This window comes from Streptomyces sp. NPDC060035 (genome assembly GCF_042736635.1).
GTDB lineage: Bacteria > Actinomycetota > Actinomycetes > Streptomycetales > Streptomycetaceae > Streptomyces.
In genome coordinates, this window is record NZ_JBHWVO010000002.1 from 364,742 (window position 1) to 420,768 (window position 56,027).

General features: G+C 70.3%; 48 protein-coding genes, 1 tRNA gene and 2 pseudogenes (1 of these 51 cut by a window edge). 21 read left to right on the plus strand and 30 right to left on the minus strand.

What is annotated here, in order from left to right:
• The first annotated feature begins 123 nt into the window (after positions 1–123).
• On the plus strand, positions 124–1,107 hold the full coding sequence (locus ACFWBQ_RS04280) for an aldo/keto reductase (RefSeq protein ID WP_385483695.1): 984 nt from the start codon (positions 124–126) through the stop codon (positions 1,105–1,107).
• Positions 1,104–3,419 carry a helix-hairpin-helix domain-containing protein gene (locus tag ACFWBQ_RS04285; protein ID WP_385483697.1) on the plus strand — a complete coding sequence of 772 codons (2,316 nt, stop codon included), beginning with the start codon at positions 1,104–1,106 and terminating at the stop codon, positions 3,417–3,419. Before ACFWBQ_RS04280 ends, ACFWBQ_RS04285 begins: the two co-directional genes overlap by 4 nt.
• A 73-nt stretch (positions 3,420–3,492) precedes the next feature.
• Here ACFWBQ_RS04285 and ACFWBQ_RS04290 read toward each other — a convergent pair whose 3' ends face one another.
• Positions 3,493–4,146, minus strand: coding sequence for a hypothetical protein (locus ACFWBQ_RS04290; protein WP_385483699.1), 654 nt, complete (start codon positions 4,144–4,146; stop codon positions 3,493–3,495).
• 47 nt (positions 4,147–4,193) lie between these two features.
• On the opposite strand from ACFWBQ_RS04290, the gene ACFWBQ_RS04295 reads away from it, so the two are divergent.
• On the plus strand, positions 4,194–4,382 hold the full coding sequence (locus ACFWBQ_RS04295) for a DUF5703 family protein (RefSeq protein ID WP_056786418.1): 189 nt from the start codon (positions 4,194–4,196) through the stop codon (positions 4,380–4,382).
• Positions 4,383–4,450: 68 nt separating this feature from the next.
• On the opposite strand, the gene ACFWBQ_RS04300 is transcribed toward ACFWBQ_RS04295, so the two are convergent.
• The 3 genes from ACFWBQ_RS04300 to ACFWBQ_RS04310 all read right to left on the minus strand — a co-directional run bounded on the left by ACFWBQ_RS04300 (position 4,451) and on the right by ACFWBQ_RS04310 (position 7,068).
• Positions 4,451–5,203: a chaplin gene (locus ACFWBQ_RS04300; RefSeq protein WP_385483701.1), complete on the minus strand. Its 753-nt coding sequence runs from the start codon at positions 5,201–5,203 to the stop codon at positions 4,451–4,453.
• Positions 5,204–5,343: 140 nt separating this feature from the next.
• Entirely contained in the window at positions 5,344–5,577 is a 234-nt protein-coding gene (gene chpH, locus ACFWBQ_RS04305) for a chaplin ChpH (RefSeq protein WP_385483703.1), read from the minus strand.
• Between the two features lie 156 nt (positions 5,578–5,733).
• On the minus strand, positions 5,734–7,068 hold the full coding sequence (locus tag ACFWBQ_RS04310) for a M20/M25/M40 family metallo-hydrolase (RefSeq protein ID WP_385483704.1): 1,335 nt from the start codon (positions 7,066–7,068) through the stop codon (positions 5,734–5,736).
• Between the two features lie 183 nt (positions 7,069–7,251).
• On the opposite strand from ACFWBQ_RS04310, the gene ACFWBQ_RS04315 reads away from it, so the two are divergent.
• Positions 7,252–7,339: transfer RNA gene (locus tag ACFWBQ_RS04315), tRNA-Leu, on the plus strand.
• Between the two features lie 14 nt (positions 7,340–7,353).
• On the opposite strand, the gene ACFWBQ_RS04320 is transcribed toward ACFWBQ_RS04315, so the two are convergent.
• The 3 genes from ACFWBQ_RS04320 to ACFWBQ_RS04330 all read right to left on the minus strand — a co-directional run bounded on the left by ACFWBQ_RS04320 (position 7,354) and on the right by ACFWBQ_RS04330 (position 12,186).
• Positions 7,354–9,930 (minus strand): alpha-L-arabinofuranosidase C-terminal domain-containing protein, encoded by a 2,577-nt coding sequence (locus tag ACFWBQ_RS04320; protein WP_385483706.1) that lies wholly within the window; start codon positions 9,928–9,930, stop codon positions 7,354–7,356.
• A 132-nt stretch (positions 9,931–10,062) separates the two neighbouring features.
• On the minus strand, positions 10,063–11,073 hold the full coding sequence (locus ACFWBQ_RS04325) for a family 43 glycosylhydrolase (protein WP_385484000.1): 1,011 nt from the start codon (positions 11,071–11,073) through the stop codon (positions 10,063–10,065).
• Between the two features lie 60 nt (positions 11,074–11,133).
• The gene (locus ACFWBQ_RS04330) at positions 11,134–12,186 is read right to left on the minus strand and encodes a rhamnogalacturonan acetylesterase (protein ID WP_385483708.1); all 1,053 of its coding nucleotides are present in this window, start codon (positions 12,184–12,186) and stop codon (positions 11,134–11,136) included.
• 315 nt (positions 12,187–12,501) lie between these two features.
• Between ACFWBQ_RS04330 and ACFWBQ_RS04335 the strand changes: the two are divergent.
• Positions 12,502–13,713: pseudogene (locus ACFWBQ_RS04335) on the plus strand (immunoglobulin-like domain-containing protein); the annotation flags it as partial.
• Between the two features lie 341 nt (positions 13,714–14,054).
• Here the strand turns inward: ACFWBQ_RS04335 and ACFWBQ_RS04340 are convergent.
• The 5 genes from ACFWBQ_RS04340 to ACFWBQ_RS04360 form a co-directional block, all read right to left on the minus strand.
• Positions 14,055–16,514 (minus strand): CBM35 domain-containing protein, encoded by a 2,460-nt coding sequence (locus ACFWBQ_RS04340; protein ID WP_385484002.1) that lies wholly within the window; start codon positions 16,512–16,514, stop codon positions 14,055–14,057.
• Between the two features lie 112 nt (positions 16,515–16,626).
• The gene (locus ACFWBQ_RS04345; protein WP_385483710.1) at positions 16,627–17,457 is read right to left on the minus strand and encodes a carbohydrate ABC transporter permease; all 831 of its coding nucleotides are present in this window, start codon (positions 17,455–17,457) and stop codon (positions 16,627–16,629) included.
• Complete coding sequence (locus ACFWBQ_RS04350; RefSeq protein ID WP_385483712.1) at positions 17,454–18,380, minus strand: carbohydrate ABC transporter permease; 927 nt, start codon at positions 18,378–18,380, stop codon at positions 17,454–17,456. Before ACFWBQ_RS04350 ends, ACFWBQ_RS04345 begins: the two co-directional genes overlap by 4 nt.
• Before the next feature lie 35 nt (positions 18,381–18,415).
• On the minus strand, positions 18,416–19,750 hold the full coding sequence (locus ACFWBQ_RS04355; protein WP_385483714.1) for an ABC transporter substrate-binding protein: 1,335 nt from the start codon (positions 19,748–19,750) through the stop codon (positions 18,416–18,418).
• 44 nt (positions 19,751–19,794) lie between these two features.
• Positions 19,795–20,841, minus strand: coding sequence for a LacI family DNA-binding transcriptional regulator (locus ACFWBQ_RS04360; RefSeq protein ID WP_385483716.1), 1,047 nt, complete (start codon positions 20,839–20,841; stop codon positions 19,795–19,797).
• Between the two features lie 103 nt (positions 20,842–20,944).
• Between ACFWBQ_RS04360 and ACFWBQ_RS04365 the strand changes: the two genes are divergently transcribed.
• The gene (locus ACFWBQ_RS04365) at positions 20,945–23,032 is read left to right on the plus strand and encodes a glycoside hydrolase family 36 protein (RefSeq protein WP_385483717.1); all 2,088 of its coding nucleotides are present in this window, start codon (positions 20,945–20,947) and stop codon (positions 23,030–23,032) included.
• 150 nt (positions 23,033–23,182) lie between these two features.
• Entirely contained in the window at positions 23,183–24,121 is a 939-nt protein-coding gene (locus tag ACFWBQ_RS04370) for an RluA family pseudouridine synthase (protein ID WP_385483719.1), read from the plus strand.
• Between the two features lie 49 nt (positions 24,122–24,170).
• Here the strand turns inward: ACFWBQ_RS04370 and ACFWBQ_RS04375 are convergent, their stop codons facing one another.
• The 4 genes from ACFWBQ_RS04375 to ACFWBQ_RS04390 all read right to left on the minus strand — a co-directional run bounded on the left by ACFWBQ_RS04375 (position 24,171) and on the right by ACFWBQ_RS04390 (position 29,229).
• Positions 24,171–24,800 carry an MBL fold metallo-hydrolase gene (locus ACFWBQ_RS04375; RefSeq protein WP_385483721.1) on the minus strand — a complete coding sequence of 210 codons (630 nt, stop codon included), beginning with the start codon at positions 24,798–24,800 and terminating at the stop codon, positions 24,171–24,173.
• Positions 24,800–25,885 carry an S-(hydroxymethyl)mycothiol dehydrogenase gene (locus ACFWBQ_RS04380; RefSeq protein WP_385483722.1) on the minus strand — a complete coding sequence of 362 codons (1,086 nt, stop codon included), beginning with the start codon at positions 25,883–25,885 and terminating at the stop codon, positions 24,800–24,802. Before ACFWBQ_RS04380 ends, ACFWBQ_RS04375 begins: the two co-directional genes overlap by 1 nt.
• A 134-nt stretch (positions 25,886–26,019) precedes the next feature.
• Complete coding sequence (locus ACFWBQ_RS04385) at positions 26,020–27,663, minus strand: amidohydrolase (protein WP_385483724.1); 1,644 nt, start codon at positions 27,661–27,663, stop codon at positions 26,020–26,022.
• 51 nt (positions 27,664–27,714) lie between these two features.
• Complete coding sequence (locus tag ACFWBQ_RS04390) at positions 27,715–29,229, minus strand: APC family permease (RefSeq protein WP_385483726.1); 1,515 nt, start codon at positions 29,227–29,229, stop codon at positions 27,715–27,717.
• Positions 29,230–29,329: 100 nt separating this feature from the next.
• Here ACFWBQ_RS04390 and ACFWBQ_RS04395 point away from each other — a divergent pair, with 100 nt between their 5' ends.
• Positions 29,330–30,064, plus strand: coding sequence for a TetR/AcrR family transcriptional regulator (locus ACFWBQ_RS04395; protein WP_385483728.1), 735 nt, complete (start codon positions 29,330–29,332; stop codon positions 30,062–30,064).
• A gap of 10 nt (positions 30,065–30,074) precedes the next feature.
• Here the strand turns inward: ACFWBQ_RS04395 and ACFWBQ_RS04400 are convergent, their stop codons facing one another.
• Positions 30,075–30,776: a FadR/GntR family transcriptional regulator gene (locus tag ACFWBQ_RS04400; RefSeq protein ID WP_385483730.1), complete on the minus strand. Its 702-nt coding sequence runs from the start codon at positions 30,774–30,776 to the stop codon at positions 30,075–30,077.
• Positions 30,777–30,907: 131 nt separating this feature from the next.
• On the opposite strand from ACFWBQ_RS04400, the gene ACFWBQ_RS04405 reads away from it, so the two are divergent.
• Entirely contained in the window at positions 30,908–31,417 is a 510-nt protein-coding gene (locus tag ACFWBQ_RS04405; RefSeq protein ID WP_385483732.1) for a gluconokinase, read from the plus strand.
• A 9-nt stretch (positions 31,418–31,426) separates the two neighbouring features.
• Positions 31,427–32,824, plus strand: coding sequence for a GntP family permease (locus ACFWBQ_RS04410; protein ID WP_385483734.1), 1,398 nt, complete (start codon positions 31,427–31,429; stop codon positions 32,822–32,824).
• On the opposite strand, the gene ACFWBQ_RS04415 is transcribed toward ACFWBQ_RS04410, so the two are convergent.
• The 4 genes from ACFWBQ_RS04415 to ACFWBQ_RS04430 form a co-directional block, all read right to left on the minus strand.
• A complete protein-coding gene (locus ACFWBQ_RS04415) occupies positions 32,825–33,490 on the minus strand; it encodes a cytochrome b/b6 domain-containing protein (protein WP_385483736.1) in 666 nt (221 codons plus the stop codon). It abuts the gene before it with no gap.
• The gene (locus ACFWBQ_RS04420; RefSeq protein WP_385483738.1) at positions 33,432–34,184 is read right to left on the minus strand and encodes a molybdopterin-dependent oxidoreductase; all 753 of its coding nucleotides are present in this window, start codon (positions 34,182–34,184) and stop codon (positions 33,432–33,434) included. The genes ACFWBQ_RS04415 and ACFWBQ_RS04420 overlap by 59 nt, the downstream gene beginning before the upstream one ends.
• A 70-nt stretch (positions 34,185–34,254) precedes the next feature.
• Positions 34,255–35,817 (minus strand): APC family permease, encoded by a 1,563-nt coding sequence (locus tag ACFWBQ_RS04425; RefSeq protein ID WP_385483740.1) that lies wholly within the window; start codon positions 35,815–35,817, stop codon positions 34,255–34,257.
• Positions 35,818–35,852: 35 nt separating this feature from the next.
• Complete coding sequence (locus ACFWBQ_RS04430; protein WP_385483742.1) at positions 35,853–36,815, minus strand: hypothetical protein; 963 nt, start codon at positions 36,813–36,815, stop codon at positions 35,853–35,855.
• A gap of 235 nt (positions 36,816–37,050) precedes the next feature.
• On the opposite strand from ACFWBQ_RS04430, the gene ACFWBQ_RS04435 reads away from it, so the two are divergent.
• Entirely contained in the window at positions 37,051–37,476 is a 426-nt protein-coding gene (locus tag ACFWBQ_RS04435) for an ASCH domain-containing protein (RefSeq protein ID WP_385483744.1), read from the plus strand.
• Between the two features lie 581 nt (positions 37,477–38,057).
• On the opposite strand, the gene ACFWBQ_RS04440 is transcribed toward ACFWBQ_RS04435, so the two are convergent.
• Positions 38,058–39,713: an FAD-binding dehydrogenase gene (locus ACFWBQ_RS04440; RefSeq protein ID WP_385483746.1), complete on the minus strand. Its 1,656-nt coding sequence runs from the start codon at positions 39,711–39,713 to the stop codon at positions 38,058–38,060.
• Between the two features lie 142 nt (positions 39,714–39,855).
• On the opposite strand from ACFWBQ_RS04440, the gene ACFWBQ_RS04445 reads away from it, so the two are divergent.
• The 4 genes from ACFWBQ_RS04445 to ACFWBQ_RS04460 are packed head-to-tail and all read left to right on the plus strand — an operon-like array spanning position 39,856 to position 41,996.
• Positions 39,856–40,773, plus strand: a complete 918-nt coding sequence (locus tag ACFWBQ_RS04445) for a DMT family transporter (RefSeq protein ID WP_385483747.1) — start codon at positions 39,856–39,858, stop codon at positions 40,771–40,773.
• Positions 40,760–41,287 (plus strand): NUDIX hydrolase, encoded by a 528-nt coding sequence (locus ACFWBQ_RS04450; RefSeq protein ID WP_385483749.1) that lies wholly within the window; start codon positions 40,760–40,762, stop codon positions 41,285–41,287. Before ACFWBQ_RS04445 ends, ACFWBQ_RS04450 begins: the two co-directional genes overlap by 14 nt.
• A complete protein-coding gene (locus ACFWBQ_RS04455) occupies positions 41,284–41,688 on the plus strand; it encodes a YidH family protein (RefSeq protein WP_385483751.1) in 405 nt (134 codons plus the stop codon). Before ACFWBQ_RS04450 ends, ACFWBQ_RS04455 begins: the two co-directional genes overlap by 4 nt.
• Positions 41,685–41,996, plus strand: coding sequence for a DUF202 domain-containing protein (locus ACFWBQ_RS04460; RefSeq protein WP_385483753.1), 312 nt, complete (start codon positions 41,685–41,687; stop codon positions 41,994–41,996). Before ACFWBQ_RS04455 ends, ACFWBQ_RS04460 begins: the two co-directional genes overlap by 4 nt.
• Before the next feature lie 128 nt (positions 41,997–42,124).
• Here the strand turns inward: ACFWBQ_RS04460 and ACFWBQ_RS04465 are convergent, their stop codons facing one another.
• Both ACFWBQ_RS04465 and ACFWBQ_RS04470 read right to left on the minus strand, forming a co-directional pair.
• A complete protein-coding gene (locus tag ACFWBQ_RS04465) occupies positions 42,125–43,060 on the minus strand; it encodes an NADP-dependent oxidoreductase (RefSeq protein ID WP_385483755.1) in 936 nt (311 codons plus the stop codon).
• Positions 43,061–43,096: 36 nt separating this feature from the next.
• On the minus strand, positions 43,097–43,735 hold the full coding sequence (locus tag ACFWBQ_RS04470) for an NADPH-dependent F420 reductase (protein WP_385483757.1): 639 nt from the start codon (positions 43,733–43,735) through the stop codon (positions 43,097–43,099).
• 102 nt (positions 43,736–43,837) lie between these two features.
• Between ACFWBQ_RS04470 and ACFWBQ_RS04475 the strand changes: the two genes are divergently transcribed.
• Positions 43,838–44,179, plus strand: coding sequence for a winged helix-turn-helix transcriptional regulator (locus tag ACFWBQ_RS04475; protein ID WP_385483759.1), 342 nt, complete (start codon positions 43,838–43,840; stop codon positions 44,177–44,179).
• A 41-nt stretch (positions 44,180–44,220) separates the two neighbouring features.
• Here the strand turns inward: ACFWBQ_RS04475 and ACFWBQ_RS04480 are convergent, their stop codons facing one another.
• Entirely contained in the window at positions 44,221–45,510 is a 1,290-nt protein-coding gene (locus tag ACFWBQ_RS04480; RefSeq protein WP_385483761.1) for a glucarate dehydratase family protein, read from the minus strand.
• Positions 45,511–45,651: 141 nt separating this feature from the next.
• On the opposite strand from ACFWBQ_RS04480, the gene ACFWBQ_RS04485 reads away from it, so the two are divergent.
• From ACFWBQ_RS04485 to ACFWBQ_RS04495, 3 genes and pseudogenes are all read left to right on the plus strand, one after another.
• Positions 45,652–46,674 (plus strand): phosphotransferase family protein, encoded by a 1,023-nt coding sequence (locus ACFWBQ_RS04485; RefSeq protein ID WP_385483763.1) that lies wholly within the window; start codon positions 45,652–45,654, stop codon positions 46,672–46,674.
• Positions 46,675–46,681: 7 nt separating this feature from the next.
• On the plus strand, positions 46,682–47,899 hold the full coding sequence (locus ACFWBQ_RS04490) for an acyl-CoA dehydrogenase family protein (protein ID WP_385483765.1): 1,218 nt from the start codon (positions 46,682–46,684) through the stop codon (positions 47,897–47,899).
• Positions 47,875–48,345: pseudogene (locus ACFWBQ_RS04495) on the plus strand (IS200/IS605 family accessory protein TnpB-related protein); the annotation flags it as partial. The gene ACFWBQ_RS04490 and the pseudogene ACFWBQ_RS04495, both read left to right, overlap by 25 nt.
• Positions 48,346–48,352: 7 nt before the next feature.
• On the opposite strand, the gene ACFWBQ_RS04500 reads toward ACFWBQ_RS04495, so the two are convergent.
• A complete protein-coding gene (locus tag ACFWBQ_RS04500) occupies positions 48,353–49,669 on the minus strand; it encodes a M28 family metallopeptidase (protein WP_385483767.1) in 1,317 nt (438 codons plus the stop codon).
• Positions 49,670–50,052: 383 nt separating this feature from the next.
• Here ACFWBQ_RS04500 and ACFWBQ_RS04505 point away from each other — a divergent pair, with 383 nt between their 5' ends.
• A complete protein-coding gene (locus tag ACFWBQ_RS04505) occupies positions 50,053–50,766 on the plus strand; it encodes a DUF6215 domain-containing protein (protein ID WP_385483769.1) in 714 nt (237 codons plus the stop codon).
• 42 nt (positions 50,767–50,808) lie between these two features.
• Here the strand turns inward: ACFWBQ_RS04505 and ACFWBQ_RS04510 are convergent, their stop codons facing one another.
• Genes ACFWBQ_RS04510 through ACFWBQ_RS04520 form a run of 3 tightly spaced genes read right to left on the minus strand, consistent with a single transcriptional unit; the run spans position 50,809 to position 53,869 of the window.
• Positions 50,809–51,402 carry a TetR/AcrR family transcriptional regulator gene (locus tag ACFWBQ_RS04510; RefSeq protein ID WP_351168070.1) on the minus strand — a complete coding sequence of 198 codons (594 nt, stop codon included), beginning with the start codon at positions 51,400–51,402 and terminating at the stop codon, positions 50,809–50,811.
• A 38-nt stretch (positions 51,403–51,440) separates the two neighbouring features.
• Positions 51,441–53,108 carry an AMP-binding protein gene (locus ACFWBQ_RS04515; RefSeq protein WP_385483771.1) on the minus strand — a complete coding sequence of 556 codons (1,668 nt, stop codon included), beginning with the start codon at positions 53,106–53,108 and terminating at the stop codon, positions 51,441–51,443.
• Positions 53,105–53,869, minus strand: coding sequence for an SDR family oxidoreductase (locus ACFWBQ_RS04520; protein WP_385483773.1), 765 nt, complete (start codon positions 53,867–53,869; stop codon positions 53,105–53,107). The genes ACFWBQ_RS04515 and ACFWBQ_RS04520 overlap by 4 nt, the downstream gene beginning before the upstream one ends.
• A 172-nt stretch (positions 53,870–54,041) precedes the next feature.
• Between ACFWBQ_RS04520 and ACFWBQ_RS04525 the strand changes: the two genes are divergently transcribed.
• Positions 54,042–55,310 (plus strand): exo-beta-N-acetylmuramidase NamZ domain-containing protein, encoded by a 1,269-nt coding sequence (locus tag ACFWBQ_RS04525; RefSeq protein ID WP_385483775.1) that lies wholly within the window; start codon positions 54,042–54,044, stop codon positions 55,308–55,310.
• 159 nt (positions 55,311–55,469) lie between these two features.
• Here ACFWBQ_RS04525 and ACFWBQ_RS04530 read toward each other — a convergent pair whose 3' ends face one another.
• Positions 55,470–56,027 carry the end of a penicillin acylase family protein gene (locus ACFWBQ_RS04530; RefSeq protein ID WP_385483777.1) on the minus strand. The gene runs 2,271 nt beyond the window's last position, so only the last 558 of its 2,829 coding nucleotides appear in the window; its start codon lies beyond the right edge, outside the window — the gene reads right to left on this strand; its stop codon occupies positions 55,470–55,472.

The window sequence follows — 56,027 nt, forward strand, 5'->3', positions numbered from 1 at the left end:
AGTAACGTCCCTGTGTCCCGGACTCTAGCGCGCATGTCCGGCATCCGGCAGGCTCGATGACCCGCAGTTCGGTTGTCCACAGGCTTCCACCCGGTGGGGTCTTGGCCAGTAATCTCAGCGCCCATGGAGCAGAGGCATCTCGGCCGTACCGGCCTTCGCGTGTCCCGGATCGGGCTCGGCACCCTCACCTGGGGCCGGGACACCGACGAGCACGATGCTGCCGACCAGCTGAAAGCCTTCTGGGACGCGGGGGGCACGCTGATCGACACAGCCGATGTGTACGGCGGCGGGGAGGCCGAATACCTTCTCGGCCGGCTCGTGGACAGCCTGGTGCCCCGGCAGGATCTGGTCATCGCGACCAAGGCGGGCAGCGTGCCCGATCCGTACCGTCGCTTCGACGGATCACGCGGGCATCTGCTGGCCGCACTCGATGCGTCCCTGGAGCGGCTCGGGACGGACTATGTCGATCTGTGGCAGCTCCACGCCTTCGACCCCGTGACACCGCTGGACGAGACCCTCCAGGCGCTGGACCTGGCGGTGTCCTCGGGACGCGTCCGGTATGCGGGAGTGTCGAATTTCAGCGGCTGGCAGCTGGCCAAGGCAGCCACCTGGCAGCTCGCATCGCCCGGCCTGCGTACCCGGCTGGCCAGCACGCAGATGGAGTACTCGCTGCTGCAGCGGGGCATCGAGCGGGAGGTACTGCCTGCGGCGCTGGATCTCGGAGTGGGGCTGCTGCCGTCGTCCCCGCTCGGCCGCGGGGTGCTGACCGGCAAGTACCGCACCGGCACACCGTCCGATTCACGTGGCGCCTCGGAGCACCTCGCCCCCTTCGTCGAGCCGTATCTCGACGACCCCGCGAGCCGGATCGTGGATGCGGTGGCCACGGCTGCGGACGGCCTTGCGACGACGCCCCTCATGGTCGCGCTCTCCTGGGTGCGGGACCGCCCGGGAGTGGTGGCCCCGATCATCGGCGCGCGCAACGCGAAGCAGCTCTCCGAGGCCTTGTCAGTGGAGGCGCTTAGTCTTCCTGACGAGATCTGCCAGGCGCTCGACGATGTGTCGGCGCCCGTGCACCGCTATCCCGACCAGGACTGGAGCACGCTGTGACTGCCCTTCCCCGGGGGGAAACCCCGGACCCCGCGGCCGAGAACCACGAGGACCGCGAGGACGCGGGCTCCGACGACGCTGTCGGCGCCGCCGGTACGCCCGGCGACGACGGGGCCGCAGAGGGTGGTGCGGAGCAGGTTCCCGCAACCCCTGAGGCTTCCGGTACTCCAGGGGCCTCCGCAGACCCCGAGGCCTCCGCAGACCCCGAGCCCGCCGCAGACCCCGAGCCCGCCGCGAACACCGAGACCGCCGCAGCTCCCGCGCTCTCGGAGGCCGAGGCCGAGCTGGCTGCTCAGCGCGAGCTTCGGGAGCGGATCGAGAAGCGCAAGGCCGGGAAAGAAGGGCCCATCCCCGCCGGTACGAAGCTGAGCGGCCCGGCCGCCGACCTGCTCGCAGCCGTACGCGCCGTCGAGAGCGGCGAGACGGCGGCGACCGCATTCTTCGAGCCGCCCGCGTCGGCCCCCGCGCCCCGCCCGGCCGTACCCGGATCCGGGCCCGCACCCGCCCGGACCCGGTCCGCTGAACGGCCCTCCACGCACGACGCGTCGCCCGAGGCGGCCGGCGCCGTAGCGGCGGTGCTCGCCGAGGGCGGCGCGCCGGAGGCCCTGGCACGCCCGGCGGCCCTGACGCTCGGCGAACATGCCGCAGGCATCCTGCGCGAGGACCCCTGGCAGCTGCTGTCCGTGCCCGGGGTCCGCCCCGAGCAGGCCGACGGCTTCGCAAGGGCTCTGCTCGGCACGGAGTGCGGCCCGGACGACGAGCGGCGTACAGCGGCACTCGTGGGCTGGCTGCTGGAGCGCGCCGCACTCCAGGGCCATACCGCGCTGGATGCGTCGCAGGTGCGTACTGCGCTCGCCGAACGCGCGGTCACCGATCCCGAAGCTGCCGTGCAGCACGCCGTCGCCGAGGGCGTCGTGCTCGTCTTCCAGGACGGCCTCGACCCCACGAACGCCGCAGGGCCCGGGGAGCCGGCCGGGGCGGCCGAGGAGGGCTCCGACGAGGAGGCGCGGGACGAGTCACCGGACGAGCAGGAGCCGGTGCAGGTCCTGCTGGGCCTCGACCGGTACGCCCTGGCCGAGGAGAGCCTCGCCGATGGTCTGGCACGGCTGGTCAACGCCTGCGAGAAGGGCGCCGACTGGACGGACGCCGCTTCCGCCGCCCCGTCCCCCTCGGCGGCCGAGCTGATCAGGACGGTGGCAACCGCCGGACTGGTCGTCCACAGCGGCGGCGAGAGTGCCCGGGCGGAACCCGCCGCCCTCATCGCTGCCGCGCAGGGCCTTGGACTGCGCGCCCTCGGAGCGACCCACAGCGTGGACGGCCGGCACAGGCTGGCCACCGCGGTCGGTGATCCGCAGGCCGCGGTCACCCTCTGGGATCTGCTCTCCGGCGCGGCAGGCCCCGGCAGGGACGCGGACGGTGCGCTCGCCCTGGACCTGCTGGTCGTGCTGGATGCGCCGCAGCTCGATGTGGAGACCGCCGCGATGCTGGTGGAGTCCCTCGCCGACGGAACCCGGCTGGTGCTGAGCGGCGACCCGGGTGTGCTGGGTTCCGCCGGTGCGGGCCGGGTGTTCGCGGACGCTCTGGCGGCGCGCGCCTGCCCGCAGGTGGTGTCGCGTACACCGGACCCCGGACCGATCGGCGAACTGGTCTCGGGCATCGGGATCGGTGAGCTCGGCCAGGTCGACGCGCCCGGCCGGGAAGTCGTGATCGTCCCCGTCCGCGATGCGGGTGAGGCGGTCCACCGCACCGTGCAGCTCGTCGCCGACTCGGTGCCGCGTGCCATCGGCGTACCTTCGGCCGACACCCAGGTGATCACGGTCGGACACGGTGGCTCCGCGGGCACAAAAGCACTCAACGCGGCCCTCAAGGAGCGGCTCAATCCGGGCCCCGGCAGGTTCGGCGGCTTCGACCCCGGCGACCGTGTCGTCCATGTACCGGCTCCTGGCAGGGCGGTGCCCGGTTCGGTCGTCTCGGCCGATGCCGACGGACTGCACCTGGACTGTGCGGGCACCCACGTCGTCGTACGCCCGGACGCGGTGGAGTCGTCGGTACGGCACAGCTGGGCCCTCAGCGCCCATCAGGCGGCCGGAATGCGCTGGCCCGCCGTGGTCGTCGTCCTGCCGGGCGATGCGGCTCAGGGCCTGAGCCGCCCGTGGGTGTACACCGCGTTCAGCCGCGGCGAGCGCCATCTGTCCGTGGTGCACGGTGTGGACCAGGCGCTGCCGCGCGCGGTCGCCGAGATCCCGGCCCAGGAGCGGACGACCCGGCTGCGCCCCCTGCTGGAGGCTCTGCCGACCCCGGACGCGTCCTAGAACAGCGAGGGGCCCGGCGCTCCCCGGACAGCCCGAAGGCCCCGGTGCGTGCCGGGGCCTTCCGTCCGGAGGATCAGGAGCCGCCCACCACGGATACGTCACCGTCCAGCTCGTCCTCGTCGAAGACCGAGCTGACGTCGAAGCGACAGACCACCTGCGCCGGATCGGCCTCGTCGAACGGCGCCCCGAGCCACTCCCCCGGCTCGGGAAGCTCGTCCACCGCGGAGACCCAGAGCGTGGAGTCCCCCTCCTCCAGACCGAATTCCTTGTGCCGGGACGCGATCTCGTCCGCCTCGTACTCGCCGAACAGCACACCCAGCGCGGCATGCACACTGCTACCGACCACCGGAACGCTGTCGCTGTCGTGCTGGTCCGGGTCCAGGTCGGCGAGCCGCTGGGCCTGGGCCAGCAGCCGCGGTGGTTCCACCACTGCGTAGTCGCGCCTGATCAGCACACTGAGGGCGTGCGGCTCCTCCGGACCGGCGTACGGCGGCAGCGAATCGTCCGCGCCCGGGATCTCGAAGGGGGTGACCTCGTCGTAGCGGTCGTAGAGGAGTTCGTCGTAGACCTCGGCCGCAGCGGCCAGTGCGTTGAACGCGTCGAAAACAGCGGCGTCGTCGTCCCCGGTACGGCGCTCGACCGCCTCGAGGTGGCGGTCGAGCGCGGTTTTGACTGCATCGGCGGCGGCGCGTACCTCGGCAGCGGTGGGCTGCGCAGCATCAGACATAGTGCAGACGCTATCCGTACCGGGGCTCTGCACGCACAATAGATGCGATGCCGGAATACGAATTTGTCGACGTGTACGTGCCGCGCGGGGTCTCCCGCAAGGAAGCGACCCGCCTGCTGACCGACCATGCCGAGTACGGGCACTGGGAGTTGGACCGGCTGACGCTGCGCCGTGACGGCAGCCGCCGCGTCCGGTTGCGCCGCCGGATCATCCGCCAGCTCCGGGCCACCTGGTAGGACGGAGCGGGCCCCGCACCTGCGGAACCCGCTCCTGAACGACGCCGTACGCCGAAGCCGCGGTGCCGTTATGCGGCGCTGCGCGAGCGGCGGTACAGGACCGTACCCGCACCGGCAAGCAGGAGGCCGGCGCTCGCCGGGATCAGCAGGTCGAGACCGCCCGCACCGGTGTGTGCGAGCTGCTCGCCGGGCACGAGCTGGGCCTCGGGAGCGGGCGGAACCTGAGCGGGCGGCAGTGCCGACTCCTCGGGCGTGTGGGGCGACTGCGGTACGACGGGCGGGGGGCTGACCTCCGTGTCGTTCTCGCAGGTGTTGCCGAAGACCGGGTTGAGCAGTCCGCCGATGGTGATGCTGTTGCCGCAGACGTTCACCGGGATCGACACCGGCACCTGCACCAGGTTGCCGGAGGCGATGCCGGGCGAACCCTTGGCCTCACCCCGTGCCGCGGCGCCGGGAGCGCGATGCCTGCCGGTCCCCGCGCCACTGTCCCGGGCCTCGTGCTGCCCGGACGCGTGGCTGCCGGAGCCGTGACCGGACCCGGCACTGTCGTCCGACGCGTACCCGTGCTCGGCACCCGCCGATCCGTTTCCGCAGTCGTTGCCGCTCGTGGGATTGAGCAGACCGCCGACGTTCACGGAATTTCCGCACACATTGACGGGAATGTCGATCGGGACCTGAACCGAATTCCCCGACAGCACTCCCGGCGAGTTCGACGCGCCGCCGACCGCTCCCGCGTCGGCATGCGCATACCCGCCACCGAGCGCGAGCACTCCGCCCGCCGCTGCCATGGTGATCAGGCCTTTACGTGTGACCTGTCGCATAGGTTGCTTTCCTGCCTTCTGCCTTCCGGAATACCCCCGGACATAACCGTGCGGGGGCCGAACGTCCAGCGGCCCCGGAGTGCATGGCGCGCACTCCGGGGCCGACCGGACTCACACCCTTGACGGGTTGGTTTTCAACGTCAGTGGTTGACGCAGACGTTGCCGAAGGCGGGGTTCAGCAGCCCGATCACGGAGACCGTGTTGCCGCAGACGTTCACCGGAACGTGGACCGGAGCCTGGACAACATTGCCCGAGAGCACGCCGGGGCTGCCGATGGCGGCACCCTGGGCTCCGGAGTCGGCAGAAGCCATACCCGCACCCGCGAGCACGAGACCACCGGTAGCAGCCGCGACCGCGACGACCTTCTTGATCATTATTCCTCCTGATTGACAAGTGCGGTCCCAGCCGCGGACCGCATCACCTGTAACGAGGAGGGAGTTGGGGGGCTACGAGTGCGCGACCCCTTTCACTCTTTCCGGTGAGGTACGTACACGCTGGCGAATTCGGGTGACGACTGCGTGCCGCCTGCTTCAGGAATGGTCGATGAAACGGTCGAGCACCCGGACTCCGAACGTCAGGCCATCCACCGGAACCCGCTCGTCCACGCCATGGAACATGCCCGCGAAGTCCAGCTCCGGCGGCAGCTTCAGCGGAGCGAAGCCGAAGCAGCGGATGCCGAGGTCGTCGAAGGACTTCGCGTCGGTACCACCGGAGAGCATGTAGGGCACGGCGCGGGCGATCGGGTCCTCGGCCTTCAGGGCGAGCTGCATCGCGTCCACCAGCGACCCGTCGAAGCTGGTCTCCAGCGCCTTGTCGCCGTGCACGTCCTCCCGCTTCACCCGCGGGCCGAGGATCCGGTCGAGGTCGGTCAGGAACTCGTCCTCGTAACCGGGCAGGAAGCGCCCGTCCACGTGCGCGGTGGCCTGTCCGGGGATCACGTTCACCTTGTAACCGGCGCCGAGCATGGTGGGAGCGGCGGAGTTCCGCAGGGTGGCGCCGACCATCTTGGCGATCCCGCCGAGCTTGGCGAGCGTCGCCTCCATGTCCTCCGGGTCGAGCGGGGTGCCCAGTGCGTCGGACAGCTCGTCGAGGAAGGACCGCACGGTCTTGGTCACCCGGACCGGCCACTTGTGCCGGCCGAGCCGGCCGACGGCCTCGCAGAGCTCGGTGATCGCGTTGTCGTTGTTGGTCATGGAACCGTGACCGGCCGTGCCGTCCACGGTGAGCCGCATCCAGTGCATACCCTTCTGCGCGGTCTCCACCAGGTAGAGCCGCAGGTTCTCGTTGACGGTGAACGAGAAGCCACCGACCTCGCCGATCGCCTCGGTGACGCCGTCGAAGAGATCACGGTGGTTGTCGACGAGGTGGCGTGCCCCGTACGTGCCGCCCGCCTCCTCGTCCGCGAGGAAGGCCAGCACGATGTCGCGCGGGGGCTTGCGTCCGCTGCGCATACGGTCACGGACGACCGCGAGGGTCATCGCGTCCATGTCCTTCATGTCGACCGCGCCCCGGCCCCACACACAGCCGTCCGCGATCTCCCCGGAGAAGGGGTCGTGCGTCCAGTCGGCCGCGTTGGCCGGCACCACGTCGGTGTGCCCGTGGATCAGCAGGGCGGGCTTGGAGGGGTCCTCGCCCTCGATCCGGGCCACGGTGGAGGCCCGGCCCTTGTGGGACTCGATGATCTGCGGTTCCAGCCCGACCTCGGCGAGCTTCTCGGCGATGTACTCGGCGGCCAGCCGCTCCCCGGGGCCCGAGTGGTCGCCGTAGTTGCTGGTGTCGATCCTGATCAGGTCACGACAGAGGTCCACGACCTCATACTCGGCGGACTCGCCGATGCCGGTCCGGGCCGTGTTGGTCTCGCTCACGCTGCTTCCTTCCACTGTCGCGGTGGTGCTCCCCCTCATCCTCGCGCGCCTGCCCCGCACACCCAAGACCACCCGCTCCTCGTCACGCGCCTTTCACACGCCATGGGGCGTGATCGAGCACCCCCGAATGTTTGCTATGGTTTTCCACGTCGGAACGGGCCTGGCCCGGTCGGCACACACCCGGTCCGGGTGGCGGAATGGCAGACGCGCTAGCTTGAGGTGCTAGTGCCCTTTATCGGGCGTGGGGGTTCAAGTCCCCCCTCGGACACCAGCACAAACCCCAGGTCACCTGGGGTTTTTTGCTTTGGGGCCCGCCTTGACGCGTACGAAGGTCACGGAATACGCCGGGAAGGTGTGCGTGAAGACGGATCCGTCGATGCGCAGCTTCGTCCGCTTCGGTGCCACCTGACGGTCGTCCGCGGTGTTGACGGCGTCCGGAGCTGCCTGAAGTGTGGTCAGCCCGGCCACCGGTGCTGCCGGCTCCGCGCCCAGGTCGATCCGGGTCCTGGCGTCCGCCGCCTGGGCGTTGACCACCTTGACGATGAGGTCACCGGTGGCGTTGTCGCGGGTGACCACCTGCCGGAAGGGTTCGGCGGGCTTGTCGTCGGTGAAGGTGCCCCACTGCTTCCCGTCGAGGAAGAGCGTGACCTGCCGGTCGCGCACCTGGATCCTGAGGTCGTAGGTGCGCCCCGTCTCGATCTTCGTGCTGTCCTCGGTCATCGTCTGGTTGGCGCCGTCGACCGTCTTCTCCACGGCGGAGCGGGTGTTGCCCCAGCCCCCGAGGTTCCACCAGTACTTGTTCCCGGTGTCCTTGACTCCGAAGGCCACGAGGAAGCCCTCCTTGCCCGCCTTCTTGGTGGCCTTGACCCGCAGGTCGTAGTTCTGCCAGCCGGGGTCGCCGGCCGTGACCAGGGTGTTTTCGGCGCTCTCGTCCGACTGGACGTAGGCCCCCTCCTGGACGGACCATTCGCCGCGTCCCGCCGTCTTCGTCCACCGGGAGTCGTCGCCCGAGAAGTCGTCGCTCAGCAGCTGCGCACCGTCCGGCGAGGTGACTTCGACATCGTCGTACGCCGCACCGGTCGCCCAGGTCGACAGCCCGACGGCGCCGGTGATCGGTGCGGAGGCCGCGGGAGTGGCGGACGCGGTGCTCGGCACGACGCGGTCGCCTACGTTGTTCATGAAGAGCTTCTGCACCTCGTAGTCGGCCGATGCCCATGACTTCTCGTTGTCGAACCAGATCATGTCCGGGCGCCACTGCGAGTCGTTCGTGTCGGCGAGCAGCGGAGCGTAGGAGGCGAGCTCGACGACATCCGCGTTGCGCTCGAGTCCGGTCATGAAGGCGGCTTCGGCGAGGGCGTTGGAGAAGCGGTTGTCGAGCGAGGCGTACTCGCCGAGGAACACCTTCGGGCCGTTGCGGTCGTAGGTGTCGTAGCGTGCGTTGTTCTCCAGGAACCACTGCGGGCTGTTGTAGTAGTGCTCGTCGACCATGGCGACGTCCGCGTCCCGGTTGAGCTGCCAGGCGCGGTCGAAGGTCGTGCCGCTGTCGTCCGGGCCGGAGTTGCTGATCACGGTGATGTCCGGGTACCTGGCCTCGACGGCCTTGCGGAACTCGGTGAAGCGGGTGAAGAACTCGTCGGGGAGGTTCTCCTCGTTGCCGACCTCTATGTGGGTGAGTCCGAACGGAGCACGGTGACCCATCGCCGCACGCTTAGCACCCCAGGTGGAGCCGGCCGGGCCGTTGGCGAACTCGATGAGGTCGAGGGTGTCCTGGATGTGCCGCTTCAGCAGTTCGGGGTCGTCGGTCGCCTTGTTCTGGCCGCAGCCGGTGACGAGTGCGGGCACGACGGGCAGTGCCATCGCGCCGATGTCCTCGGCGAACTGGAAGTACTCGTAGTAGCCGAGGCCGTAGGTCTGGTTGTAACCCCAGAAGTTCGCGTTGACGGGACGCTGCTCGACCGGGCCGATGGTGTCCTTCCACTGGTAGGAGCGCTTGCGCTCCCAGCCGGGGGCCTCGTAGGCCTCATGGCTTCCCGTGTTGACGAGGCAGCCGCCCGGGAAGCGCAGGAACCCGGGCTCCAGCGCGGCGGTCTTCTCCGCGAGGTCCTTGCGCAGGCCGTTCACCCGCCCCTTGTACGTGTCCCGGGGGAAGAGGGAGATCATGTCGAGCCGTACGGTGCCGCTGCCGCCGGCCGTGACGGTGAGCCTGCCGTCCGCGGCTGCGGTGCGGGCCGTGAGGGTTCCGGTGTACTTCGTCCAGCGGTCTCCGCGCGCCGTGATGCGCAGCGGTGCGGTGAGCGCGGTGCCGTCCGCTGTGGTCGCTCCGACGGTCAGCGCGGTCCCCTCGGCTCTGTCGGTGCGTGCCCAGACGGAGAAGTCGTAGCGCTCGCCCTTGCGTATGCGCAGGCCCTCGTTGTAGCCGGAGTTGGTCACTCCGAAACCGGCCTGTCCGCTCGCGCCGCCATCGAGGTCGAGGCGCAGGTAGCGGCGGTTGCGTTCGCCCAGGCGCTCGTCGTCGTCCAGGGTTCGGGCCTGCCCCGTACCGCCGGACACAGCGGTCGGACTCCAGGCGGTCATGGAGGAGTACGCGGCGTTGTCGGCGCGGTCGTACTCGAAGGACCGGTTCTGGACGAGTTCGGCGTACAGCCCTCCGTCGGCCGCGTGGTTGATGTCCTCGTAGAAGACGCCGTACATCGAGTCGTCGATGGCGGGGCCGGTGCGGTCCGGGTGGACGGTGAGGGAGTAGTCGGCCGGCTCCGCCGCCGGTGCGGTGTCGTCGGCGCGGGTGGGCGCGGCCACCAGCGTTGCGAGGAGGAGCGCGGCGATGGGGACGGTGAGCCGGGGCCACAGATGCGGGTACGGCATGGACGCTCCAGGGGTTCATTGTTCGATATATCGGACGTTGCCCAGAACTTCGAACGAAAGATAGGCAGAGACATGGGGCGCGTCAATGCTGCGGACCGGCCCCGGCCCTGCCGGCCGGGGCCGGATCCGGCGTCACGCGGAGTCGGCCACCGGGACGCCGAAGTCCGGTGTGCCGTCCGCCTTCCAGGTCAGCCGCTGGATCCGGGTGTGCCGATTGGGGTCGTGAAGCGGATCGCCGGTGATCTCCTTGTACGGCCGGGCGTGGTAGACGAGCACGTCGGTGCGGCCGTCCTCGGCGACGGTGAAGGAGTTGTGGCCGGGGCCGTACTGGCCCGTCTCCTCGCTGCTGGTGAAGACGGGCTCCGGGGACTTGGTCCAGGAGGCCGGGTCCATCAGGTCGCTGCGGGCATCGGCGGTGAGGAGGCCCATGCAGTAGTTGGCGTCGGTCGCGCTCGCGGAGTACGTCATGAAGACGCGGCCGTTCCGCTTGATCACCGCGGCCCCCTCGTTGACCTTGAAGCCGATGCGTTCCCAGTCGTACTCGGGCGTACTGAGACGGATCTGAGGTCCGGTCAGCGTCCAGGGGTCGGCCATCCGCGAGAGGAAGAGCCCGGTGTTGTTGTCCAGTCCGGGCTCGTGCTGCGCCCAGGCCAGGTAGCGATCACCGCGGTGGGTGAAGGTGTGGGCGTCGAGGGAGAAGGTGTCCCAAGCCGTGGTGAGCTGCCCCTTCTCGATCCACGTGCCACGGAAGGGGCTGGCGCTCGCGTTCTCCAGCACCCAGATGCGTATCTTCCAGACGTCATCCGCGGGCGCTGCGGCGAAGTAGATGTACCACGTGCCGCCGATGCGATGGAGTTCCGGCGCCCAGATGTGGGCGGCCATGTCCCCGGTGGTGTGCCTGGTCCAGATGACGGATTCCTCGGCGGTGCTCAGGCCACGCAGGGTGCGGGAGGAACGCAGGATGATCCGGTCGTACTCGGGGGCGCTGGCGGTGAAGTAGTAGCGGCCGCCGGCGTGCCGCATGATGTGCGGGTCAGCCCGCTGCTCGACCAGCGGATTGCGGTACGGGGCGCTCGGCGCTGCGGCGTGGGCGACGCCGGGTGCGGCGGCGAGGGCTCCTGCGACCACGGCTCCCCTCAGCATCGTTCTGCGGCTGGGTACTTCGGCATGGCTCACGGGATCGCCTTTCGTGGGGGAACGGAGTCACCGGATCGTGCGCGGCGGGAGAAGCATCTGAGCCCGTAGTTCACCGAGGACGAGCGCGGCGTACTCCGTGGCACCGCGCGTGGAGGTGTGGGTGTTGTCGCGCTTCTCGTCGTAGAGGTAGAGGGCCTTGGAGGCCTCGGGGCCTAGCTCCTCGACACGCGCCTTGGTCAGGGCGGTGAGGTCGATGAGCGGGGTCTCCTGCTCGGCGGCGAGGGTGCGCACCTCGGCGGGCAGGTCCACGCCCAGGCCGTTGACGATCAGTGCGGTGCCGTTGTCGAGCGTGCCGTCCGTGTTGAACCAGCGGCGGACGATCGGGGTGACAAGAACCGGTCGCCCGCCCTCGGCGCGGACGTCTTCGATCATCGCGGTGAGGTTGGCGCGGTAGGTGTCGCGGTCGGTCTGCTTGTCGTTGTGGGCCAGCTGGACGAGGACGAGGTCGCCGTGGTGGATACGGGCCCGGAGGGCGGGGAAGAGGGCCGGGTCGTCCCGGAAGGTCTGCGAGCTCTCCCCGGAGTCGGCGTAGTTGGCGACGGAGAGCCGGTCGGTGAGGTACTGCGGGAGCTGTTGCCCCCAGCCCGAGTAGGGCTCGCCCGGCTGGTCGCAGACGGTGGAGTCGCCCGCCAGGAGGATCTGGGGCGTGTGGACCCGTTCGATCCGCAGTGCCGCGAGCTGCGGTGCCCTCCCGCCGAAGGCGAGGTCGAGCCCGGGGCTGCCGGCAGGTCCGGTGGGCTCGCCCTCCGGCTCGCGCACATCCACCGTGAAGCTGCGGCGGACGGTCTCACCGGCGGCGTTCGGGGTCTCGGCGAGCATGGTTCTGCGGGTCTCGGCGGTGACCTCGGTCGAGCCGGCTTCGGCACCGCCCCCGAGGAGGACCCGGACCCGGTACGTGCCGGGGGCGACGTCGAAGTGGCAGACGACGGGGGCGGTGCCGGTGCAGCGGTCCGGCCCGGCAGCGGTTCGGCCCAGGGCCCCGGCGGGGGTGGCCGCGAGGGCGGTCAGGGCAGTGGCGGCGATGCAGGCGGCCAGCAGGACGGTTCCGGCTCGGCGCATTGCGGGGCTCCTCCGGGTTGAGGGGATTCCGGGTTGAATGGATTCAGCGGGCAGGACCCTACGCGGATCAGCAAGCGCTTTCTACAGGGCGTACTGTTTCGTCCACTTCCCTTGACGAGGGCCTCCGACAGCCCCTAGCGTCGGTCCGATTTGACGAACACTGTCCGGTATTCCGAACAAGATGTCGGGAGAGTCATGCGTCCGCGCCCCGCGAGAAGAGCCCTTGCCCCTCTGCTGCCCCTGCTGTCCCTCGTCATCGGCCTGCTCGCGTTCCCCGGCAGCGGCCCCGCTCACGCCGGACCCACGCAGATCAGTGACAGGGCCGCCACCGCGCGGGCCGCGGCCGTGCTCACGGTCCACGGCCTCGACGACGTACGCGGGAATCTGACGCTGCCGGCCACCGGCGCCCACGGCACCTCCGTCATCTGGAAGTCGGGCAAGCCCCGGGTCATCGACGCGACGGGCATCGTGCACCGCCCGAGGAGCGGTGCGGGACCGGAGAGCGTGAAGCTCACCGCCGTCGTCACACGCGGCAGGGCCGCCACGCGCCGCACCTTCACCGCCGCCGTGCCCGAGCTGCCGAAGGAGCAGACGTACACCGGCTACGCCATGAGCTACTTCACCGGCGAAGGCACCGCGGACGGTGAGCAGATACGGATGTCGCTCAGCCGGGGCAACGACGCGCTGCGCTGGCAGGAACTGAACGGCGGCAAGCCGGTGCTCACTTCGGATCTCGGCACCAAGGGACTCCGCGACCCGTTCATCATCCGCTCCCCGGAGGGCGACACGTTCTACCAGATCGCCACCGACCTGCGGATGTACGGAGGCAGTGGCGGCAGCTGGGACCAGGTCCAGCGCACCGGCAGCAGGTCGGTCATGGTCTGGGAGTCCACGGACCTGGTCAACTGGACCGGTCAGCGCCTGGTGGAGGTCGCACCGGACACCGCCGGCAACACCTGGGCGCCGGAGGCGTACTACGACGAGAAGCTCGGCTCGTACGTCGTCTTCTGGGCCTCCAAGATCTACTCGGCGGACGACCCGGAGCACACCGGCAGCACCTACAACAAGATGCTGTACGCGACCACGCGTGACTTCCGCACCTTCACCGAACCGGAGGTGTGGCACGACCCCGGGTACTCGGTGATCGACTCGACGGTGATCCGCCACGACGGCAGCTACTACCGTTTCACCAAGGACGAGCGGAACCCGTCGTCGGACACCCCGTGCTCCAAATTCATCACGGCGGAGAAGTCGCAGGACCTCACGTCCCGTTCGTACGGCTTCGTCGCCGACTGCATCGGCAAGGGTTCGATCGATCGCGGCGAGGGCCCTGCGGTCTTCAGGTCCAGCACCGAGGAGAAGTGGTACCTCCTCATCGACGAGTTCGGCGGGCGCGGCTACGTTCCGTTCGAGACGGACGACCTCGACTCCGGCAAGTGGACGATGTCCACGGACTACGAACTCCCGGCGGGTGCCCGGCACGGCACGGTGCTTCCGGTCACGCAGGAGGAGTACGAGCGGCTGCTCGGCTCCTGACGGCCGGGGGGGTGCGCGCGGTCAGCAGCGCGGTCAGCAACTCGCCCACCCCGCAGGCGGCATCGCTCCCGGCCCCATGAGGGGGGCGGGACATGCCGGCCCGGGCCGGGGCACGCTTTGCGGTCGTACCTGCCCTGCGCAGCCGGCCCCGGGAGCGCCGCCCGTTCTCGGCAATGTTCCGCTCGATGCGCGCGGGCATCCGCGCCCGGTCGGGTCGGTGCGCGGCCGCCGCACTCCACGCGTGCGCAGATCATCGTCCTTCATTCAGTCCTTTCCCTCCCGTGTGCTGCGCCGCCGCACCGCGGCGCAGCACACGGGAGGACCGGGCCGGGTCAGCCGCGGACCGGTGCGAGCTGGATGCGGTCGATGTTCGGGGCCCAGGCCGACGCGTTGGTGAAGGTGACGGTGTTGGCGCCCTTCTTCAGTTCGACCGGGACGCCCAGGGTCCAGAAGTCGTCCCAGCTCCAGGTGTTCTTGAAGGTGATCTGCTGCGTCCGGCCGCCGACGGTGACGTCGGCCGTGCGGGACATGATGTCGGTGTTGTACGCGTGCCCGTTGTCGCGCCGGTCGTTGTGGCCGTACCGCGTCACCAGGACGTAGGCACCGGCACGCGGCGCGTCGACGGTGAAGACCGCCTTGCTGGAGTCGCTGTTCCCCAGCCAGCCGACGTAACTGCCGGCGGACGCATGCGCGCTGTCCACCAGGCGCGCGCCACCGGACAGCGTCGCCTGTGTGCCCTCGTAGGTCAGGACGCCGGAATCCGATCCGGAGCCCGTCACATCGAGGGAGCGCAGGTTCGCGTATCCGGTCGCGGTGATGCGGTTGTTGCCCGCGACGAGGTAGAGCTTGAGGGCCCTGCCCGGGGGTGCGGTCACCGTCTCGCCGTGCAGGGCGAGCTTCACGGGGGCGGAGGCACGCGTGGTCACCGTGTAGTAGCCGTCCTGCGGCGCGTACGCGTCGAAGACCGCTTTCGATCCGCGCCCGAGGACCAGCGCACCCGTGCCGGTTCCGCTCGAGTCGCGGTAGTCGTACGACACGCTGCCCGAGACATCGGCGAGCGTGGCCTCGTACACGGTGGACGGTGTGGTGTGCGCCGTCAGGTCGATGCGGTCGAGTGTCGCCTCCCCGTTGCCGTGGGCGAGGGTCAGGGTGTGGGCGCCCGCCGTGAGCTCGACCGTGAGGTCCTTCTTGGCTCGGTACAGCCAGTTCTCGGTCGACGGGTAGGTCACCTCGGCCGGTGTACCGCCGTCCACGGACAGGAGTTGTGTGGACGGTGTTCCGGTCTGGTTGCCGTACAGGACGGCCAGGTCGTATAGGCCCGTCCGCGGCACGGAGACGCTGAAGTCCACTTTGCTTGCCGCCTCCTTGAGGGATCCGACGTCCTTCGTGCCCGATGCGGCATAGCCGTTGGCGTCGGACACCGTGCCCTGGGTGTAGACCTGGCCCGCGGTGATCGCGGCGTCCTCCGCCTCGTACGAGGCGGTGAACGGCACAGTGGCAGGGGCGGGTGTGCCCGAGCCGGCCGGGGTGAGCACCACGCGGTACGCGGACATCCTGTCCATGCCCGTGACGGGTACGGTGACGCTGCCGTCAGGGGCGACGTTCAGCTTCGTCCGTGACAGGACGCGCGGGGTGGCGTGTCCGCCCTCGTACCCGGACCAGGCCGCCTCGGCCACGGTCGCCGTGACGGACCGGCCGAAGACGGCCGGGTCGACGTGGCGCACGGCCACGTCCGCGTCACCCGATGCGCCGCCGAGCAGGACCTGCGCCTGCCTGCGGGAGGGGTCGAGGGACGCGAGGCCCTGAAGGGTGTCGATGGTGTCGGCCCGGGGCGGGGTGACTTGCACGGTCCGGCCGGAGAGACCCGCGTACCAGCGGAAGAACCACCAGCCGCCGTTGGGGATGTTGGTGTGCACGACGTTGCCGTCGAGGTTACCGGCGGCGTCCCAGTAGGCCTGGTCGGCGTACACTTTGTTCCGCTCGAACATCGATACCCACTGGACCAGTTGGCCGGGCACGGAGAGGTCGCGGCGGTTGGCGTACTCGTTGATGTTGATGGCGAGCGGCTCGATGCCGAGCCGCTTCTCGGTTGCCCGGTAGGTGTCGTAGTGGTTCTGGAAGTCCCGCAGCGACCCGGAGCCGAGCTCGTGCCAGGTCATGACCTCGGGCAGGACGTTCTCCTTCTTGGCGAAGGCCAGGAAGTCCGTCAGCAGCCGGGAGTGGTAGGACGCCTCGTTGGGACCGGCGATCCGTGCGTCCGGGTCGATGGCGCGGATGCGCTCGTACACCGTCTTCCAGTCCTTGAAGAACCGGTCGCGGTTGACCTCGTACGTCGCCTGGTCGTCGACGCCCAGCTTGTACCAGATCCAGTCGGGTTCGTTGAACGGGACGTAGATGAAGTGCTCGCTGTTCGGGGCGGCCTCGACGTCCTCGGCGATGCCGTCCACCTTGGTGAGGTAGTCGTCGATGCCCAGGTCCTCGTAGGGCCACTTGGCGTAGATGTCCTGCATCATGACGAGGACGTCGCCGCCGCCGTTGCGGAAGAAGGACTTCGAGACTGTGATCGCGTCGCCGTTGGGGTGCTGGGCGCCGCCCTGGGGCTTCTGCGAAATGGTGGATATCTTCAGCGGTTCGAGGACGGCGTCGCCCGGTACACCGTCGTCGCTCAGCCCGTACAGGGCGCCGTTGGCGCCGTGCATGACCGGGCCCTCGGAGGCGCCGAGGTCGACCGCGATGGTCTGTGCGGCGGTCGCTGCCGCGGCGGGTGCGGTGGCGGGCGGTCCGGCGATCATCGCTGTGGCTCCCAGGAGGGCTGCTGCCGCGGCGGTGGCGACCCGCAGTCGTCTCCTGCCGGGTGTGCGGGGTGTGCGGGCGGTGCTCACGTGTACCTCCGGTTGGTTGGCGTCACTTGACGGCTCCGCTGGTGATGCCGGACACGATCTTTCGCTGGGCCACCAGGAACACGGCGACCATGGGCAGGCTCATCAGCACCACGTACGCGAAGACGAGATGCCAGTTGTTGAGGTAGAGCTGGGCGCTGGCGACCTGGTAGAGGTTGATCGGCAGGGTCGCCACATCTCCGCCGCCGAGGACGAAGAAGGCGTAGAAGACGTCGCTCCAGGCGTAGAGCATCACCATGATCGTCGCGGTGGCGATGACGGGCCTGAGCAGCGGCAGGATGATCCGCACGAATATCCGCAGCGGCTTCGCGCCGTCCACCCGCGCCGCTTCCTCCAGCTCGGCCGGGATGGTGCGGATGAACCCGGTCATGAAGAAGATGGACGTGGACAGATACATACCGGTGTAGACGGCGATCATGCCGGGCCGGGTGTTGGCCAGCCCGAACTGCCGCAGTTCCATGACGACGGTGATGACCGCGGGCGGCAGCAGCAGTCCGCTGATGGTCAGCGCGTACGCCGCCGACACCAGTCGGGACGTGCGGCGGGCGAAGACCCAGGCGGCGCCCGCGCCGAGGATCAGCACCAGGACCACGGACGGGATGACCACCAGCAGCGAATTGAGCATGCCGCGCAGCATCTCGCCCTGGCCGACCGCGTCCGCGTAGTTCTCTGCGGGCTGCCGGTGGTCCGGCGGGCGGAGGTCGGGCGTGACGGCCTCGCCCTGGGGTTTGGCCGAGGTGACCAGGACCAGCCACAGGGGTACGCCGACGGCGAGAGCGGCGATCGCCAGGACGAGGGCGGGGCGGCCCAGTCTCCACAGGGGGGAGGGGTTCACAGCAGCTGTTCCCTTCGGCGCAGTCCGACGATGAGGGGGATCGCGACGGCGACGACGATCAGGAAGAGGACGAGGCTCATTGCGGAGGCCTGCGCGTAGAGGCCCTGTCCGAAGACCCGGAACATGTAGATGTTGAACACCTCGGTGGACGCGGCCGGCCCGCCGCCCGTGGTGGCCTGCACGATGTCGAAGGTGTTCATCGAACCGATGAGCGCCGTGGTCGCGTTGAAGGTGACGGCGGGCGCGAGCATCGGCCAGCGCACGGACCGGAAGGTCCGCCAGGGGCCGGCCCCGTCGATCTTCGCGGCCTCCAGCATCTCGCCCGGAATCCCTTTCAGCCCGGCCAGATAGATCAGCATCGACAGGCCCATCCACTTCCAGCCGTGGATGAGGGAGACCAGGACGAGGGTCCAGTTCGTGGATCCGAGCCAGGGAATGTCCGTGCCCAGTACGGAGTTGACCGCACCGTCCTGGTCCAGCAGCGCCTGGAACACGTACCCGACTGCGAGCGCCGAGATGAGCACGGGCAGGAAGAAGACGGCGCGGAAGAACCGGTTGAACCGGGTGTCCTGTTCGAGGAGAAGCGCCAGACCGAGCCCGAAGCAGTTCTGGAAGAGGGCGGCCAGAGCCGCGTACAGGAGAGTCGTCCTGATGGCCCGTACCAGGGACCCGTCGTCGGCGACCGTCCGGAAGTTGTCGAGTCCGACGAAGGATATGTCCGGGTGGTAGGAGGACCAGTCGGTGAACGGGTAGTAGAAGTTGAGCAGGTTCGGCACCAGGAAGAAGGCCGCGAAGACCACTACTGCCGGAAGTGCGAACCACCAGGGGTGGTGGACGGCTGCACGCGGCAGCCGTCCCGCCTTCTTCTGCTGGTTGCGGGCGGTCTGCGCCGCCGGTGTGCTGCGTACGGCTGTGTCGGCCACGGCTGGGGAATCCTTCGCTCTCGGCGGCTCGGGGATCAGAAGCCGGGCGCGCCCTGGGCCTTGGCCACCTGCGCGAACTGGTCCTGGATCGCCTGGGCCACCTGCTGCGGGGTCTTCTTGCCGTAGATCATGTCGGCGAGGTACAGGTGGGTGTCCGGTGCGACGATCGCCTTGGCCTGGAAGACGCCGTTCGCCGTGGGCAGCGCCGCGATCTGGGCCTTCGAGGTGTCCGGGAGCCCTTCGGGCGAGGGCACCGAGGGCTGCACGGAGGGGATCTTCATCGCCTTGATGTAGGAGGCGTAGTCCGTGTCGAGCCAGAAGGCCAGGAACTGCCGGGAGGCGTTCTGACGCTTCTCGTCACCGGTTTTGAAGGCGACGACGCCGTTCGTCTGGTCCGGCGAATACATCCCCTCACCGGTGGAGTTGGAGACCGGGAACCAGCCCAGCTTATTGTTGATCTCCTCGGTGCTGTACTTCGCCTGCAGCTGGGACTGGAAGGAGGTGACGTTGAGGACCATGCCGGCCTCGCCCTTCCACAGCGCGTCGGCGGAGCCGGTGAAGGTTCCCGTCCGGTAGTTCTTCTGCGCGAGTCCGGCGTCGAGGAGCTTCTCCTTGTACGTGGTGACCGCCTTGACGACGACGGGGTCGGTCCACTTCTCCTTGTTACGGTTGAGGCCGGACCACCACTGCGTGCCGAGGTCGGTGAGCTGGACCTGCATCTGCCACTGCATGGGCCACTTGTCGCCGCCGGCCTCGTAGAAGGCGGCCGCGTCCGTCCGGTCCTTGATCCGTTGGCCGAGAGTGAGCAGCTCGGCGTAGCTCTGCGGGAACTGCTCCTCGGTGATGCCGGCCTTCCTGAAGAGGTCCTTGTTGTAGTAGACGCCGAGCATGGCGGGGCTGGTGACGATCGCGGCGTAGCGCTTGCCGTCGATGACGCCTAGGGACTTTTCGGTGTCACCGAGCTTCTTCACCCAGGGTTCGCCGTCGAGGGGCAGCAGATTCTGCTGCGGCTGGATGAACGGCAGCGTGGAGATCGACGGCTGCCAGAACATCAGGTCCGGCTTGTCGCCCGAGGCCAGCTTCGTCGGCACGTTCTGTTCGTACAGATCGGGAATGGCCTGGGCGTCGATCTCGGCGCCGGTGGCCTTCTCGAAGGCGTCAATGACCTGCTTGGGGGCGTTGACCGTGTTCTGGGCGGTCCACATGGTCAGTTTCACCCCGTCGAGCTTCGCTGTGGGGTCGACCGCTTTTCCGGGTGCGGTGTCCGCCCCGCCCATCGCACTCGGGTCGCTGCACGCGGTCGCGGTCAGGGCGGTGGCGCATATCAGCACCAGAGCCGGGAGGACTCTCTTCATCGGGGCTGTGCTCATCAGGGCTCTGCCTCACTGCGTCGAAGGAGTGGGTCGTGGGCGGGTCACTGCTGGTTCCCGGTGGCCGGCGGGGGGCCTGAGCTCTCCCTGACCACCAGCTCCGGTACGGAGACGGGGCGCGGCACCACCGGCGCGGATTCCTCGACCGCCCGGTGCAGGAGCCCGAAGGCGGCGCGTCCGAGACCCGTGAAGTCGAGCCGTACGGAGGTGAGCGACGGGGTGAGGTAGGCGGCGTGCGGCGCGTCGTCGAATCCGGCGACGCTCACCTCGCCGGGAACGTCCCGGCCCTCTTCGTGGAGGGCGCGGATCACACCGAGCGCAAGGTCGTCGTTGCCGCACAGGATCGCGGTGACCGAGGGGTCGGCGGCCAGCTTCCGGCCCGCCGCATAGCCCCCGGCCGGGCCCCAGTTGCCCTGCAGGGGACGCGGCTGGGGTGCGCCCGCCTCTCGCAGTGCGGCACGCCAGCCGGCGGTCCGGGGTGCGGTGCGGCTGGTGCTCGACGGAATGGCGACGTAGTGCACCGTCCGGTGGCCGAGCGAGAGGAGGTGGGAGGTGGCTTCGTGGGCCGCCGCCCGGTCGTCGGTCCATACCCAGGGGCTCTCGGCGGCGGGCGGACGCCCAGGTGTCTCGACCACGCCGACGAACGGGAGCCCGGCGGGCACGGACCCCAGGGCCAGCACTCCGGCCGGATCGTACGCAATGACGATGAGCCCGCCGCCGGCGTCGGCGGCCTGCTGCACCTGGGCGCGCACAGCTGCCTCGTCGGAGGCTTCCAGCACACCGATACCGACGGCGTACGTGGCCGAGCGGGCCGCCTCCTCGACGCCCTGCAGGATCTTCGCGTAACCGTATTCGGTGGTGTTGGCGGTGAGCACGGTGACCGACCTGGCGCGGCCGCTGGCCAGTGCGTGCGCGGTGGCGCTGCGCCGGAACCCCAGCTCCTCGATGGCCGCGAGCACTCGCTCCCTGGTCGCCTGCCTGACACTCGGGTGGTCGTTGATCACGCGGGAAACGGTCTGGTACGAGACGTTCGCCGCGGCGGCGACATCCCTGATGCTCGCCGTTCTCCTTGTGTGACCGGTCACATTCATGCCAGGATTGTGACCGGTCACACAGAGCTCGTCAAGAGACCGTAACGACAGATTCACCCAGCGGACGCAGACCGCCGCCAGGCGGATCCGGGAGGAGTGCACGTTGACCGGTGAGGCAGCCAACAGCGCCGTGGAGAAGTTCTCTTGGGGGCATTCGGGACTTGAGGTCCACTTCGCCACCGCATCCGACGGCGCGCTGAGGATCACCCGCCTGTCCGGCCCGGACGCCACCGCGGGGCCACCCGGTGCCACGGACGCACCGCTCCCCCTGGTGGAGATCACCGCCCTCGGACACAGCAGCGGCTGGTCGGGCCCCCGGTTCGTCGACTCGGCGCTCGGCGGACGGCTGCGCTACCGCTCGCACCGGGCCCGGCGCGAGGGTGACGAGCACCGACTGCTCATCGAACTCCACGACCCGGCAAGCGGGTTGACCGCCGAGGTCGGCTACTTCTCACCGGACGGCGTTCCCGTCGTACGTTCCCGTGTCCGCCTGCGCAACGACGGAACCGCGCCGCTGGTCATCCAGTCCGTCTCGAGTCTCCTGCTCGGCGGCCTACCCTCCCCCGACGTCCTCGACGTCCACCGCGCACGCAATGACTGGCTGGCCGAGTGCCGCTGGTCCGTGGAGCCGCTGAGGACCCATCTGGCCGACATCGGCCGCGGGGTCCACGAGCACGAGAGCCGCGCCTGTCTGGCGGTGAGCAGCAGGGGAAGCTGGCCGACCGACGGCCATCTGGCCATGGGCGCCCTGCGCGACCGTACGGACGGCAGGACCTGGCTGTGGCAGATCGAGTCGGCCGCCGCCTGGCGCTGGGACACGGGCGAGTTCGGTGACGGGTCCTATCTGGCGCTCGGCGGACCCACCGACGCGGACCACCAGTGGCGCGAGCGACTGGAACCCGGAGACGGGTTCACCACCGAACCGGCGGCGCTCGCCCTGGGGCACGGGTTCGAGGACGCGCTGGCCGCACTGACCGCGTACCGCCGGGCGGTCCGTCGCCCGCACCCCGATCACTCCGCCCTGCCCGTGGTGTTCAACGACTACATGAACACGCTGATGGGCGACCCGACCACCAAGAAGCTGCTGCCTCTGATCGACGCCGCCGCAGAGGTGGGCGCCGAGTACTTCTGTATCGACTCGGGCTGGTACGACGACGACGCGGAGGGCTGGTGGGACAGCGTCGGCGCCTGGCTCCCCTCCGACCGGCGTTTCCCGGACGGCGGGATCCAACGCGTCATCGCCCACATCCACGGGCGCGGCATGGTGCCGGGACTCTGGCTGGAGCCAGAGGTCGTCGGCGTACGGAGCCCGGTCGCCGTATCCCTGCCCGACGGGGCGTTCGTACGCCGCGACGGTGTACGGGTCACCGAGCACGGCCGCCACCAACTGGATCTGCGTCATCCGGCCGCCCGCGCGCACCTCGACGCGGCCGTGGACCGCATCGTCGGCGAGTGGGGTGTCGGCTATCTCAAGCTCGACTACAACATCACCGTCTCCCCCGGCGGTCCGCTGCTCGGTCATGTGCGTGCCTGGCTCGGGTGGCTGCGGTCGGTGCTCGACCGGCATCCCGGCCTGGTGATCGAGAACTGCGCGTCGGGCGGGATGCGGATGGACGGCGCCTCACTCACCGTGGCCCAGCTCCAGTCCACCAGCGACCAGCAGGACCCGCTGCGCTATCCGCCGATCGCCGCTGCCGCGCCCACCGCCGTCCCGCCGGAGCAGGGCGCTGTCTGGGCCTACCCGCAGCCGGGGTACACGGACGACGAGATCACGTTCACGCTGGGGGGTGCGCTGCTCGGCAGGATCCATCTCTCCGGGCATCTGGACCACATGTCAGAGGGGCAGCTCGCGCTCGTACGCGATGCGTTGGGCACCTACAAGGCGCTTCGCCACGACCTGCCCCTGGCCGTGCCGTGGTGGCCGCTGGGGCTGCCGGGGTGGACGGACGAGTGGCTGGCACTGGGGTTGCGGGGTCAGGGAGTGACGTATCTGTCGGTGTGGCGCAGGGCCGGCGACACGGAACGTACGCTCCCGGTCCCGCATCTGGCCGGGCAGGACGTGACGGCGGAGATCATGCACCCCTCGGCTCCGGCGGGTGCGGTGAGCTGGCGGCAGGGCGGCGCGGAACTCCTGGTGGAGGTGGACGGCGACCGCCCCGTATGCCTGCTCGTGCGTCTCACGGCCGGCTGAGTCGAGGATGATGGAGGGACCGGGGCGGGGAGAGTGACCCCGCCACCGGGGACAAGCCCCGCCACCGAGAAGGATCCGGTCAGTGACCACCGCCTTGAGCAGCAGCCCTTTGCGCGACATCGCCGGGCTCCGACTCCCCCGCACCGTCCGATGAGGGGTCGCGGGAAGCCCCCCGCCGCCCCGTTGCCCCAGCGGGACGGGGTCGACCCGGTGCGGGTGCGGCTGCCGGAGGACCCCGGCGGGGCCTGGCCGAGCGTCCGGGACCATCTGCTGGACCGCTTCGCGGGGGCGATCGGGGCGGAGCGGGTGGACGCCATGCTGGCCGGGGGCCGGTTCGTCGGAGCCGACGGCGGTGCGGTGCGTGGCGACGAGCCGTACACGGCGGGCCGGTTCCTCTGGTTCCACCGGGATTTCGCACCGGAGGAGCCGGTGCCGTTCCCGGTCGGTGTGGTGTACCGCGACGAGCACCTCGTCATTGCCGACAAACCGCACTTCCTCGCCACCACTCCGCGCGGCCGGCACATCACCGAGACAGCGGTGGCCCGGTTGCGCAGGGAGCTGGATCTGCCGGAGCTGCAGCCCGCGCACCGGCTCGACCGGCTGACGGCGGGCCTGGTGCTCCTCGTCGTACGCCCCGGGGAGCGGGGCGCGTACCAGACGCTGTTCCGGGACCGGCTGGTGCGCAAGGAGTACGAGGCGGTGGCCCCGTACGACCCGGATGTGGCACTCCCCCGCACCGTACGCAGCCGGATCGTCAAGGAGCGCGGGGTCATCGCCGCGCGCGAGGAGCCGGGCGAGGCGAACAGCGAGAGCCGGATCGAGCTGCTGGAGCACCGGGGCGGGCTCGGCCGCTACCGGCTGCTGCCCGCCACCGGGCGTACCCATCAGCTGCGGGTCCATATGAACGCGCTGGGGCTGCCGCTCGTCCACGATCCGGTCTATCCGGTGGTGGAGCCGGATCCGGATCGGGAGGACTACGCGCGGCCTCTGCAACTGCTGGCCAGGGTGCTGGAGTTCACCGATCCGGTCACGGGCGGGCCGCACCGCTTCGAGAGCGGGCTGCGGCTGACCTCGTGGCCGGACCGGTGAGCCGGGACCGGATACGTGAGCCGTGACCGGCCCAGCGAGCGCCGTCCGGTCAGTGGCCGCGGGCGATCCACTCGTCCAGGTGCGGGGCCTCCGCGCCGATGGTGGTGGAGTCGCCGTGTCCGGTACGGACGATGGTCTGTGGCGGGAGTGCGAGCAGCCGGTCCCTGATCGAGTCGACGATCGTCGGGAAGTGGGAGAAGGACCGTCCGGTGGCTCCGGGCCCGCCCTGGAACAGGGTGTCGCCGGTGAAGACGGTGGCCAGGCCCGGGGCGTAGAGGCAGACCGCGCCGGGCGCGTGTCCCGGGGTGTGCAGGACCTCCAGACGGATTCCGGCGATCTCCAGCTCCTGGCCGTCGGCCAGTTCGGCGTCGGGGGTGCGGTGCGGGTGGGTCTGTTTCCACAGCGGCAGGTCGTCGGGGTGCAGCAGGATCGGCGCGCCGGTCGCGTCCGCGAGGGCCGGGGCCGCGTCGATGTGGTCGTTGTGCGCGTGGGTGCAGATGATGGCGCGCAGCGTACGGCTGCCGAGTGCGGTCCGGATCGCGGCGTCGTCGTGGGCGGCGTCGATGACGACCGCTTCGGTGTCGTCACCGATGATCCACACGTTGTTGTCGACGTCCCACTCGCCGCCGTCGAGGGCGAAGGTGCCGGAGGTGACCAGGTGGTCGATGCGGGCGGTCATCAGAACACCACCACCGAGCGGAGGACGTCGCCGTCGTGCATACGGGCGAAGGCCTGCTCGATGTCGCCGAGTCCGATGGTCTCGGTGACGAACGCGCCGAGGTCGATGCGGCCCTGCTGGTGCAGGTCGATGAGCATCGGGAAGTCACGGGAGGGCAGACAGTCGCCGTACCAGGAGGACTTGAGCGAGCCGCCGCGGCCGAACACGTCGAGCAGCGGGAGTTCGAGCTGCATCTCCGGCGTGGGGACGCCGACGAGCACGACGGTGCCGGCGAGGTCGCGGGCGTAGAAGGCCTGCTTGTACGTCTCGGGGCGGCCCACCGCCTCGATGACGACGTCGGCCCCGTTGCCGCCGGTCAGCGCGCGGATCGCCTCGACCGGGTCGTCGGAGCGGGAGTTGACGGTGTGGGTGGCGCCCATCTTCTTCGCCGTCTCCAGCTTGCGGTCGTCGATGTCGACCGCGATGATCTTCGCCGCGCCTGCGAGCCGGGCACCGGCGATCGCCGCGTCGCCGACGCCGCCGCAGCCGATGACGGCGACGGAGTCGCCGCGGCCGACCTGGCCGGTGTTGATGGCGGCGCCGATGCCGGCCATGACACCGCAGCCGAGCAGTCCGGCGACGGCCGGGGAGACCTCGGGGTCGACCTTGGTGCACTGGCCGGCGGCGACGAGGGTCTTCTCGGCGAAGGCGCCGATCCCGAGTGCCGGGGAGAGCTCGGTGCCGTCCAGCAGGGTCATCCTCTGCTTGGCGTTGTGGGTGTCGAAGCAGTACCAGGGGCGGCCGCGCAGACAGGCGCGGCACTGCCCGCACACCGCACGCCAGTTGAGGACGACGAAGTCGCCGGGCTCGACGTCGCTGACGCCCTCGCCGACGGACTCCACGATGCCCGCGGCCTCGTGGCCGAGGAGGAACGGGAAGTCGTCGTTGATGCCGCCCTGCTTGTAGTGCAGGTCGGTGTGGCAGACGCCGCACGCCTGGATCTTCACCACGGCCTCGCCGGGTCCGGGGTCCGGAATCACGATGGTCTCGACCCGTACCGGCTCGTTCTTCCCCGGTGCGATGACCCCTTGCACCTGCTGCGCCATACCGTGGTCTCCCTGTTTCCGAGTGGGGCTCTTGTGAAGATCGATCACGGACAACCGTACGCCTCATAAGGTGTCACGTCGGCCCCCGCGGAGCGTTGCGTTCCACGGGGGACGTTCGGGGTCGGGCCTCGGTGTCAGGCCTCGGCGTCGTGGACCTTCCGGCCGCCGACGTACGTCCGCAGCACACGCGTCTCGCCGATCTCGCCGGCCGGGTTCGCGTACGGGTCGCGGTCCAGGACCACCAGGTCGGCAAGGGCACCGGCGCGGAGTGAGCCGGTGTCGTCGAGGTGGTTCACATGGGCGGATCCCGCCGTGTACGCGGCAATGGCGTCCGTGAGCGGGATGCGCTGCTCGGGGAGGAACACCGGGCCTTCGCCGTCCGGCGCGATCCGGTTGACCGCGGTGTGGATGCCGTGCAGCGGATCGGCGCTGCTGACCGGCCAGTCGCTGCCCGCTGCGACGGTGGCGCCGGATCGCAGGAGGGCGCCGAACGGGTATTGCAGGGCGGCCCTTTCGGCGCCGAGGAAGGGGATGGTCAGCTCGTCCATCTGCGGTTCGTGGGCGGCCCACAGCGGCTGGATGTTGGCCGTGGCGCCGAGCTCCCGGAACCGGGGGATGTCGTCGGGGTGGACGACCTGGAGGTGGGCGAGGTGGGGGCGGGTGTCGGTGCGTCCGTTGACGGCGCGGGCGGCCTCGACGGCGTCCAGGGCCTCGCGTACGGCGCGGTCGCCGAGGGCGTGGAAGTGGGCCTGGAAACCGAGGGCGTCGAGTTCGGTGACGTACCTGCGCAGCTCGACGGGGTCGATGAAGCTGGTGCCGCTGTTCGCGGTGGCGCAGCCGCAGGCGTCGAGGTACGGGGTGAGGAGGGCGGCCGTGCCGGTCTCGGCGACCCCGTCCTGCATGATCTTCACGGACCCGGCCCGGAACGGACCGGTGCTCAGCTGCGCCCGCCTGTGTACCAGTTCGGGTATCTGCTCGGCGCCGCGGTCGCGGTCCCACCAGAGTGCGCCGACGACCCGGGCGGTGAGCGATCCCTCGCGGGCGGCGGTGAGATAGGCGTCGGCGGCGTCGTCCATCGAGCCGTAGGAGCCGACGATTGCGTCCTGCCAGGCGGTGATGCCGTACCCGTGGAGGATCCGCTGGGCCCGCAGGAGGGCGGCAAGCCGGTCGGCGGGGGTGGAGCGCGGGGTGAGGCGGGCGACCAGGTCCATGGCGCCCTCCTGGAGGAGGCCGGTGGGCTCGCCCCTCCCGTCGCGCTCGATGCGCCCGTCGGCGGGTTCGGGGGTGTCCCGGGTGATGCCGGCGAGCGCGAGGGCGCGCGTGTTGACCCAGGCGCCGTGGTGGTCACGGTTGACGAGGTAGACGGGGCGGTCGGGTACGACGGTGTCGAGCAGGTCCCTGGTCGGGGCACCGCCCTCGAAGGCGTCCAGGGACCAGCCGCCACCGGTGATCCATTCACGGTCGGGGTGGCTGTCGGCGTAGGCGCGTACGGCGGCGACGGTGGCCGTTGCCGTACGGGCGTCCGTGAGATTGCACTGGGCGAGCTCCAGTCCGGCGGTGACCGGGTGGACGTGGGCGTCCTGGAAGCCGGGGACGAGCAGGCGGCCGGCGAGATCGACGACCTCCGTCTTCGGGCCGATGAGCTCGCGGACCTCGTCGTGGCCGACGGCGGTGATCCGGTCGCCGGTGACGGCGACGGTGGTGGCGCGGGTGCGGGCCGCGTCCATCGTGAGGACGGGGCCGCCGGTGAGGACGAGGTCTGCGGGGGTGCGGGGCATGGGTGGTTCCGTTTCGTTCCGTCTGCGGGGTGGATGGTGTGCGGTGCGCCGTCAGCCCGTTTCGAGGACGGTCGGCGCGGTGGAGCGGCCGGTGACGAAGTACGGGGATTTCCTCACCCACTTGGCCCAGGCCGCCGCGATCACGCCGGTCAGCAGCATGACGGCCGGGCAGAAGAGCATGAACCAGCCGTTGTCCGGGCTGATCTCGAAGTGGTCGGCGGAGGTGTAGAAGGTCCAGCACAGATAACCGCCGAGGCCGAGCAGGACGACGGCGCTGAGGACGGGAAGGATCACGGCACGCAGGGCCTCGGACCAGCTCTCGCGCAGGGCGCCGCGGAAGCGGGTGGCGGCGGCCAGGGCGGTCAGCGCGTAGTAGAGGGACACGACGACGCCGATCGCGTTGACGGAGGCCAGGATGAGGTCGCCCACCTTCGGGATGGCCAGGGAGAGGACGGCCACGGCGGCAGCGACACTGCCGATCGCGACGGTCCCGGCCGCCGGAGTCCCGTAACGGGGGCTGACCTTGGTCCAGAGCGGGCCGAGTGTGCGGTCGCGGCCCATCGCGAACATGCCGCGGACGGTGGGGATCACACCCGACTGGAGGGAGGCGATCGCGGAGAACGTGAGGGCGATCAGCGGGAGTGCGGCGAGCGGCTGATCGGCGAGCCGGTCGCCGAAGTAGGTGAGGCCCTGGGCGCCGTGGGCGGTCAACTCATCAAGAGTAAGGACGCGTTGGAAGGCGAAGGAGCCGAGCAGGAAGAGGCCGAGCATGGTGAAGAGGGTGATGAGCCCGGCCCTGGAGGCGTCCTCGGGGTCACGGACCTCCTCGGTGACGCTGAACGTGGATTCGAAGCCCCAGTAGCAGAAGACGGAGAGCAGGAGACCCTGGGCGAGCTGCTGCCCCGACGGGATGGTGAACGGGTTGAGCCAGTCCAGGCTGAACGGGTGCGGTCCTGCGACGAGTCCGTATCCGCAGAAGCCGAGCAGGACGACGTACTCGAAGACGAGCAGGTACTTCTGGAAGGTGGCGGCGGACCGGAGGCCGGTGATCGCGGTGAAGGTGACGGCCACCAGGACGACGATGCCGAGGGCGGTCGCCTGAGCCGTTGAATCGGGGTCCAGCCGGAGGCCCGCGAGCTCGTGCAGGCCTCCCTCGCCCGCGAGTTGGAGGAGGGCGGAGCCGGTGACGGTCGTGGTGTACGAGAGGAAGACGACCGTGGAGACGATGCCGATCCAGCCGGTGAGGAAGCCCAGCCAGGGGCTGAGTGAGCGGCCCACCCAGACGTAGCCGCTGCCCATGTTCGGCTCGACCCTGTTCAGCCGCGAGTAGGCGCTCGCGATGCCGAGGATCGGCAGGAAGGCGAGCAGCATGATGATCGGCAGGTGCAGGCCGACGGCGCCCGCGGTGACCCCGAGGCCGATGCCGATGCTGGTGGTGGCCGCCGTGGAGGAGGCGGCGATGGCGACGCCGTCGACGACACCGAGGCTCTTCTTCAGGGCGTGCGAGGGCTGCGTGGCTTGCGGGGCCGGTGCGTGGTTGCCGTACGGGGTTCGTGAGGCCTTCACGGTCACTCCTTCGCCGAGGGGCATCGTTCGGCCCCGATGGCGGCACATCGAACTCTCCGGCGGGTTCACACGTCAACGCCGTTGTCATAAGGTGCGCCCCATGGGTACGAGCGACCGGGTGGTGCGGGAGGGAGCGCGTCGGCGCAGGCGCCCCACCAAGGGAGGCACGGTCCTGTCCGAACTGCTGATCGTGGAGACGACGCTCAGGCTGATCGGGGAGCACGGGGCCGCGGCGCTGACGGTGCGGCGGCTCGGTGCCGCGCTGGGGTGTGATCCGAGCGCCGTCTACCGGTACTTCAGGGACACGGACGAGCTGTTGCTGGCGGTGGCCGACGAATTGATCGGCCGTACGTTGAACAGCTGGCATCCCACCGGTGACTGGCGGGCCGATCTGCGGGCGCTGGGGCTGAAGATGCACGCGGACTACCTGGCGCATCCGCAGGCGGCGATGCTGGCCTGCGCCCGGGTGACGGGGCGGCGGCACGAGATCCGGTCGGTGGACGCGATTCTCGGGGTGCTGCGCGGGGCGGGATTCCCCGATGCGGAGGCGGTGCGGATCTACCACGTGTTCGTCGACCAGACGCTGTCGTTCGCCGCCTTGGACGCGTCGACGCTGGCGCTTCCGGTGCGGGCGCGGGAGCTGGAGGTACAGGCGTGGCGGGAGACGTACGCGCAGGTGCCGGCCGAGACGCATCCGCATATCGCGGCGACGTCGGGGGTGCTGGTCGCGGAGATGGACCGCAGTGGGTACCCGGCGGCGCTGGAGATGGTACTGGCCGCGGCTGCGGGGCGGTTGGCCCATGTGCTTGGAGGATCAGGTCCGCCCGGCAACTGAGGGCAGGAGCTCAGGGGGCGAGTACGTCCAGTTCGTGCAGCGCTCCGACCGCGATCTCCTTGGTCAGCCGCTCGGCCTCATCGGCGTGTCCCTCGCGTACGGCTTCGGCGAGCCGGACATGGAGGGTGACGGCGGCGGGGTCGGGGTCCTCGAACATCACCTGGTGGTGGGTACGGCCGGCGAGGACCTCGGCGACGACGTCGCCGAGCCGCGCGAACATCTCGTTGCCGGAGGCGTTGAGCACGATCCGGTGGAAGGCGATGTCGTGCCGCAGATAGCCCTCCAGCTGCTGGCCGCGTGAGGTGGCGACCATGCCGAGGGCGCATTCGGTGAGGTCGGCGCACTGTTCGGGGGTGGCGTGGCGGGCCGCGAGTCCGGCGGCGACGGGTTCGACCGCGGACCTCAGCACGGTGAGGGAGCGCAGCTGCCGGGGGCGGTCCGAGCCGGCCAGCCGCCAGCGGATGACCTGCGGGTCGTAGACGTTCCACTCGGCGGTGGGCCGCACGGTCACGCCGACCCGGCGGCGGGACTCGACCAGGTGCATGGACTCCAGGACGCGGATCACTTCGCGTACGACGGTGCGGGACACCTCGAAGCGCTGCGCCAGCTCGTCGGTGCGCAGGACCCTGCCGGGCGGGCAGTCACCCGCTGCGATCTCCAGACCCAGGGTGTCCAGCACATGTGTATGCAGCCCCTGGCTCTGTGTGGTCATGCCCACAAGCCTACGGGGCGGCCTGCGGGAACGAAAAGTACGACGTTTATGTCACAGCCTCTTGAATAAGTCGTATGTAATGAGTTTCAGTAGCGCGACGGACCGATGTCGAAGAAGACAGCGAGGCACCAATGAGCACCCCCCACGTCGTCGTGGTGATGGGCGTAGCAGGGACCGGCAAGACCACGATCGGACCTCTGCTCGCCGCCGCACTAGGCGTTCCCTATGCCGAGGGCGACGACTTCCACCCGCCTGCCAACATCGCCAAGATGTCGGCAGGCACCCCGCTGGACGACAACGACCGCTGGCCCTGGCTGGACGCGATCGGCCGGTGGGCGCACGGCCGGGCGGGGCTCGGCGGAGTCGTCAGCAGCTCGGCGCTCAAGCGCGTCTACCGTGACCGGCTGCGCGCCGAAGCCCCTGGTGCCGTCTTTCTGCATCTGACCGGCGACCGCGCTCTCATCGAGCGCCGGATGGCGGACCGCAAGGGCCACTTCATGCCGACCGCACTGCTCGACTCCCAGTTCGCCACCCTGCAGCCGCTGCAGGAGGACGAAGCGGGCGTGGCCGTGGATGTGTCCGGTACCCCGGAAGAAATCACCGACCGGGCCGTCGCCGCGTTGCGCCGGCTCGACTCCTAAGGATTCACTGTGACCAGTCTCAGCGTCGAGATGCTGGCAGCGGATGCCGTCGAACCGATCACTTCGGCCGGCAACGCCCAGTTGGGCCTCGCCGTCCTGGCGGGCATCGCGCTCATCGTCGTACTCATCACGAAGTTCAAGGTGCACGCCTTCCTGGCGCTGACCATCGGCTCGCTGGCGCTCGGCGTCTTCGCCGGTGCCCCGCTGGACAAGACGATCACCAGCTTCTCCACGGGCCTCGGCTCCACGGTCGCCAGTGTCGGTGTGCTGATCGCGCTCGGAGCGATCCTGGGCAAGCTGCTCGCCGACTCGGGCGGCGCCGACCAGATCGTCGACACCATTCTCGCGAAGGCGAGCGGGCGCGCGATGCCCTGGGCGATGGTGCTGATCGCCTCGATCATCGGTCTGCCGCTGTTCTTCGAGGTCGGCATCGTGCTGCTGATCCCGGTGGTGCTGCTGGTCGCCAAGCGCGGCAACTACTCCCTGATGCGGATCGGTATCCCCGCCCTCGCCGGGCTCTCGGTGATGCACGGACTCATTCCGCCGCACCCCGGCCCGCTGGTCGCCATCGACGCGCTCGACGCCAATCTGGGCGTCACGCTGGCGCTGGGTGTGCTCGTCGCCATCCCGACCGTGATCATCGCGGGTCCGGTCTTCTCCCGGTACGCCGCGCGCTGGGTGGACATCCAGGCGCCGGAGAAGATGATCCCGCAGCGCCCCTCCGAGGACCTGGACCGCCGCCCCGGCTTCGGCGCCACCCTGGCCACCGTGCTGCTGCCCGTCGTCCTGATGCTGGCCAAGGCCCTCGTCGAGATCGTGGTGGACAACCCGGAGAACCACGTCCAGCGGGTCACCGACGTGATCGGTTCGCCGCTGATCGCCCTGCTCGCGGCGGTGATCGTCGGTATGTTCACGCTGGGCCGGGCCGCCGGATTCACCAAGGCGCGGCTCTCCACGACCGTCGAGAAGTCGCTCGCCCCGATCGCGGGCGTGCTGATGATCGTCGGCGCGGGCGGCGGCTTCAAGACGACCCTCATCGACGCCGGTGTGGGCCAGATGATCCTCGAGTTCTCCGAGAACTGGTCGATACCCGCCCTGCTGCTCGGCTGGCTGATCGCCGTAGCGATCCGGCTCGCGACGGGTTCGGCGACCGTGGCCACCATCTCGGCGGCCGGTCTGGTCGCTCCGCTGGCGGCCGGCATGTCCACTCCGGAGGCGGCACTGCTCGTCCTCGCCGTCGGCGCAGGTTCGCTCTTCTTCAGCCACGTCAACGATGCGGGGTTCTGGCTGGTGAAGGAGTACTTCGGCATGGACGTCGGCCAGACGATCAAGACCTGGTCGGTGATGGAGACCATCATCTCCGTCGTCTCGCTGGGCTTCATCCTGCTGCTGTCGCTGGTCCTGTAACTACTCCTGCGGATCCCGCCACAGCGGGTGCTCGGAGCGGGCCCAAGGGCGCTCGACCGACCCGGTGCGCATGCCACGGCGTGCCTCCGGGTCGGCGAGCGCCCTTGCCATGTGTCCGGCGAGGACGATGCCGACCGCGAGCGCCAGCCAGTCGTGCACGAAGGTCGCGCCCGTGCGCCACACCAGCGGGGCGAGGTCCGTGAACCACATCAGCAGCCCCGTGCCGAGCATCACGAGCACGGCGCCGGCGATCCATGCGGCGTAGAGCTTCTGGCCCGCGTTGAACTTCCCGGCGGGCCGGGAGTCCGGTCGGTGATCGCGGCGCAGCACGGCCTTCAGCCACTGCCGGTCGTGCGGCCCGAACCGGTTGAGCCGGGAGAGATCGGCGCGCAGCGCCCGGGAGACCAGTCCCGCCAGCAGCGGTACGGGAGTGAGCAGCCCGGACCATTCGTGGACGGTGACCACGAGGTGGCGGCGGCCGACCAGTTCGGCGAGCTGGGGGACGTACAGACAGGCCGCCGTGGCCACGCAGAGCAGCATGAGCCAGGCCGTGGTGCGGTGCACCCAGCGCTGGGTGCGGGTGAAGCGGCGGATCCTCGTGGGGTGTTCAGACGGTGGGGGCGTCGTCGCGGCCGTTGGACCGGCCGACCCAGGCGTCGACGTCATAGCCGAGCTCCTCCCAGTAGCCGGGGCGCACGGCGTCGGTGACGGTGATCCCGGAGAGCCATTTCGCCGATTTGTAGAAGTACATCGGGGCCACGTAGAGCCGGACCGGGCCGCCGTGCGAGTGGGCCAGCGGCTTGTCCTGCATGCGCAGCGCGACCAGGACGTCGGCGCGGCGGGCCTGTTCCAGGGTGAGGCTCTCGCTGTACGCGCCGTCGAAGCAGGTGAAGCGGACCGCCTTCGCGCCGGGGCGTACGCCTGCGGCGTCCAGCAGCGCCGAGAGCCTGACCCCCTCGAACGGGGTCTCGGGGACACGCCAGCCGGTGACGCACTGGACATCGCGCACCAGGCGGGTCTGCGGGAGCGCCTTCAGGGAGTCCAGCGTGTAGGTGGCCGGGCGGTCGACCAGGCCGTCCACGGTGAGGCGGTAGTCCGCGGCGGTCTTCTCCGGTACGGAGGTGGTGACGGAGTAGTAGCGGAAACCGCCGCCGTTGGGCAGGAGCCCGGTCAGCCCGGTGGGGTCCTTGTCGGCGACCGCTCCGAGCCCTGTCTCCAGCCCCCGCTGGAGCACGGGGCCCGCGACCACCCCGGCGGCACCCAGGCCGAGCATGGCCAGGACCAGGCGGCGGCCGACGGGTGTGCCTTCGGCACGGCCGCCGTCAGGGGGGCCTTCACTGTCGGGAGGGCGACTGTTCACCCGCCCATTGAACACCCGCGGCCGTCCGTCACCGGGGGCCGCGGGTGCCCGTCATCTTCGGGCAGGCACCTTACCGAGGGGCCGGCGTGCTCTCCGCGGCCTTCTCCAGCTGGAACGCCTCGTTGCCGAGGCCGATCCTGGCGTGCACCTCGGGCTTCGTGGAGCGCAGCACCGCCCCGTACACCAGGCCGCCGGCGAGGGCGACGCCGATGACCCCGGGCAGCAGCCAGTTGAGTACGGAGCCGGGGCCCGAGCCGACCAGTACGTCGAAGTCCCGGACGGTGAAAACCGCGATGGCCAGCAGTGCGATACCGGCGAGGCCGGAGGCCACGAGCCGGGGGGCCTGGGCGCGACCCGCGCCGCGGCGTACGAAGAAGGCGATGACGGCGAAGGAGGCCGCCGCCATCAGCAGGATCACTCCGAGCGCGCCGACGTTGCCCATCCACGTGAACAGGTGCAGGACGGGCGCCGTGGGGTCGCCGACCGGGTAGTCGTCCGTGAAGGCGAAGGCCAGCACGATCACGACAGAGATCGCCGACTGGAGCATCGATCCGGTGGCGGGCGCGCCGCTGGCCTTGCTGGTCCGGCCGAAGCCCGCGGGGAGCAGGCCCTCACGGCCCATGGCGAAGGCGTAGCGGGCGACCACGTTGTGGAAGCTGAGCAACGCGGCGAACATGCCCGTGACGAACAGGACGTGCAGCACGTCGGTGAAGGTGGCGCCGAGCCTCTCCTCGGTGAGGCCGAAGAGCATTCCCGGGCCCTCCTTGAGGGAGGTGTCCGCGATGAAGCCGGGGCCCGCGGCGACGGTCAGCGCCCAGGAGCTCACGGCGAGGAAGAGTGCGGCATAGCCGACGGCCATGAACATGACCCGGGAGACGACGACCTGCGGGCGGCTGGTTTCCTCCGCGTACACAGGGGCCTGTTCGAAGCCGACGAACGCGGCGATGCAGAAGCAGAGTGCGGTGCCGAGCCCCGCGCCGGTGAGGGTGTCGGGGTTGAACGCGTGCAGGGACAGGCCTTCGGGGCCGGGCTTGCTGACGGCGGCGATGTCGAAGATCACGACGAGGGCGCACTCGATGACGAGCAGGACACCGAGCACCTTGGCATTGAGGTCGATCTTCAGCCAGCCGAGGACACCGACGACGGCCACGGCGGCGAGGGCGGGAAGCCACCAGGACATGTCTATCTCGAGATAGGTGGCGAAGAGGCCGGCGACCTCGAAGCCGAGGATCCCGTAGATGCCGACCTGCATGGCGCTGTACGCGACCAGCGCGACGAGCGAGGCGCCGGCACCGGCTGTCGGGCCGAGACCGCGGGCGATGTAGGCGTAGAAGGCACCGGCGTTGTGGACGTGCCGGCTCATCTCCGCGTAACCGACGCTGAACAGCATGAGGACGATGCCGAGGACGACGTAGAGCAGCGGCTGCCCGACGATGCCCATCACGCCGAAGACCGTCGGCATCACCCCGGCGACGACCATCAGAGGGGCGCTGGCGGCGAGGACCGAGAGCAGCAGCCCGGGGGTGCCGAGCCGGTCGGCGCGAAGGGCGCGGTCCTCCCCCTTGTAGGTGTTGATCCCGCCGGTGTCGCCGGCCGTACCGGTCCCGGTCGTATCTGATCTGCCCGTCGACATGGCGGGGGTGGTCCCTTCGTTGAGAGCAACGTGCATCACGGGGTACCGAGCGCGTAGCTGCGCGCGGCGAGAAATTCGGGGTAGGGATCACGGCCGGAGTACGACCAGGGAGCCGCGGTCGCGTGGGGGCCGATGCGGTGGAAGAGTGCGGCGGCCTCGGCGGGGCGGCCCTCGCAGATCTTGGCGTGGGCCAGGAAGTTGAGGTCGATGTGGTGGCGGGGGTGGTCCTCGCGCTCCCATTCCAGCCACCAGTCGAAGGCGGCCTTCATCACCTGTCTGGCCCGGCGTCCGGCCCAGTGGCCCGAGCCCGCCGGATCGTCGGACGCGCTGCCTGTCGTGACCAGGACGCGGTAGCGCTCGGCGTGCGCGACGACGGGGAGTACGGCGAGCGGCGAGTCGGCCGGGGCCTGTTCGGCCGCCCATGCGGCGAAGTCGTAGACCTCGTGGAGCGGGTCGCCACCCTCGGGATGGGTCTCGGCCAGCAGAACCGTCATCAGGTGGTGCGCCTGGTGGTGTTCGGGGTGGCGGGACCGGACCGCCTCGAACTGTCTGGCGGCCTCCTCCCGGGTGCCGTACGCGCGGTCCAGCATCATCAGGCCCAGCCAGGGGGTCGGGTCGGCGGGGTCGAGCCGGGCGGCGCCCAGGCAGGCTTCGCGCGCCTCGCCTTCGCCTGCACCGGCCTTGGGCCGCAGGGCCCGGGCGACCGTGGCGCAGGCGAGCAGGGTGGTGGCGTCGGGGCTGTCCGGTTCGGCGAGCAGCCAGTCGCGCGCCCAGTCGGCCGCGGACGGGGTGGCGGCGAGCGCGAGGACCCGGTGGCCGCGGCGGTCCCAGTCGGTGCCCGTGCTGACGAGCAGGGAGCGGGCTCTGGCCCATCTGCCCTGGGTGAACTGACCTCGTACGTCGATCAGTTCGCTGTCGCCGAGAGCTGCGTCGAAAGCGTGGTCCGAGCGGCTGCCCTTTCGGCGGGAGCGGCCCAGGGGCGGCGGAGGCGGGGACATCCGCAGGCTTCCTTTTCGACGCGGTGTGCGAGTTGGGCGGACGCGGTGTGCGAGCAAACGATCGCGCACAGCAAAGCGGTAGGTAATGCTCCACGTCAAGGGCGGCCCTTCCGTAACTGCGTGCGCCAGTCACGCAGTTGACGGTCGAGGGCCGTGGTCTGAACCATTCGCGCAGCTCGCCGCAGGGTTACCGGGAGGCCGGAGCGGCCGGGGTGACGCGTGCCACACTGCCGTCATGGAGAACCGCGAACCGCTCAAACCCTTCCTCCTCGCCTTCCCCGGACCGCTGCGCGACCGGCTGGTGGCGGCCGTGCTCACCGGCGAGAAGGTGTCCACGTCGGGGCTGCTCGCGGAGTACGAGGCGGAGAGGGAGGACCTTCCGCCGGTGGGCGAGCGGTCCGCTCTGATCGACTCCCGGGGACGGGAGGTCGCTGCGGTGGAGCTGACGGAGGTGCGGGTGGTGGCACTGGGCTCGGTCGGTCTTCAGCACGCACTCGACGAGGGCGAGGGGTACACGTCCCTCGCGCAGTGGCGGGCGGGGCACGAGGCGTTCTGGCACAGCGAGGAGATGCGGGAGGCGCTGGGGAACCCGTCGTTCACCGTGGACGACGACACGAAAATCGTCGTCGAGAGGTTCCGGGTGGTGGAGCGGTGGGAGTGACGGAGCCCGGCCCGGGCCCCTTCACTCGGCGGGCCTCCGGACCGGGCAGGTGGGAACACACGGCGGGCAGCGCGTAGAGCTTCTTCCCGTGCATCACGGCCGGCCGCGTGCCCGCCGCCACCACGTGACACTGCTGGATGTCACCGGTCCTGTCGTTACAGGTCCAGCGCAGCTTCCCGGTCGTCGCGTCGAAGGAGTGCACGCCCCCGTCCTTGTCGAACTCGGTCGCGCCGTACAGGTTGTTGTTCACCTTGGCGAACTGCCATGCCTGCGTGGCCGTGTCCAGCAGATCCTCGTTGTGCCGGATCTGCTTGCCCGTTCCGGATCCACCGCCCACAGGCTGCGGGCGCTGTCGGCCGCGTGCAGCACTCCGTCCAGGACGTGCGGGTCGCTGAACGCGCTGAAGTCGTTCCTCGCGAGCGACCGGCGTTCCTTGCCGCCGGCCAGTTCGAGCGCCCGCAGCCGCCCACTCGCCGCAAGCCGACCGTCGGTTTTCGGCCGGTCGCCGCCCGGCACAGAATCGGGACAGGGTCGTGAAGCACCCGCCGTCCCGTCACGGAGCGCCGTGCGGGCCGGTCCCCTCAGCCGGTCGCCTCCGCGGCCGCCCGGCCTGCCGCACGGCCCGAGAAGATGCACCCGCCGAGGAACGTGCCCTCCAGTGAGCGGTAGCCGTGGACGCCGCCTCCGCCGAAGCCCGCCGCCTCTCCCGCCGCGTACACGCCGGGCAGCGGGGTGCCGTCCGCCGTCAGGATGCGGGAGGACAGGTCCGTCTCCAGGCCGCCCAGGGACTTGCGGGTGAGGATATTGAGCCGGACGGCGATCAGCGGCCCCGCCGCGGGGTCGAGGATGCGGTGCGGTTTGGCCGTACGGATCAGCTTGTCGCCCAGGTAGGTGCGGGCGCCGTTGATCGCGGTGATCTGGAGGTCCTTGGTGAAGGGGTTGGCGATCTCCCGGTCCCGGGCGGTGATCTCGCGGCGCAGGTCGTCCTCGTCGATCAGCGGTTCGTCGGTCAGTGCGTTCATCCCGCGGACCAGTGCGCCGAGGTCCTTCTCCACGACGAAGTCCACGCCCTTGTCCATGAACGCCTTGACCGGTGCGGGTACGTCGGCGCGCGCCCTGCCGATCACGTCGCGGACCGACTTTCCGGTCAGATCGGGGTTCTGCTCCGAGCCGGAGAGCGCGAACTCCTTCCCGATGATCTTCTGGTCGAGGACGAACCAGGTGTATCCGTACCCGGACTTCATGATGTGTTCGAGGGTGCCCAGCGTGTCGAAGCCGGGAAAGAGCGGGACCGGCAGCCGCTTCCCGCGGGCGTCCAGCCAGAGGGAGGACGGGCCGGGCAGGATCCGGATGCCGTGCTTGGCCCAGATCGGATTCCAGTTCTCGATGCCCTCGGTGTAGTGCCACATCCGGTCGCGGTTGATGTGATGGGCTCCCGCCTCCTCGGTGATGCCGAGCATCAGCCCGTCGACATGGGCGGGGACGCCGGAGAGCAGTTTCTCGGGCGGGGTGCCGAGCCGCTCCGGCCACTGGGCGCGCACCAGGTCGTGGTTGCCGCCGATGCCTCCGGAGGTGACGATCACGGCCTGCGCCTTCAGCTCGAAGGCGCCGGTGACCTCTCGGCTGCTCGCGGTGCCCCGTTCGGCGCCGCTCGCGTCGAGAAGCTCGCCGGTGACCGTGTCGATCGCCCCGGCCGAGCGGCCCAGGCCGGTGACCCGGTGGCGGAACCGCAGCTGGACGAGGCCCTTCGCAACGCCTTCACGCACCCGCCGTTCGAAGGGGGCGACGACACCGGGGCCGGTGCCCCAGGTGATGTGGAAGCGGGGGACGGAGTTGCCGTGGCCGTTCGCGTCGTAACCGCCCCGTTCGGCCCAGCCGACGACGGGGAAGAGCCGCAGCCCCTGGGCGTGCAGCCAGGACCGCTTCTCACCGGCCGCGAAGTCGACGTAGGCCTCGGCCCACTTCCGCGGCCAGTGGTCCTCCTTGCGGTCGAAGCCCGCCGTGCCGTACCAGTCCTGGAGGGCCAGCTCGTGGCTGTCCTTGATCCGCATCCGGCGCTGCTCGGGCGAGTCGACGAGGAAGAGGCCGCCGAAGGACCAGTGCGCCTGGCCGCCTATGGACTGTTCGGGCTCCTGGTCCAGCAGGATCACGCTCCGGCCCGCGTCGACGAGCTCGGCGGTGGCCACCAGACCCGCGAGTCCGGCCCCGATCACGATCACATCAGCGTCGTACGCCATGGTTCCATCCTTCGGGGCGATGCCGTGCGGTGCACGAAGTTACTTGTGCGTCAGATCTTCGGTACCGGCCGCTTCCACGTCAACCGCCCGGTCGGCGCCGCCCTCACCGCTCGCGCGGGTCCGCGGGGCTATCGTCGGATCCGTGTCGGTGCTGGTTCTCCTGCTCTCCGTGGGCGCCGCGTGCTGTCTGGGCTTCGGGTTCGTCCTCCAGCAGGACGCCGCCCGACGTGCGCCCTTGAGCGACTTCCTGTCGCCCCGGCTGCTGCTCGACCTGATGCGGGTGCCGAGCTGGCTCGCCGGGATCGGCCTGATGGTCTGCGGCATGGTCCTCGGGGCCCTGGCACTCGGGCAGGGCGAGGTGTCGCTCGTCGAGCCGCTGCTGGCGACCAATCTGGTCTTCGCGATGGCACTGTCGCGCCACCGCACCGGGCAGTCACTCGGACGGCAGGGCTGGGGCGGGCTCTGTCTGCTGGCGGGCGGCGTCACCGCCTTCCTGCTGGCCGGCCAGCCGGAAGGCGGGGAGGCTACCGCGGATCCGCTGCGGCAGTGGCTGGTGATCGGCACGGTCGCCGGGCTCGCGGTGGTCCTGACCGCCTCGGCCAGGCACCCGCGGACCCCCGGAACGCCCGTACTGCTCGGGCTGGCGGCCGGACTGCTGTACGGATTGCAGGACGCCCTGACCAGGCTCTGCGGGGAGCGGCTGGACGAGGGCGGCTGGGCGACGCTGATGACGGGCTGGCATCCGTACGCGGTCGTCGTGATCGGGGTGACCGGCCTCATCCTGGTCCAGAGCGCGTTCGAGGCGGGGCCGCTGCGGATGTCGCTGCCCGCTCTGACGGCCGCGCAGCCGCTGGCCGGGATCGTCTGCGGGATCGGATTCCTCGGCGACCGGGTGCGCACCGACACGGGTGCCCTGGCCTGGCAGGCGGCCGGCCTCGCGGCGATCGTGGCCGGGATCGTGCTGCTCGGGCTCCATCCGGCGATGCCGGAGGGGAAGGGCCGGCACGGGTCCACTGCCGCCGACAGATTGATGTTGGATGAGCGGCATGACTCCGGCTGACGAAATCCTGGACATCGTCGATGAGAACGACGAGGTCGTCGGGCAGGCGCCGCGCGGCGAGGCGACCGCGCGCGGCCTGCGCCACCGCTGTGTCTTCATCGAGGCCAGAGACGCCGGGGGGCGGCTCTTCGTGCACCGCAGGACCGCCACGAAGCTGCTCTTCCCCTCGCACTACGACATGTTCGTCGGCGGGGTCGTGGGCGCGGGCGAGTCCTACGACGAGGCGGCGCTCCGGGAGGCCGGGGAGGAGCTGGGGGTGCCGGATCTGCCCCGCCCCGAACCGCTGTTCACGTTCCTCTACACGAGCGCCGAGCACAGCTGGTGGTCCTACGTGTACCAGGTGCGGTGCGAGCTGCCGGTGGATCCGCAGGTGGAGGAGGTCGCCTGGCACACGTTCCTCACCGATGCGGAGCTGGAGCAGCGGTTCGGCGACTGGATATGGGTGCCGGACGGGCTGGAGACGTACCGCCGCCTGCAGGAGTTCCGGGCCCGGGGGACGGGGGCCACCGCATGAGCCGCCGCAGCGACGTCGTGCGGGGCCTGCGGCTGTGGTTCGCGCCGCAGCAGATCCGTGCGGAGGGCGATACTCCGGACTATCGCTTCTCGCTCGCCAACGAGCGCACCTTCCTTGCGTGGATCCGGACGGCTCTTGCGCTGATCGGCGGTGGTTTCGCCGTCGACCAGTTCCTGCCCGGTCTGTCCTGGGGTCTCCGGGCCGGCATGGCCCTCGGGCTGCTCGTGGCCGGTGTCCTGTGTGCCCTGCGCGCGGTCAATCACTGGGTGCGGTGCGAGCGGGCGATGCGGCGCGACGAGGATCTGCCCGTGTCCCGCTTCCCGGCGCTGCTGAGCATGGTCGTCGCCGTGGTCGCCCTGGCGATGGTGGTGGTGGTCCTGTTCGGCTGGGAGGGCCGGTGACCACGGCCGGGCGCGATCCCGGCCTGCAGCCGGAACGGACGAGGCTGGCCTGGCGGCGTACGACGTTGTCCTGCACGGTGGTGGCCCTGCTCGCGGTCAGACAGGCGCTGCACAGCGGGGCGACCGGGCCCGGGGTGATCGCCGTGGCCCTGAGTCTGCTGGCCTGGCTGGGGTTTCTGCGGGTGGCGCACCGCCGGGTGACGGGCCTGGGATCCACCGCGCCGCTGCCGCTGTCGCCGCGCAATGCGCTGACGGCGGCGGCGTGCACGGTCGCGCTCGCGGTGTTCGCCGCCGCCACGCTGTTCTGAAGCCGCCACGCTGTTCTGAAGCCGCCGTGCCGGTCCGAGCCCGCGTGCCGGTCCGAGGACTCTGTGCCGGTCCGAGGACTCTGTGCCGTTCCGAGGTCTCCGTGCCGTTCCGAGGTCTCCGTGCCGTGTCAGTTCTCCCAGTCCACGGTGACGACGATCTTGCCGCGAGTGCGCCCTTCCTCGTTGAGCCGGTAGGCATCCGCGGCCTGCTCCAGAGGGAAGACCCGGTCGACGTGGACGGCGATGACGCCCTGCTCGGCAAGCTCCGCGAGATGTGCGAGGTCCTGGGCGTCGGGGCGTACGAAGGCGTAGCGGCCGCCGTAGGAGAAGACCTCGGCGTCCGCGATGGAAGCGAGCCTGCCGTCGGGGGCGAGCGTCTCGGCGGAGACCTGCAGGGCTTCCCCGCCGACGGTGTCGAACGCGGCGTCGATGCCGTCCGGGGCCAGGGCTCGCAGCCGGTCGGCGAGCCCTTCGCCGTACTCCACGGGTTCGGCGCCGAGCTCTCGCACGTACGCGTGGTTGTGGGGGCCTGCCGTGCCGATGACCCGGCAGCCCGCGTGCCGGGCGAGCTGGACGGCGAACGAGCCGACGCCTCCGGCGGCGGCGTGGACGAGGACGGTCTCGCCGGACCGGACCTTCAGGGTGCGGTGGAGCACCTGGTGGGCGGTGAGTCCGCACAGCGGAAGACCCGCGGCTTCCTCGAAGCTCAGACTCAGGGGCTTGCGGGCGAGGGTCCGCACGGGCGCGGCGACGTATTCGGCGAACGTCCCGCGCGAGAGGAAGTCCTCGCGCACGTAGCCGATGACCTCGTCGCCCACCTCGAATTCGTCGACGGCGGCGCCGGGTTGCACGACGACCCCGGAGACGTCCCAGCCGGGGATGACCGGGAAGACGGTTTCGAGCCCCGCCTGGAGGTATCCCTCGCGGGCCTTCCAGTCGACGGGGTTCACGCCCGCGGCCCGCACCTTCACGAGGACCGAGTCGGGGCCGACCTTGGGGTCGGGCCGCTCGCCGTACTCCAGGACATCGGCCGAACCGTAGCTGCTGTAGCTGATCGCCTTCATCCTCCGACGATCGGCGCAGGTCAGGGTCCCCGCAACTCAGGCTGTCACGGCGTGGAAGGGCGGTAGCAGGGTGCGCGGGTCGAGACCGGAGTGCCAGAGTCCGATGAGGAAGGCGGTGGTCGTCTCGAGATACCCGGCCCGGTCGAGCCCGCCCACGGTCAGGGGTACGCACCCCAGGGCCCGCACCAGGATCCGTACGGCCTCCAGGGCCGGCTCGTCGTCCCCGCACAGCGGGACGCCGACCGGCCCGTCGGCGAAGGCGGGCGGGGTGAGCCGCCATACGGAGTCCGGGAGGTGGTTGAACGCCTTGACGACCCGCGCCCCGGTGGAGTCGGCGATCGTACGGGCGGCGCCCGGGCCCCCGTCGGTGGTGAGCCGGAAGCCGGGTCCGACGGCGTTGGTGCAGTCGATCACCAGCCGGCCCCGCAGGGCACCGTCCGCGGCGCCGAGGCCGGCGAGGACGCCGGCCACGGCGTCGTACGGCAGGGCGAGCAGGATCGCGTCGCCGAAGGCCGCCGCCTCGGTGACGGTGCCCGCGCTCTGGCCGGTACGGCCGGCGAGCGCCCGGGCGCGGTCGGGTGACCGGCCGCCGAAGAGGACGTCGTGCCCGGCTCTCCCCCACCGGGTGCCAAGGGCTTCCGCCATGTTCCCCGTACCGATGATGCCGATCCGCATGTCCGTCTCCCGTGGCCGCTGTTCGCGTAGCGTCGTCCTGTCGGAACGCTAGGAGATCCGTTGCGCACCGTTCGGTGCCCGACGGGCAGGGGAGGGGAACCCATGGACCGGCTGCTCGCGGACTGCCGGGCCAGGCTCGGCTTCGACCTGCTGGGGAACACCTGGAATCCCGTGGTCCTGTACGCGCTCGGTGCGGGCCCGCGCCGGCCCGGTGAGCTGCGGGCGGAGATCGGTGGCATCAGCGCCAAGGTGCTGACCGAGACGCTGCGCAGGCTCGAGGGCTACGGACTGGTGGAGCGTTGCGCGTACGCCGAGGCGCCGCCGCGTGTGGAGTACGCGCTGACGGCGCTCGGCCGGACGCTGCTCGAACCGATCGAGGCTCTGGGCCGCTGGTCGGCCCGGTACGGGGACGCGTTCGTGGCGGCGCAGGGGTGGGAGGACTAGGGGGTGCCCGCCCAGGGCCTTCGATCGGGCCTGGGCGGGCCCTACCAGCGCGGGATCGGCGGGGTCACCCACTCCGGGTCGGCCTTTCGCATCGCCGCCGCGTCGTCGCGTGCGCGCATCGTGCCGTCGTCGTCGAGCCAGCGCCGGTGGAGCGCGGCCAGCCGGTCGCGGTCCAGTTCGACACCGAGTCCGGGGGCGTCGGAGACGGCGAGGTGTCCGCCCTCGAAGGTGTGGCGGGTGGTGATGACGTCCTCGGTCTGCCAGGGGTAGTGGCTGTCGCAGGCGTAGTCGAGGTTGGGCACGGTGGCGGCGACGTGGGTCATGGCGGCGAGGCTGATGCCGAGGTGGGTGTTGGAGTGCATGGAGAGCCCGACGCCGAAGGTGCGGCAGATCCCGGCCAGTTCACGGGTGCGGTGCAGTCCGCCCCAGTAGTGGTGGTCGGAGAGGATCACCTGGACCGCGTCGCGGGCGAAGGCCTCGGGGACTTCCGCGAGGGTGGTGACACACATGTTCGTGGCGAGCGGGAGGTCCGTCCCGGCGGAGACCTCCGCCATCGCCGCCGTACCGCTCGCCGGGTCCTCCAGATATTCGAGTACGCCCTTGAGCTGATCGGCGACGTACAGCGAGGTCTCCACGGACCAGGCCCCGTTGGGGTCCAGCCGCAGCGGCTGCCCCGGGAAGGCCTCGGCGAGCGCGCGGACGGCGGCGATCTCCTGGTCGGGCTCGAAGACACCGCCCTTGAGCTTGAAGGAGGTGAACCCGTGCTCGCGGGAGAAGCGCTGTGCCTGGGCGACGACTCCGGCGGGGTCGAGCGCGGCGCCCCAGTCGTCCTGCTCGCCGCCGGCGGGGTGGGCCGCCCAGCGGTAGAAGAGGTACGCGCTGTACTCGACGCTGTCGCGGACCTTTCCGCCGAGCAGCGCGTGCACGGGCAGGCCGAGGGTCTTGCCGAGCGCGTCCAGGCAGGCGACCTCGAAGCCGGAGACGACGGAGAGCCGCAGCTTGTCGGCGGTCTGCACACCGCGCAGCCCTCCTGCGTCGACCCGCCCGTCGGCGGCGCGTGAGTCGCCGCACACCTCGTCGGCCAGGGCGAAGAGGCCGTTCAGATCGCTGACCGAGCGGCCGGGGAGGGCACGGGCGAGCGGCTCGGCCAGTTCGAGGTAGGTGCCGTCGCCGTAGGTCTCCCCGATGCCGGTCACGCCGCCACGTGTGACGACCTCCACGATGAGCCGCGGCGTGTACGGCTGGTGGACGCCCTGGGTGTTCAGCAGCGGCGGATCGGCGATGAGGATCGGGGTCAGCCGGACGTCGTCGATCAACATTGCTGTATCCATACATGAACTCTATTCAGGCATACGACTGAACGCCAGACCGGGAGCCAAGATCGTCCACTTGATTCCGGGAGTTCACTGGACGACATACCGACTGGTCGGCATCATGGTCCCGATCGTTCAACCGTCCCGGAGGTGCGCACCATGAGCCCAGTCCATCCGCCAGGTCTCGACCTCGACCTGCTGCGCGGGTTCCTCGACCGCGAGCGGCCTGGGCTGGTGAACGGACCGCTCGAAGCCCGGCTGATCGAGGGCGGACGCTCCAACCTGACCTACATCGTCACCGACGGCACCGGGCGGTGGGTCGTCCGCAGACCGCCGCTGGGCCACGTGCTGGCCACCGCGCACGACATGAAGCGCGAGCACCGGGTGATCAGCGCACTGCATCCGACCGCCGTACCGGTGCCCGAGCCGGTGCTGCTCTGCGAGGACGAATCGGTCATCGGCTCGTCGTTCTACGTCATGGAATACGTCGAGGGAACCCCGTACCGCACCGCCGAGCAGCTCGCCCCTCTGGGCGCCGAGCGCACCCGGGCCGCCGTCCTCGGACTCGTCGACACCCTGGTCGATCTGCACGCCGTGGACCCCGTGGCCGTCGGCCTCGGCGACTTCGGGCGTCCGGAGGGCTTCCTGGACCGCCAGCTGCGGCGCTGGGGCAAGCAACTGGACGCCTCCCGCAACCGCGAGCTGGCCGGGATCGACGAGCTGCACGCCGCGCTCGGCCGGGCGATGCCCGCCTCCCCGGCGCCCACCGTCGTGCACGGCGACTACCGCCTGGACAACGTACTGATCGGGACGGACGACCGGATCAAGGCCGTCCTGGACTGGGAGATGTCCACGCTCGGCGACCCGCTGACCGACCTCGGCCTGCTGGTGATGTACAGCTCCGACCTCGACCTGCCCGCCTCCCCGGTGTCCACCACCAGCGGCGCGGCCGGTCATCCCGCTCCCGCGGAGCTGATCGAGCGCTATGCCGCCCGCTCCGGCCGGGACACCTCCGGCATCTCCTGGTACACGGCCTTCGCGTGGTTCAAGCTCGCCGTGATCCTCGAGGGCATCCACTACCGGTACACCCTGGGCCAGACCGTCGGCTCCGGCTTCGACCGCATCGGCGACCTCGTCCCCGTCTTCATCGCGCACGGCCTCACCACCCTCAAGGAAGGCTGATCACCCCATGGACTTCGCATTCGACGCCCGTACCGAAGAGCTGCGCACCAAGCTGCTGGCCTTCATGGACGAGCATGTGTACCCGGCCGAGGAGACCGCGGAGGAGCAGCGCGCGCAGCTCGCCTCGCCGTGGGACACCCCGCAGGTCGTGGAGGACCTCAAGGCGGAGGCGCGCAGGCAGGGCCTGTGGAACCTCTTCCTTCCCGACGCCGAGTACGGCGCCGGTCTGACGAACCTCCAGTACGCCCCGCTCGCCGAGATCACCGGCCGCAGCCCGCATCTCGCTCCGACCGCGCTGAACTGCGCGGCCCCGGACACCGGGAACATGGAGGTGCTCTTCCAGTTCGCCACGGACGAGCAGAAGAAGCAGTGGCTGGAGCCGCTGCTGGCCGGTGAGATCCGCTCGGCGTTCGCGATGACGGAGCCCGAGGTGGCCTCGTCGGACGCGACGAACATCGAGACCCGGATCACGCGGGAGGGCGACGACTACGTCATCAACGGGCGCAAGTGGTACATCTCCGGGGCGATGAACCCTGACTGCGCGGTCTTCATCGTCATGGGCAAGACCGACCCGGACGGCGAGGACATCCGCCGCCAGCAGTCCATGATTCTCGTCCCGCGCGACACCCCCGGCCTGGAGGTGCGGCGTGCTATGCAGGTGTACGGCTACGAGGACCACTCCCACGGCGGCCACGCCGAGGTCGTGTTCACCGATGTGCGGGTTCCCGCCTCGAATCTGATCGGCGAGGAGGGCGGCGGCTTCGCCATCGCCCAGGCGCGGCTGGGACCGGGCCGTATCCACCACTGCATGCGGCTGATCGGGATGGCCGAGCGTGCGATCGAGCTGATGTGCAAGCGGGCCGTGTCCCGCACCGCCTTCGGCAAGCCCCTCGCCCAGCAGGGCGTCGTGCAGAACTGGATCGCGGACGCCCGGGTGACAGTGGAGCAGCTGCGGCTGCTGGTCCTGAAGACGGCCTGGCTGATGGACACCGTGGGCAACCGCGGGGCGCACACCGAGATCCAGTCGATCAAGATCGCCACGCCGCGCGCGGTCGTCGACATCCTCGATCAGGCGGTGCAGCTGTACGGCGCCGGCGGGGTCAGCCAGGACTTCCCGCTGGCCGAACTGTGGGCCTCGGCACGAACCCTGCGACTGGCGGACGGGCCGGACGAGGTGCACCAGCGGTCGCTCGCCCGGCGCGAGATCAAGAAGTACCTCAGCTGATCTCCGGAATGCCGACCGGCAGGCTCAAAGCCCGGCCCGTCTCCATGGCCGCCGAACAGGGCCTGGCGATTGTCGCAGTCGACCCTGCCTACACATCGATGTGGGGTGGGCAGCATCGGCAGAAACCGCTGACCACCCCGCACCGCAGAATGTCCCGTCAGGATGCCGCCGGTATCGCGATCGGGCGACGCGCCCTCGGACACCTCATCCGGCGTCGGACGACACCGCCCCCACACGACCGGAGTGATCGTGTCGGGCATCGGACCGCCCAGCCCGGACCGGGTGCACGAGGGCGTGAGGGAACCCGCCCACCCACAACGGACCCCGCCCCTGGAGGCGTGCCGCCGAACGGGACGCGAAAGCGGGAACCCAGCGCATCCAACACCGCTCGGGATGCGCCCGGAACGCACCAGTGGGTCCAGGACTCACTTATGCGCACTGGCTAGGAACGGTTCAGAAGGTGAGCTTCCAGCTGTCGATGAAACCGGTGTCCTGCGAGGCCGTGTCGCGCACCTGGAGCTTCCAGGTGCCGTTCGCGGTCTCGCTCGACGCGTTGACGGTGTAGGTCGCGATCACGTTGTCGGCCGAATCACTGCTGCTCGCGTTCTTCAGCCGGTACGCGGTGCCGTCCGGGGCGAGCAGATCGACGACGAGGTCACCGCGCCAGGTGTGCTTGATGTCCACGGCCACCTGGAGTGCGGCGGGGGCGTTGCCGGTACGGCCGGTGACCGCGATGGGGGAGGTCACGGCCGCCCCCGCGTCCGGGACGGCGACATCGGTGGTGCTGCTGAACACGCCCTCGCCCGTGGGCGGTTCGACCGTTCCCGCGGACAGGGTCCAGATCGCGTGGGCCACGGCGTCGCTGTTGCGGTCCAGGGCCGTGTCGTTGATGTTGGCCGTGGTGTCGCAGGACGAGTGGTAGCAGCGGTCGAAGGACTGTCCCGCGGTGCCGCCCCACTTCTGGGCCTGGGCACTCGACTTCGTGTTGCTGGCTCCGGTGAACAGGCCGCCGACCGGCACGCCCGCGCTCTTGAACGGGGCGTGGTCGGAGCGGCCGTCGCCCTCGGTCTCTATCTCGGTGGGTACCGACAGACCGGCGAAGTAGCTCTTGAAGGTCTGCTCGATGACCGGGTCGTCGTCGTAGACGAAGTAGCCGGCGTTGGGCGAGCCGATCATGTCGAAGTTGAGATATCCGGCGAGCTTGGCACGCTCGGTGGCGGCGAGGTTGTTGACGTAGTACTTCGAGCCGACGAGCCCCAGCTCCTCGGCACCCCACCAGGCGAACCGCAGGTGCTTGTCGGGAGTGAGCTGTGCCCGGGAGACGGCGAGGGCGGTTTCGAGGACGGCGGCCGAGCCGGATCCGTTGTCGTTGATGCCGGGCCCGGAGGTCACCGAATCGAGGTGGGAGCCGGCCATGAGGACCTTGTTCGGATCCCCTCCGGGCCAGTCGGCGACGAGGTTGTACCCGGTGGCTCCGCCGGAGGTGAACTGCTGGAGTGCCGTGGTGTATCCGGCCGCGTCCAGCTTGGCCTTCACGTAGTCGACGGACGCCTTGTAGCCGGTCCGGCCGTGGGCCCGGTTGCCGCCGTTGGCGGTGGCTATCGACTGGAACTGGGTGAGGTGCGCCTTGACGTTGGCGACGGGGATGTCGGGCGCCGCGGCCGCCGCACGGGGGGCGGGCGCCGCCTGCACCGCGGGGGCTGCGGTCGCGAGCAGGGCCACGACTGCGAGGGCGGACGCGGACAGGGATCTGTAGCGGGACGGGCTCATCGAGGGCTCCGGATTCCGTTCGGGGACTGACGGAACGTGCGGGGGGTACCCGGCCGTGCACGGCCGGGGCCTGGAGCTGGCGGTGCGATGTGCGTGACCGATGGTCAGCGAGATGGCCGTGTACCGTCAAGAGCTGAATCCGGACAGTCCCGTTCGCTCAGCGGACAGAAAGCGACGTTCGCGCGCCGGGGCGTTCCCCGGAGGACCGGTGACGAGGCGTCGGCCTCGGTCGGCCCGGCTTCACATACGGAGGCCGGTAGCGGGCAGGGCCGACAGGGAATCGGCCGGGGCCGCACCCGGCGAAGGCCGGACCCCTTGCCCGCCCGATGATCATGGGTTACGGTCCCCGGGCACATATGGGGTGATCATGACAGGCGGGGGACATGGCCGACGATATAGGTACGCCCACGAAGGGCGCGGGCGCGTGGGGGCAGGCCGTCACGGCCGTGGTGATGGTAGGGGCGCTCGCGGGCGGTCTGTGGACGATCGCGAAGACGTCCTCCCCGGACAACAGCGCCCCGAAGCCCGCCACATGCTCGGACGGGGAGCCGAAGAAGGTGGCGGGAGAGCCCGGGAAGGCGCCTCGGCGCGTCTCAGGGCTGCAACTGTGCGAGGCGCTGAACCGTCCCGACCTCGCTGAACTGCTGGGCACGCCCGGGGAGATCGCGAAGACCGCCAGCGACAGCGGTGGCACCATCGACCTCGCCGGCGGCAAGGAGATCGACACCCCCTCGGCCCGGGTCGAGTTCGGGAACTACACCGTGACGTTGTCGGCCACCTACGACGGTCTTCCGGTGGCCGGGTCCGCCACGCTTCTGGGGGCCGACGCCACGCAGCGGACGGTTCTGGACCGCCCGGCGGTCTTCTACTCGCAGCGCACCATCAGCATCAGTTTCCGCCTCGACGGAAGCGACTCCGACAGCGGTCCCGGCGTCCCGGCCCGCGTCCTCTTGGTGGCCCAGGACGCGAAGGACGGCGGCGGCTCCTTCGAGGTGGCCCTGTGGCGCGCGGACGGCTGGGTGCCGGACGACGCGGTGCTGCTCGGCGTCGCCGAGAAGGTGCTGCCGACCGTCCCGGGGTGGGCTGTCGCACGGTGACGGCCTCCGGCGCGCTGCACGGCGCGTCCGGCGGCTTCGCCGTCAGGGACGCAGGGCCCTCAGCAGCAGGTCGGCCAGATGGTCGGCGACCTCCTGCTGGCTGAGGGGGCCGTCCGGGCTGTACCAGGTGGACAGGTGGTGGACCGAACCGAAGTGGTAGTCGACCACAAGGTCGGCGGGGGTCGCCGAGGAGAACACACCGCTGCGCTGGCCCTCCTCGACGAGTGCCCGGAAGCCCTCGTGGTAGCGGCGCCGCTCCATCCGTACCTGCTTGTTCTTCTCCGGGCTCAGGTGGTGCATCGAGCGGAAGAAGATCGAGGCGTCATCGAGGTTCTCGATGGTCGTGACGACCACGTCCGCCGCCGCGTCACGCAGCCGCTGCTCGATCGGAGCCTCGGCGTTCGCGTACGCGTCGAGCCGCTCCTGCTGGAGCCGCAGCACCCGGGCGTAGACCTCCTGGAGGAGGTCCTCCTTGGAGCCGAAGTAGTGGTACAGGGCGCCTTTGGTGACGCCCGCCGCCTCGACGATCTCCTGGACCGAGGTGCGGTCGTAGCCACGCTCGGCGAAGAGCCGGGTGGCGGCGGCCAGCAGCCGTTGAGGGACGGGCGTACCGTTCCCGTCCGTCGCCTTGGCCATGGCCGCCACCTGTCCTTTCGTCTGTGCGTGAAGTGCTCTTACCGGGGGGAACGCAGTTCCCGCCTGAGGATCTTCCCACTTGCCGTCTTCGGGAGCTCCGTCAGGATCTCCACTTCGCGCGGATACTTGTACGCGGCGAGCCGTTCCTTGCAGTACGCGCTCAGCTCGCCGGGCTCCACCCCGGCCCCCGGGCGCAGGCTGACGTAGGCGCGGACGCTCTCCCCGCGGTAGGCGTCGGGGACGCCCACGACGGCTGCCTCGCGGACTGCGGGGTGGGTGTAGAGGACGTCCTCGACCTCACGCGGCCAGACCTTGAAGCCGGAGGCGTTGATCATGTCCTTCTTGCGGTCGACGACGTAGAGCCAGCCCGCCGCGTCCATGAAGCCGATGTCGCCGGTGCGCAGTTCCCCGTCGGGGAAGGCGGCCTCGGTGGCCTCGGGAAGATTCCAGTAGCCGGAGACGACCTGCGGTCCGCGTACGGCGATCTCGCCCTGTTCGCCGAAGGGGACGTCGTCGCCCTTCTCGTCGATGATCCGCACCAGTGTGTCGGGGCCGGGAACGCCGACGGACAGGGTCCCGGACACCGGGTCGACGGGGGCCTCGTGCTCCGGCGGTACGGAGGCGCAGGGCGCGGTGCACTCGGTGAGCCCGTAGCCGTTGCGGATGTACGGGCCGAGGCCGTCGCGGAATTTCTCGACGAGCGCGGGCGGCAGCGGTGCACCGCCCGAGGAGATCACCTCGAAGGAGGCGAAGTGCTCGCGGGTGACCCCGGGGTGCGCGGCGAGCGCCATGAAGGCGGTCGAGGGGCCGACGGTGTAGGCGGGGCGGTGCTCGGAGAAGGCCTCCAGGACGACGCTCGCCTCGAAGCGGTAGGCGAGGACCAGGGTGCCCGCGTTGGCGATGCACGCGGCGAGCTGGCACACCATGCCGGTGATGTGGAAGAGCGGGGCGAGCGCGAAGTAGGCGGCCCCCTCGGCAATGGGGTGGCCTGTCCGCTGCCGCTCCGCGTTGACCATGATGTTGCCCTGCGAGTTCATGGCGCCCTTGGGGGTGCCGCTCGTCCCGGAGGTGTAACTGATCAGCGCCACGTCGTCGGCGGTGAGCTCCCTGTCCCCGGGTGCGGGAAGGTCCCGGCGGGCCACGGCCACCAGGTCCGCCGCCCAGTCGTCGGGGCCGGGGGCGGGGAGCCGCTCGAAGCCGAGCACCCGTGGGTCGTCGGCCGTCTGGAGATCGCGCTCGCAGGCGGTGACGGCGATCTTCACGCTGGGCGCCGCCTCCGCGGTGTCCCGCAGATAGGACTCCCAGGCCAGGTCGGAGCAGATCAGCGCGGTCACCGCCGCGTCCTTCAGTACGTGGCCGACCTCGCCGGACTTGTACATCGGGTTCAGCGGGACGACGGTCGCGCCGGCCTTCCAGGCGCCGAGCAGCGCGAGGACGAAGTGCGGGCTGTTCTGCAGCATGATCGCCACACGATCGCCGCGCCGCAGCCCTTCGGCGGCGAGATGCCCGGCCACGGAGTCGGAGAGCTCATCGGTCTCGCGGTAACTGAGGCGACCGTCGAAGTAGGCGAGTGCCGGGTGCCCGGGGGCCCGCCCGACGGCGGCGCGGAAGGCGTGCACCAGCGTCTCGGCCGGGTTGACGGGGGCCCGCTGGGCCTCGCTGAGCAGGGCGGTCCACGGCTTTGCCGCATAGATCGACTCGGTCATGCGCCGGCCTCCTCCCACTTCTGCTGCAGGTGGTTCATGCTGCCGATCCAGTGGTCGGGGTCCTTGGCACGGGCCCGGTAGTACCCGGCCACCTCCGGATGCGGCAGGACCAGGAAGCGGTCCTGCTCCATGGCGTCGAACAGGGCGTCGGCGACGGCCTCCGGCTCGATCGCGGTGGGGGCGAGTACGAGATCGCCCGCGGAGCCCGCGGCGGTGAGCATGTCCGTACGCACGCCCTGCGGGCAGATCGTGTGGACCTTGATGCCGCGGTGGCGGTAGGTGAGCGCGAGCCACTCGGCGAAGGCGACGGCTCCGTGCTTGGTGACGCTGTACGGGGCCGCGCCGATCATCGTCAGCAGACCGGCCGCGGACGCGGTGGAGACGAAGCGGCCGCTGCCGCGCTCCAGCCAGTCCGGCAGCAGCGCCCTGGCCGCGCGGACGTGGGACATCACGTTGACGTCCCAGGCCGCGGCCCAGACGTCCTCGTCGGCGAAGGCGTCGCCGCCGGACGCCAGGCCCGCGTTGGCGCAGTAGATGTCCACCGTGCCGTCGAGTGCGTCGCGTGCGGCGTCCACGATCCGGGAGGCGTCACCGGCGACGGCGGTTGCGCCGATCTCCTCGGCGAGCGCCTTGATCCGGTCGATGTCGAGGTCGTTGACGACGACCCGTGCACCCTCTGCGGCGAATCTGCGGGCCAGAGCGGCTCCGATGCCGCCTCCGGCTCCGGTAACCACTACGCCAGCGCCCTGCACCGTACTCATCGGTCCCGCCTCTCTCAGCCGTCTTCCCCGGCAGACTAACCAGTCGGTATGTGATCAGGGAAGGGGTCCTGGGCAGGACTGGGAATCTGCCCGGTCAGGGCCGTTCCGTGCGGCCCGCGCCCGCGCTAGCGTGCGTGGCCATGACAGTCGGCGCGATCATGGAGGTAGCGGAATGACCCTGTCCAGGCGTGGTTTGCTGGCCGTCGGCGGAGCGATGGGGGCCGTCGCGGCCACTGCGGCCGGGCCCGGGACGGCCGCCGCCGCAGGCCGGGGGCACGGTGCCGGGCGCACCGGGGTCCGTACCGGGTTCGAACGGCTGGCCGCCGACGGGTACCGGCTGCTGGCCGGAGAGAAGGTCGGCGTCGTCACGAATCCGACCGGGATCACGGCAGACGTACGGCACATCGTCGATGTGATGCACCCGGACGAGCGGGTGAATCTGACCGCCGTCTTCGGACCGGAGCACGGCTTCCGCGGGACCGCGCAGGCGGGCGGCTCGGAGGGACGCTACGACGACCCGGCAACGGGACTGCCGGTCTACGACACCTACCTCAAGAGCGGACAGCCGCTCGCCGACATCTTCACGGCCTCCGGCGTGGACACGGTCGTCTTCGACATCCAGGACGCGGGCGCCCGCTTCTACACGTACATCTGGACTCTGTACGACTGCATGGAGGCGGCGGCGCTCGCGGGCAAGCGGTTCGTGGTCCTCGACCGGCCGAACCCGGTGACCGGGAGGGCGGCACTGGGCCCGGTGCTCGATCCGGCCTTCGCGACGTTCGTGGGGCGCAGGGAGATCGCCCAGGCTCACGGGATGACGGTCGCCGAGCTGGCGCTGCTCTTCAACGCGGAGTTCCTGGCGGCGCGGCCGGTGGAGCTGGACATCGTGAAGATGTCGGGGTGGCGGCGTTCGGACTTCTTCGACGTGACGGGGCTGCCGTGGGTGCCTCCGAGCCCCAACATGCCGACGCCGGAGACGGCGCTGGTCTATTCGGGGACGTGTCTGTTCGAGGGAACGAACCTTTCCGAGGGGCGGGGCACGACCCGGCCGTTCGAGCTGCTCGGAGCAGAGGGGGTCGACTACCGGTGGGCGGCGGCGGCGAACGCGCTGGAGCTGCCCGGGGTGGCCTTCCGTGAGGCGTACTTCGCGCCGTCGTTCTCCAAGTTCCAGGGGAAGACGGTGGGCGGGGTGCAGGTGCACGTCCAGGACCGGGAGGTCTTCGACCCGGTACGAACCGGAATCGCGCTGCTGGTGACGGCGAAGCGGACATGGAGCGGGTTCGCCTGGCGGACGGACAACTGGATCGACAAGCTCACGGGCAACACACGGGTCCGCACGATGATCGACGCGGGTGCGGACACCGATGAGGTGGTGGGGGCGTGGAAGGCGGATCTGGCGGCGTTCCGGGCCATGCGTAAGAGGTATCTCCAGTACCGGTGAGTGCCGGGGGCGTCCGGCGGCCGGTTCTTGGTCCCTGCCGCACGGACGGAGCTCCGCCGGGGCGCACCGGAACCGTTGGCCTCGGGCGCCCCGGCACCCCGCCTTGTCCCCGACCGCCGGACGGGCTCGACATGCCCGTCCGGCGGTCGGGGACGGGAATCAGCGGTGCGCGGGGAATTCCACGACCTGCTGGTACGTCGGCCGGTTCTGCCAGTGGATCGTCTTGTGGGTGATCCCGCCGAGCGCGCGGTGGATGATCGCGTCGGTGCACCACTGCTCCCCCGCCCCGCAGCTGTCGTCCCCGGGGTAGACCGTCGTCGCGGGCTCGGCAGCTGCCTGCTTCAACGTGGTGAGCAGCGCATCGCGGCACGCGCTCAGGTCGCCGTTGCCGCAGTACGTCTTCGCCAGCGGCCCCTTGACGGGCTGTCCGAGGACCTGTCGCAGGTCCTTGTCGGCGAAGCCCCACCAGCCGTACTGGAACGAGGAGCCGCTGTGCGCCCCGCTCGGCCCGTGACTCGCGGCCGGTGACTCGTCCGTGGCCAGGCTCCCGGTGAGCGCGGTGTAGAGGCCGTCACCCAGACCGGGCCGGAATTCGGCCTCGATCAGCTTCGGCCACCAGGCATCCATGATCCGTACGGCGTCCGCGTGCGTGTACGTGTGCGATCCGGGGCTGGTCTCCTTGCGCTGCGCACCCGCCGCGCGCCATGAGTCCAGCTG

Coding starts and splice junctions, on each gene's coding strand:
- ACFWBQ_RS04455 (WP_385483751.1), top strand. CDS start 41,284: ATGAGCCGCCGCAGCGACGTCGTGCGGGGCCTGCGGCTGTGGTTCGCG.
- ACFWBQ_RS04425 (WP_385483740.1), bottom strand. CDS start 35,817: ATGTCGACGGGCAGATCAGATACGACCGGGACCGGTACGGCCGGCGAC.
- ACFWBQ_RS04320 (WP_385483706.1), bottom strand. CDS start 9,930: ATGCCGTACCCGCATCTGTGGCCCCGGCTCACCGTCCCCATCGCCGCG.
- ACFWBQ_RS04465 (WP_385483755.1), bottom strand. CDS start 43,060: ATGAAGGCGATCAGCTACAGCAGCTACGGTTCGGCCGATGTCCTGGAG.
- ACFWBQ_RS04505 (WP_385483769.1), top strand. CDS start 50,053: ATGGCCGACGATATAGGTACGCCCACGAAGGGCGCGGGCGCGTGGGGG.
- ACFWBQ_RS04300 (WP_385483701.1), bottom strand. CDS start 5,203: ATGCGACAGGTCACACGTAAAGGCCTGATCACCATGGCAGCGGCGGGC.
- ACFWBQ_RS04395 (WP_385483728.1), top strand. CDS start 29,330: ATGGGTACGAGCGACCGGGTGGTGCGGGAGGGAGCGCGTCGGCGCAGG.
- ACFWBQ_RS04330 (WP_385483708.1), bottom strand. CDS start 12,186: ATGCGCCGAGCCGGAACCGTCCTGCTGGCCGCCTGCATCGCCGCCACT.
- ACFWBQ_RS04490 (WP_385483765.1), top strand. CDS start 46,682: ATGGACTTCGCATTCGACGCCCGTACCGAAGAGCTGCGCACCAAGCTG.
- ACFWBQ_RS04360 (WP_385483716.1), bottom strand. CDS start 20,841: ATGAATGTGACCGGTCACACAAGGAGAACGGCGAGCATCAGGGATGTC.
- ACFWBQ_RS04385 (WP_385483724.1), bottom strand. CDS start 27,663: ATGCCCCGCACCCCCGCAGACCTCGTCCTCACCGGCGGCCCCGTCCTC.
- ACFWBQ_RS04450 (WP_385483749.1), top strand. CDS start 40,760: ATGACTCCGGCTGACGAAATCCTGGACATCGTCGATGAGAACGACGAG.
- ACFWBQ_RS04480 (WP_385483761.1), bottom strand. CDS start 45,510: ATGGATACAGCAATGTTGATCGACGACGTCCGGCTGACCCCGATCCTC.
- ACFWBQ_RS04440 (WP_385483746.1), bottom strand. CDS start 39,713: ATGGCGTACGACGCTGATGTGATCGTGATCGGGGCCGGACTCGCGGGT.
- ACFWBQ_RS04435 (WP_385483744.1), top strand. CDS start 37,051: ATGGAGAACCGCGAACCGCTCAAACCCTTCCTCCTCGCCTTCCCCGGA.
- ACFWBQ_RS04380 (WP_385483722.1), bottom strand. CDS start 25,885: ATGGCGCAGCAGGTGCAAGGGGTCATCGCACCGGGGAAGAACGAGCCG.
- ACFWBQ_RS04355 (WP_385483714.1), bottom strand. CDS start 19,750: ATGAGCACAGCCCCGATGAAGAGAGTCCTCCCGGCTCTGGTGCTGATA.
- ACFWBQ_RS04295 (WP_056786418.1), top strand. CDS start 4,194: ATGCCGGAATACGAATTTGTCGACGTGTACGTGCCGCGCGGGGTCTCC.
- ACFWBQ_RS04405 (WP_385483732.1), top strand. CDS start 30,908: ATGAGCACCCCCCACGTCGTCGTGGTGATGGGCGTAGCAGGGACCGGC.
- ACFWBQ_RS04415 (WP_385483736.1), bottom strand. CDS start 33,490: ATGACGTCGACGCCTGGGTCGGCCGGTCCAACGGCCGCGACGACGCCC.
- ACFWBQ_RS04485 (WP_385483763.1), top strand. CDS start 45,652: ATGAGCCCAGTCCATCCGCCAGGTCTCGACCTCGACCTGCTGCGCGGG.
- ACFWBQ_RS04475 (WP_385483759.1), top strand. CDS start 43,838: ATGGACCGGCTGCTCGCGGACTGCCGGGCCAGGCTCGGCTTCGACCTG.
- ACFWBQ_RS04400 (WP_385483730.1), bottom strand. CDS start 30,776: ATGACCACACAGAGCCAGGGGCTGCATACACATGTGCTGGACACCCTG.
- ACFWBQ_RS04290 (WP_385483699.1), bottom strand. CDS start 4,146: ATGTCTGATGCTGCGCAGCCCACCGCTGCCGAGGTACGCGCCGCCGCC.
- ACFWBQ_RS04280 (WP_385483695.1), top strand. CDS start 124: ATGGAGCAGAGGCATCTCGGCCGTACCGGCCTTCGCGTGTCCCGGATC.
- ACFWBQ_RS04370 (WP_385483719.1), top strand. CDS start 23,183: ATGAGGGGTCGCGGGAAGCCCCCCGCCGCCCCGTTGCCCCAGCGGGAC.
- ACFWBQ_RS04520 (WP_385483773.1), bottom strand. CDS start 53,869: ATGAGTACGGTGCAGGGCGCTGGCGTAGTGGTTACCGGAGCCGGAGGC.
- ACFWBQ_RS04510 (WP_351168070.1), bottom strand. CDS start 51,402: ATGGCCAAGGCGACGGACGGGAACGGTACGCCCGTCCCTCAACGGCTG.
- ACFWBQ_RS04375 (WP_385483721.1), bottom strand. CDS start 24,800: ATGACCGCCCGCATCGACCACCTGGTCACCTCCGGCACCTTCGCCCTC.
- ACFWBQ_RS04340 (WP_385484002.1), bottom strand. CDS start 16,514: ATGATCGCCGGACCGCCCGCCACCGCACCCGCCGCGGCAGCGACCGCC.
- ACFWBQ_RS04470 (WP_385483757.1), bottom strand. CDS start 43,735: ATGCGGATCGGCATCATCGGTACGGGGAACATGGCGGAAGCCCTTGGC.
- ACFWBQ_RS04430 (WP_385483742.1), bottom strand. CDS start 36,815: ATGTCCCCGCCTCCGCCGCCCCTGGGCCGCTCCCGCCGAAAGGGCAGC.
- chpH (WP_385483703.1), bottom strand. CDS start 5,577: ATGATCAAGAAGGTCGTCGCGGTCGCGGCTGCTACCGGTGGTCTCGTG.
- ACFWBQ_RS04515 (WP_385483771.1), bottom strand. CDS start 53,108: ATGACCGAGTCGATCTATGCGGCAAAGCCGTGGACCGCCCTGCTCAGC.
- ACFWBQ_RS04325 (WP_385484000.1), bottom strand. CDS start 11,073: ATGCTGAGGGGAGCCGTGGTCGCAGGAGCCCTCGCCGCCGCACCCGGC.
- ACFWBQ_RS04525 (WP_385483775.1), top strand. CDS start 54,042: ATGACCCTGTCCAGGCGTGGTTTGCTGGCCGTCGGCGGAGCGATGGGG.
- ACFWBQ_RS04500 (WP_385483767.1), bottom strand. CDS start 49,669: ATGAGCCCGTCCCGCTACAGATCCCTGTCCGCGTCCGCCCTCGCAGTC.